At 63.0% G+C, this 57,671-nt stretch carries 45 protein-coding genes, 2 tRNA genes and 1 pseudogene (2 of these 48 running past the window's edge); 19 read left to right on the top strand and 29 right to left on the bottom strand.

Going from position 1 to position 57,671, the window contains the following annotated elements:
• Positions 1-393: the 5' portion of an acyltransferase family protein gene (locus tag F759_RS0111335; RefSeq protein WP_027799949.1), read on the bottom strand. The gene continues 762 nt to the left of window position 1, outside the view; only the first 393 of its 1,155 coding nucleotides appear in the window; its start codon is at positions 391-393; its stop codon lies beyond the left edge, outside the window.
• A gap of 267 nt (positions 394-660) precedes the next feature.
• Between F759_RS0111335 and F759_RS0111330 the strand changes: the two genes are divergently transcribed.
• Positions 661-2,769 carry a M3 family metallopeptidase gene (locus F759_RS0111330; protein ID WP_027799948.1) on the top strand — a complete coding sequence of 703 codons (2,109 nt, stop codon included), beginning with the start codon at positions 661-663 and terminating at the stop codon, positions 2,767-2,769.
• 161 nt (positions 2,770-2,930) lie between these two features.
• On the opposite strand, the gene F759_RS0111325 is transcribed toward F759_RS0111330, so the two are convergent.
• A complete protein-coding gene (locus F759_RS0111325) occupies positions 2,931-4,223 on the bottom strand; it encodes an amidohydrolase family protein (RefSeq protein ID WP_027799947.1) in 1,293 nt (430 codons plus the stop codon).
• A 212-nt stretch (positions 4,224-4,435) separates the two neighbouring features.
• On the opposite strand from F759_RS0111325, the gene F759_RS0111320 reads away from it, so the two are divergent.
• Positions 4,436-5,134, top strand: coding sequence for an aspartate/glutamate racemase family protein (locus tag F759_RS0111320; RefSeq protein WP_027799946.1), 699 nt, complete (start codon positions 4,436-4,438; stop codon positions 5,132-5,134).
• Between the two features lie 123 nt (positions 5,135-5,257).
• Here the strand turns inward: F759_RS0111320 and F759_RS0111310 are convergent.
• Positions 5,258-5,334 (bottom strand) — tRNA-Met (locus F759_RS0111310).
• Between the two features lie 114 nt (positions 5,335-5,448).
• Entirely contained in the window at positions 5,449-5,736 is a 288-nt protein-coding gene (locus F759_RS0111305) for a hypothetical protein (RefSeq protein WP_027799945.1), read from the bottom strand.
• A gap of 193 nt (positions 5,737-5,929) precedes the next feature.
• Between F759_RS0111305 and xth the strand changes: the two genes are divergently transcribed.
• Positions 5,930-6,706: an exodeoxyribonuclease III gene (gene xth / locus F759_RS0111300; RefSeq protein ID WP_027799944.1), complete on the top strand. Its 777-nt coding sequence runs from the start codon at positions 5,930-5,932 to the stop codon at positions 6,704-6,706.
• Between the two features lie 69 nt (positions 6,707-6,775).
• Here the strand turns inward: xth and F759_RS0111295 are convergent, their stop codons facing one another.
• The 4 genes from F759_RS0111295 to glnA all read right to left on the bottom strand — a co-directional run bounded on the left by F759_RS0111295 (position 6,776) and on the right by glnA (position 13,511).
• Positions 6,776-8,929: a prolyl oligopeptidase family serine peptidase gene (locus tag F759_RS0111295; RefSeq protein ID WP_027799943.1), complete on the bottom strand. Its 2,154-nt coding sequence runs from the start codon at positions 8,927-8,929 to the stop codon at positions 6,776-6,778.
• A 310-nt stretch (positions 8,930-9,239) separates the two neighbouring features.
• Positions 9,240-10,760: a nitrogen regulation protein NR(I) gene (ntrC, locus tag F759_RS0111290; protein ID WP_027799942.1), complete on the bottom strand. Its 1,521-nt coding sequence runs from the start codon at positions 10,758-10,760 to the stop codon at positions 9,240-9,242.
• 48 nt (positions 10,761-10,808) lie between these two features.
• Positions 10,809-11,951: a nitrogen regulation protein NR(II) gene (gene glnL, locus F759_RS0111285; protein WP_027799941.1), complete on the bottom strand. Its 1,143-nt coding sequence runs from the start codon at positions 11,949-11,951 to the stop codon at positions 10,809-10,811.
• 144 nt (positions 11,952-12,095) lie between these two features.
• Positions 12,096-13,511, bottom strand: coding sequence for a type I glutamate--ammonia ligase (glnA, locus tag F759_RS0111280; protein WP_020065477.1), 1,416 nt, complete (start codon positions 13,509-13,511; stop codon positions 12,096-12,098).
• A gap of 437 nt (positions 13,512-13,948) precedes the next feature.
• Between glnA and F759_RS0111275 the strand changes: the two genes are divergently transcribed.
• Positions 13,949-14,413, top strand: a complete 465-nt coding sequence (locus F759_RS0111275; RefSeq protein WP_027799940.1) for a rhodanese-like domain-containing protein — start codon at positions 13,949-13,951, stop codon at positions 14,411-14,413.
• An 81-nt stretch (positions 14,414-14,494) separates the two neighbouring features.
• Here the strand turns inward: F759_RS0111275 and F759_RS0111270 are convergent, their stop codons facing one another.
• From F759_RS0111270 to F759_RS0111250, 4 genes are all read right to left on the bottom strand, one after another.
• On the bottom strand, positions 14,495-15,325 hold the full coding sequence (locus tag F759_RS0111270; protein ID WP_027799939.1) for a competence/damage-inducible protein A: 831 nt from the start codon (positions 15,323-15,325) through the stop codon (positions 14,495-14,497).
• A gap of 30 nt (positions 15,326-15,355) precedes the next feature.
• Complete coding sequence (locus F759_RS0111265) at positions 15,356-16,189, bottom strand: EI24 domain-containing protein (RefSeq protein WP_027799938.1); 834 nt, start codon at positions 16,187-16,189, stop codon at positions 15,356-15,358.
• A gap of 150 nt (positions 16,190-16,339) precedes the next feature.
• Positions 16,340-17,335 (bottom strand): sterol desaturase family protein, encoded by a 996-nt coding sequence (locus F759_RS0111255; protein WP_027799937.1) that lies wholly within the window; start codon positions 17,333-17,335, stop codon positions 16,340-16,342.
• Between the two features lie 63 nt (positions 17,336-17,398).
• A complete protein-coding gene (locus F759_RS0111250) occupies positions 17,399-18,418 on the bottom strand; it encodes a YVTN family beta-propeller repeat protein (RefSeq protein ID WP_027799936.1) in 1,020 nt (339 codons plus the stop codon).
• A gap of 504 nt (positions 18,419-18,922) precedes the next feature.
• Here F759_RS0111250 and F759_RS44040 point away from each other — a divergent pair.
• The 3 genes and pseudogenes from F759_RS44040 (at position 18,923) to F759_RS37590 (ending at position 22,140) form a co-directional block, all read left to right on the top strand.
• Positions 18,923-19,939 carry an ESPR-type extended signal peptide-containing protein gene (locus F759_RS44040; RefSeq protein ID WP_244438812.1) on the top strand — a complete coding sequence of 339 codons (1,017 nt, stop codon included), beginning with the start codon at positions 18,923-18,925 and terminating at the stop codon, positions 19,937-19,939.
• Positions 19,912-20,037, top strand: a pseudogene (locus tag F759_RS44035) (hypothetical protein); the annotation flags it as partial. The gene F759_RS44040 and the pseudogene F759_RS44035, both read left to right, overlap by 28 nt.
• 9 nt (positions 20,038-20,046) lie before the next feature.
• On the top strand, positions 20,047-22,140 hold the full coding sequence (locus F759_RS37590; RefSeq protein WP_244438811.1) for a YadA family autotransporter adhesin: 2,094 nt from the start codon (positions 20,047-20,049) through the stop codon (positions 22,138-22,140).
• A gap of 305 nt (positions 22,141-22,445) precedes the next feature.
• On the opposite strand, the gene hrpA is transcribed toward F759_RS37590, so the two are convergent.
• Entirely contained in the window at positions 22,446-27,023 is a 4,578-nt protein-coding gene (hrpA, locus tag F759_RS0111240; protein ID WP_027799935.1) for an ATP-dependent RNA helicase HrpA, read from the bottom strand.
• A 23-nt stretch (positions 27,024-27,046) separates the two neighbouring features.
• On the opposite strand from hrpA, the gene argA reads away from it, so the two are divergent.
• The 3 genes from argA to proP all read left to right on the top strand — a co-directional run bounded on the left by argA (position 27,047) and on the right by proP (position 31,097).
• On the top strand, positions 27,047-28,435 hold the full coding sequence (gene argA, locus F759_RS0111235) for an amino-acid N-acetyltransferase (protein WP_027799934.1): 1,389 nt from the start codon (positions 27,047-27,049) through the stop codon (positions 28,433-28,435).
• Positions 28,436-28,550: 115 nt separating this feature from the next.
• Positions 28,551-28,826, top strand: coding sequence for an oxidative damage protection protein (locus F759_RS0111230; RefSeq protein ID WP_027799933.1), 276 nt, complete (start codon positions 28,551-28,553; stop codon positions 28,824-28,826).
• Positions 28,827-29,627: 801 nt separating this feature from the next.
• Positions 29,628-31,097 carry a glycine betaine/L-proline transporter ProP gene (proP, locus tag F759_RS0111220; protein ID WP_027799931.1) on the top strand — a complete coding sequence of 490 codons (1,470 nt, stop codon included), beginning with the start codon at positions 29,628-29,630 and terminating at the stop codon, positions 31,095-31,097.
• Positions 31,098-31,273: 176 nt separating this feature from the next.
• Here proP and F759_RS0111215 read toward each other — a convergent pair whose 3' ends face one another.
• From F759_RS0111215 to F759_RS0111195, 5 genes are all read right to left on the bottom strand, one after another.
• Positions 31,274-31,762 carry a metallophosphoesterase family protein gene (locus F759_RS0111215; RefSeq protein ID WP_027799930.1) on the bottom strand — a complete coding sequence of 163 codons (489 nt, stop codon included), beginning with the start codon at positions 31,760-31,762 and terminating at the stop codon, positions 31,274-31,276.
• Positions 31,763-31,873: 111 nt separating this feature from the next.
• Positions 31,874-32,680 (bottom strand): hypothetical protein, encoded by an 807-nt coding sequence (locus F759_RS0111210; RefSeq protein WP_027799929.1) that lies wholly within the window; start codon positions 32,678-32,680, stop codon positions 31,874-31,876.
• 2 nt (positions 32,681-32,682) lie between these two features.
• Complete coding sequence (locus F759_RS0111205) at positions 32,683-33,258, bottom strand: TMEM175 family protein (protein WP_027799928.1); 576 nt, start codon at positions 33,256-33,258, stop codon at positions 32,683-32,685.
• Positions 33,259-33,431: 173 nt separating this feature from the next.
• Positions 33,432-34,832 (bottom strand): FAD-containing oxidoreductase, encoded by a 1,401-nt coding sequence (locus F759_RS0111200; protein ID WP_027799927.1) that lies wholly within the window; start codon positions 34,830-34,832, stop codon positions 33,432-33,434.
• Positions 34,833-34,957: 125 nt separating this feature from the next.
• Positions 34,958-37,258: a putative bifunctional diguanylate cyclase/phosphodiesterase gene (locus tag F759_RS0111195; protein WP_027799926.1), complete on the bottom strand. Its 2,301-nt coding sequence runs from the start codon at positions 37,256-37,258 to the stop codon at positions 34,958-34,960.
• Positions 37,259-37,510: 252 nt separating this feature from the next.
• Between F759_RS0111195 and F759_RS0111190 the strand changes: the two genes are divergently transcribed.
• The gene (locus tag F759_RS0111190) at positions 37,511-38,092 is read left to right on the top strand and encodes a lysozyme inhibitor LprI family protein (RefSeq protein WP_027799925.1); all 582 of its coding nucleotides are present in this window, start codon (positions 37,511-37,513) and stop codon (positions 38,090-38,092) included.
• Here F759_RS0111190 and F759_RS0111185 read toward each other — a convergent pair.
• The 4 genes from F759_RS0111185 to F759_RS0111170 form a co-directional block, all read right to left on the bottom strand.
• Positions 38,089-38,571 carry a nucleoside deaminase gene (locus tag F759_RS0111185; protein ID WP_027799924.1) on the bottom strand — a complete coding sequence of 161 codons (483 nt, stop codon included), beginning with the start codon at positions 38,569-38,571 and terminating at the stop codon, positions 38,089-38,091. The genes F759_RS0111190 and F759_RS0111185 overlap by 4 nt on opposite strands.
• A 161-nt stretch (positions 38,572-38,732) precedes the next feature.
• Positions 38,733-39,875 (bottom strand): BMP family ABC transporter substrate-binding protein, encoded by a 1,143-nt coding sequence (locus tag F759_RS0111180; RefSeq protein WP_027799923.1) that lies wholly within the window; start codon positions 39,873-39,875, stop codon positions 38,733-38,735.
• 159 nt (positions 39,876-40,034) lie between these two features.
• Positions 40,035-40,388, bottom strand: a complete 354-nt coding sequence (locus F759_RS0111175) for a hypothetical protein (RefSeq protein ID WP_027799922.1) — start codon at positions 40,386-40,388, stop codon at positions 40,035-40,037.
• A gap of 60 nt (positions 40,389-40,448) precedes the next feature.
• Complete coding sequence (locus F759_RS0111170) at positions 40,449-41,882, bottom strand: aminotransferase-like domain-containing protein (protein ID WP_027799921.1); 1,434 nt, start codon at positions 41,880-41,882, stop codon at positions 40,449-40,451.
• 164 nt (positions 41,883-42,046) lie between these two features.
• On the opposite strand from F759_RS0111170, the gene F759_RS0111165 reads away from it, so the two are divergent.
• Complete coding sequence (locus F759_RS0111165; protein ID WP_027799920.1) at positions 42,047-44,386, top strand: FdhF/YdeP family oxidoreductase; 2,340 nt, start codon at positions 42,047-42,049, stop codon at positions 44,384-44,386.
• A gap of 34 nt (positions 44,387-44,420) precedes the next feature.
• Here F759_RS0111165 and F759_RS0111160 read toward each other — a convergent pair whose 3' ends face one another.
• The 6 genes from F759_RS0111160 to F759_RS0111130 form a co-directional block, all read right to left on the bottom strand.
• Complete coding sequence (locus F759_RS0111160; protein ID WP_027799919.1) at positions 44,421-44,924, bottom strand: YgjP-like metallopeptidase domain-containing protein; 504 nt, start codon at positions 44,922-44,924, stop codon at positions 44,421-44,423.
• 79 nt (positions 44,925-45,003) lie between these two features.
• Positions 45,004-46,302 (bottom strand): L-fuconate dehydratase, encoded by a 1,299-nt coding sequence (locus tag F759_RS0111155; RefSeq protein ID WP_027799918.1) that lies wholly within the window; start codon positions 46,300-46,302, stop codon positions 45,004-45,006.
• A gap of 118 nt (positions 46,303-46,420) precedes the next feature.
• A complete protein-coding gene (locus F759_RS0111150; protein ID WP_027799917.1) occupies positions 46,421-47,362 on the bottom strand; it encodes an ABC transporter substrate-binding protein in 942 nt (313 codons plus the stop codon).
• 102 nt (positions 47,363-47,464) lie between these two features.
• A complete protein-coding gene (locus F759_RS0111145) occupies positions 47,465-48,490 on the bottom strand; it encodes an ABC transporter permease (protein WP_027799916.1) in 1,026 nt (341 codons plus the stop codon).
• Between the two features lie 16 nt (positions 48,491-48,506).
• On the bottom strand, positions 48,507-50,018 hold the full coding sequence (locus tag F759_RS0111140; protein ID WP_027799915.1) for a sugar ABC transporter ATP-binding protein: 1,512 nt from the start codon (positions 50,016-50,018) through the stop codon (positions 48,507-48,509).
• Positions 50,019-50,273: 255 nt separating this feature from the next.
• Positions 50,274-50,358 (bottom strand) — tRNA-Leu (locus tag F759_RS0111130).
• A 240-nt stretch (positions 50,359-50,598) separates the two neighbouring features.
• Here F759_RS0111130 and F759_RS0111125 point away from each other — a divergent pair.
• The 6 genes from F759_RS0111125 to F759_RS0111100 all read left to right on the top strand — a co-directional run bounded on the left by F759_RS0111125 (position 50,599) and on the right by F759_RS0111100 (position 56,559).
• Positions 50,599-51,666, top strand: a complete 1,068-nt coding sequence (locus F759_RS0111125; RefSeq protein ID WP_027799914.1) for a LacI family DNA-binding transcriptional regulator — start codon at positions 50,599-50,601, stop codon at positions 51,664-51,666.
• Positions 51,667-51,740: 74 nt separating this feature from the next.
• Positions 51,741-52,820 (top strand): ABC transporter substrate-binding protein, encoded by a 1,080-nt coding sequence (locus F759_RS0111120; protein WP_027799913.1) that lies wholly within the window; start codon positions 51,741-51,743, stop codon positions 52,818-52,820.
• Complete coding sequence (locus F759_RS0111115; protein WP_027799912.1) at positions 52,817-53,641, top strand: ABC transporter permease; 825 nt, start codon at positions 52,817-52,819, stop codon at positions 53,639-53,641. The genes F759_RS0111120 and F759_RS0111115 overlap by 4 nt, the downstream gene beginning before the upstream one ends.
• A gap of 58 nt (positions 53,642-53,699) precedes the next feature.
• Positions 53,700-54,605, top strand: coding sequence for an ABC transporter permease (locus F759_RS0111110; protein WP_027799911.1), 906 nt, complete (start codon positions 53,700-53,702; stop codon positions 54,603-54,605).
• Complete coding sequence (locus tag F759_RS0111105; RefSeq protein WP_027799910.1) at positions 54,602-55,687, top strand: ABC transporter ATP-binding protein; 1,086 nt, start codon at positions 54,602-54,604, stop codon at positions 55,685-55,687. The genes F759_RS0111110 and F759_RS0111105 overlap by 4 nt, the downstream gene beginning before the upstream one ends.
• Before the next feature lie 44 nt (positions 55,688-55,731).
• Positions 55,732-56,559, top strand: a complete 828-nt coding sequence (locus F759_RS0111100) for a phosphodiesterase (RefSeq protein WP_027799909.1) — start codon at positions 55,732-55,734, stop codon at positions 56,557-56,559.
• Between the two features lie 21 nt (positions 56,560-56,580).
• Here F759_RS0111100 and F759_RS0111095 read toward each other — a convergent pair whose 3' ends face one another.
• The gene (locus tag F759_RS0111095; RefSeq protein ID WP_027799908.1) at positions 56,581-57,078 is read right to left on the bottom strand and encodes a DUF2569 domain-containing protein; all 498 of its coding nucleotides are present in this window, start codon (positions 57,076-57,078) and stop codon (positions 56,581-56,583) included.
• A 184-nt stretch (positions 57,079-57,262) separates the two neighbouring features.
• Between F759_RS0111095 and F759_RS0111090 the strand changes: the two genes are divergently transcribed.
• On the top strand, positions 57,263-57,671 hold the beginning of the coding sequence (locus F759_RS0111090; protein WP_027799907.1) for an MFS transporter. It continues 794 nt past the right edge of the window; the window shows 409 of its 1,203 coding nt (coding positions 1-409); the start codon lies at positions 57,263-57,265; its stop codon lies off the right edge, out of view.

Raw genomic sequence — 57,671 nt, 5'->3', positions numbered from 1 at the left:
CGAAAAGTTGTCGAGATTCGCCCACGTCGTGCCCGAACTGAAATACTCGCGCAGCGGCAGCGTCGTAAAAAACGGCCCGACGATAAACACCGTGACCAACGAGCCAAGCGCGACCGCCGGCCACAGGCGTGCAATCCGCAGCGCGGCAAAGCGCGGCACCGACCGTTGACGGTCGAAGCTGGCGGTCACCAGCATGCCGCTCAGCAGGAAAAACGCGTAGACGCCGAGCGCGCCGAAACCATCGAAACCCAGCGCGTTCTGGACCCAGTCGGTCGTGCCGTCCGGCGCCTGCAGCAGATACGAATGGCCATACACGACGGCCACGGCGGCCAGCAGGCGCACGAGGTCGAAGTTGTTGCCGTTACGCGAGAGTACGTGCGAAAGCGGGTTCATCGATACCTCTTGTTGATAAGCGTCGCAACACGACAGCGACACGAAGAACGCGTCAGCATGCGGCGCGACACCATTTCGCACCGTTCGCTTTCGCACAGAAACCGTGGGGCCGCGACATCTGGTAATTTGTGTGCCGACGATTGGAATCGGCGCGCCCTGCCCCAATAATGCTGGTGTGGGGTGTTTATAGGACTGCGTCGCGCACGCCGCCGAAGCACCGATTAAAGTACCGATTACCCGTTCACCCGCGTCAGACAGGAAGCCTCAATGTCCACTACCGTCTCGAATCACGACAATCCGCTCCTCGATTTTTCCGACCTGCCGCGCTTTGGCGAAATCCGCCCCGAACACGTGACGCCCGCACTCGACGTGCTGCTCGCCGATGCCACCGCCGCCGTCGAACGCGCCGCTCAGCCGATCACGCCCGCTTCGTGGGCGGATGTCGTCGAACCGGTCGAGCGCGCGACCGAACCGCTGTCGCGCGCCTGGAGCGTGATCGGCCACCTGAATGCCGTCGCCGATACGCCCGAACTGCGCGCCGCGTATGGCGAGAATCTGCCGCGCGTCACCGAATTCTGGTCGAGCGTCGGGCAGAATCTGGCGCTCTACGAAAAGTACAAGGCGCTAAACGCCAGCGACGAATTCGCCTCGCTCACAGGCGAACGCAAGAAGATTCTCGACAACGCGCTGCGCGACTTCCGTTTGTCCGGCGCCGAATTGCCCGAAGACCAGAAGCCGCGCTTCGCTGAATTGCAGGAACGTCAGGCGGCGTTGTCGAAAGCGTTTTCCGACCACGTGCTCGATGCGACCAACGCCTATGCGTATGTCGTCGGAACCGGCAATGAGGCGGAACTGGCCGGCTTGCCCGAAGACGTGATCGAGGCCGCGAAGGAAGCAGCCGAGCGCGAAGGCAAGACCGGCTACAAGTTCACGCTGCACTTCCCGTCGTATTTTCCGGTCATGCAGTACTCGGAAAACCGTCCGATGCGCGAAGCGATGTACCGCGCGTATGTGACGCGCGCATCCGAACTCGGCCCGCAACACGGTAACGGCAAGCCCGACTGGGACAACACGTCGGTACTCGCCGACCAGTTGAAGCTGCGTGCCGAAGAGGCGCACATGCTCGGCTATAAAAATTTCGCCGAAGTATCGCTCGCGCCGAAAATGGCGGAATCGCCAGAACAGGTCATGGCGTTCCTCGAAGACCTCGCCACGCGCGCGCGCCCGCACGCCGAACAGGACTGGAAGGAGTTGCGCGAGTTCGCCGCGAGCGAGCTTGGCTTGAGCGATCTGCAACCTTGGGACATGACGTTTGCCGCCGAGCGTCTGCGTCAGAAGCGCTATTCGTTCTCGGAGAACGAAGTCAAACAGTACTTCCCGGAAGATGCCGTGTTCAAGGGTCTGTTCAAAGTCACGGAGACGCTCTTCGGCGTGCGCATCCGCCGCGATGAGGCAGCCGTCTGGCATCCGGACGTGCGCTTTTTCCGCGTCGAGAATCAGGACGGCGGCCTTGTCGCGCAGTTCTATCTCGACCTGTATGCACGCGAAGGCAAACGCGGCGGCGCGTGGATGGACGACGCGCGCGGCCGTCACAAGCATACGCATGGCGGCGTGCAAACACCGGTTGCCTATCTGACCTGCAACTTCTCGGCGCCGGTTGGCGGCAAGCCCGCCTGCTTCACGCACGACGAAGTCATCACCCTCTTTCACGAGTTCGGTCATGGCCTGCACCACATGCTGACCCGCGTGGATGAACTCGGCGTGTCCGGCATCAACGGCGTGGAATGGGACGCGGTCGAACTGCCGTCGCAATTCATGGAGAACTTCTGCTGGGAGTGGGACGTGCTCTCGGACATGACTTCGCACGTCGAAACCGCGCAACCGCTGCCGCGCGAACTGTTCGACAAGATGCTCGCCGCGAAGAATTTCCAGAGTGGTCTCGGCACACTGCGCCAGATCGTGTTCTCGATGTTCGACATGCAATTGCATACCAGCTTCGACGCAGCCGGCGCAAAGAACGCGACCGAACTCGCGAGCGAGATCAACGAGCGCTTCCATGTCGTGCCGCAGGCGCCGTTCTCGCGTTGGCCGAACACGTTCAGCCATATTTTCGCGGGCGGTTATGCGGCGGGCTACTACAGCTACAAATGGGCCGAGGTGCTGTCCGCCGACGCGTACGCCGCGTTCGAGGAAGCGGCGCAAGCCGCGAGCGGCAGCGTGCTCGATCAGACGACTGGTATGCGCTATCGCAAGGAGATTCTGGAGGTGGGCGGCAGCCGTCCGGCGATGGAATCGTTCAAGGCGTTCCGCGGACGCGAGCCGAATATCGACGCTTTGTTGCGTCATAACGGTATGGCGCCCGCCGCGGCGCATTGAAACGTTGCATGATGCGCGGAGTGAACACTCGGCGCGTCATTTCTCACCTCATTCAGCAATTCATTTAGCACCTCAATCAGCACATTAGTCAGTGCCGATGTAAAGAAGCCGGTGTTCCGCAGAGCGGACACCGGCTTTTGTTTGTCCGGCACGCGCCGCGCTCAGCCGCGATGCAGCTTGAAATCCACCGCCGGGGGACGCCCTTCCAGCGACAGCGCCGCGCGCGCAGCCGGAGCGCGGCTCACCACTTTGCCGCGGCTTATCACCGCCAGTCGCGCCGCACGCAAGCGGATCGCTTCGACGGGATCGCGTGCGTCGAGCAACACCAGGTTCGCCGCGCAGCCGGGCGCGACGCCGTAGTCTTCGAGGCCGAGAATACGCGCACCGTTCACCGTGACCGCGTCGAAACACGCGTGCATGCCTTCGACGCCCGTCATCTGCGCGACGTGCAAACCCATGTGCGCGACTTCCAGCATGTCGCCCGAGCCGAGGCTGTACCACGGATCCATCACGCAATCGTGGCCGAAGGCGACGTTGATGCCTGCCGCCATCATCTCCGGCACGCGCGTCATGCCGCGCCGCTTCGGATACGTGTCGCTGCGTCCCTGCAACGTGATGTTGATCAGCGGATTCGCGATGGCCGCGACGCCCGACTCGCGCATGAGCGGCAAGAGCTTGCTTACGTAGTAGTTGTCCATCGAATGCATCGAGGTCAGATGCGAACCGGTGACGCGTCCATGCAAGCCGAGGCGCTGCGTTTCCGCCGCGAGCGTTTCGATGTGGCGCGACATGGGATCGTCCGATTCATCGCAATGCATGTCGACGCGCACGCCCTGCTCCGCCGCGTACTCGCACAGCATCCGCACCGACTGCGCGCCGTCGGCCATCGTGCGTTCGAAATGCGGAATGCCGCCGACCACGTCGACGCCCATTGCGATCGACCGCTTCAGGTTCTCGAAAGCGCCGGGGCTGCGCAGCACGCCGTCTTGCGGAAACGCCACCAGTTGCAGATCGAGATACGGCGCGACGAGGCGCTTCACCTCGACTAGCGCCTCGACGGCGAGAAGGCGCGGATCGCATACATCGACGTGACTGCGGATCGCAAGCAGCCCGCGCGCGACCGCCCAGTCGCAGTACTGCATTGCGCGTTCGATCAACGCTTCCTGCGTGAGATGCGGCTTGAGTTCGCCCCACAGCGCAATGCCTTCGAGCAGCGTGCCCGACGCGTTCACGCGCGGCAAACCGTACGAGAGCGTCGCGTCCATATGGAAATGCGGATCGACGAAGGGCGGCGTGACGAGCGAGCCGGCTGCGTCGATTTCCTCGCGCGCGGTGGCGGCCAGATTCGGCTCCAGGGCAACGATGCGCCCCGCTTCAATGCCGATGTCGACCGCGTGCGCGTGCTGCGGCGCGACGCTTTGCGGCAGCATCGCGCGGCGGATGATCAGATCCATATCTCGCTCCCTTTTCCGTGTGTCCGTCCGCTTGCGTTGATAATGATTCTATCGGCGTCAGAAAGTAACCGCGGGTTTTATCGGACGCTTTATCTGGCGTTTATCACGCTTGCCGTACCGGTGCGCACTGCGAAATCCGTATCGGCTGCATGCGGCGTGGCGCACCTATACTCGGCTCATTCCTTGGGATTCGTTGATTCAGGAGCGTGCAAATGAAAACGATAGGTGTGATCGGCGGAATGAGCTGGGAATCGTCGGCCGAGTATTACAGGCTGCTCAACCGTCACGCTAAAGCGCGCCTCGGCGGTCATCACAACGCGCGCAGCCTGATGCTGACCGTGGACTTCGCGCCGATCGAAGCGAATCAGCGCGCGGGTGACTGGCAAGCGCTCGGCGAACAGATGGCCGATGCGGCGCGTCAACTCGAACGCGGCGGCGCGGATCTCGTGATGCTCGCGACCAACACAATGCATCGAGTGTACGAATCGATCGAGCGGGCAATCGACGTGCCGTTCCTGCATATCGCCGATCCGACCGGCGCGGCGCTGCGCGCGGCGGGCATCGAGCGGGTCGGCTTGTTCGGCACGCGCTATACGATGGAGCAGACGTTCTACACCGGCCGCCTGCGCGAGCGCTATGGACTCGAGACGCTGGTTCCCGAAGAGGCCGAACGCGCGGACGTACACCGCATCATTTACGACGAGCTGTGTCATGGCAACGTGAACAGCGAATCGCGCGCGGTGTATCAACGCGTGATCGGATCGCTGGCCGCGCGCGGCGCACAGGCGGTGATTCTCGGCTGCACCGAGATCACGTTGTTGATCAAGCCGGAAGATTCTGTCCTGCCCGTTTTCGATACCACGGCATTGCACGCGCAAGCGGCGGTTGAGTGGGCGATTGGGTCACAATGAATGCGGATGCACGACGGGATTCATCGCATTGGCAATGGCATTGACAATCGCAGCGCGAGAATTCGTGCTGCCACAAAGTTAAAAAGCCCGCGTGGCTTGCGCCAGCGGGCTTTCAACAATGCTTGGTTGCGGGGACAGGATTTGAACCTGTGACCTTCGGGTTATGAGCCCGACGAGCTGCCAGACTGCTCCACCCCGCGTCAGAGAAAAAGGATTGTATAGAGATGTTCGCACGACGTCAAACGATCAACCTAACAATCGCATGATTATCTTCATCGAAGCGCAAACGTTCGTGCCGAAACACGCACCGCGGCTCAAAGATCCTGAACCGTTGCACCCTCGATCTTGCCGTCGATAATGTCCGCGCCGTACTGGCTCGCGCTGCGTTTGGCCACGCCGAAATCGGAGAACGTGGCGGGCAGCACGAGACGAAATACGCGACTCGCCTTCGAACCGCTGATCGCGCCGGGACGGCAGACGCGCACCGCGACGTCGTACCCTTCCGCATGCCGCTTATGACCGTCGAACTTGTCGAATGCCCGCGAGAAAACCAGCGGATGCACTTCGAAGTCCTTATAAAGATCTGGATAAAGTTGAGCCATGATGCCCTCCGCTGCACGCCGGTGCCTGAACAAGTCGAACTGTAAGTGTGATCCCCACTATACGCCGCACGCGTCGCCCACCGGTCTTTTATTTTCGATTCACTCGGCGCGATTCGAGCCGCGCGAAAATCCTCGCCTGCGTGTGTGCGCTGGTAAGCTACGGCTCCTGCGCCATTCAGCTTGAGAATTTCCCGTGAAAATCGCCACCTGGAACGTCAACTCCCTCAAAGTCCGCCAGCAGCATGTGATCGACTGGCTTGAGACCAGCCGCACCGACGTGCTGTGTCTTCAGGAGCTGAAGCTGCCCGACGAGAAGTTCCCACGCGCCGAACTCGAAGAGAAAGGCTACCGCAGCTGGTTCGCGGGTCAGAAGACGTACAACGGCGTCGGCATCCTCGTGCGCGAAGGGCTGCACGTGGACGAAAGCAGCATCGTGCGAAACATTCCTGGTTTCGAAGATTTGCAGCAGCGCGTGGTCGCGGCAACCGTCGAAGGCGTGCGGATTATTTCTGCGTACTTCCCCAACGGCCAGGCGCCGGGCACCGACAAATTCGCCTACAAGCTGCGCTGGCTAGCAGCGCTGCACGACTGGATCGGAAGCGAAATGGCGCACTATCCGACGCTCGCGCTCCTCGGCGACTACAACATCGCACCGGACGATCGCGACGTGCACGATCCGAAGGCGTGGGAAGGCCAGAATCTGGTGTCGCCGGAAGAACGCGCCGAGTTCGTGCGGTTGATCGAACTCGGTCTCGTCGACGCATTCCGTCAATTCGAGCAGCCTGAAAAAATCTACTCGTGGTGGGACTACCGGATGATGGCCTTTCGCCGCAACGCGGGCCTGCGCATCGACCATATTCTGCTGTCGAAGGCGCTGGCCGATACGTGCACGTCATGCGAAGTCGACAAGGTCCCGCGCAAGTGGGATCAGCCGTCGGACCACGCGCCCGTCGTCGCGCAGATCGGCTGACCAACACAGGCAAGAGCTGGCGAGGCCCGCAACATCAAACGGCCTTGCCGGAGCGGCATTCGCGAAACCTCAAGCCGAAGCGCTCAGCGTTCGCCACAGAAACTCGAACACCATCGCATCGTGCTCGGCCTGCTCCAGCTCATCGGAGCCGCCGTGCCCGCCTTCCGTATTCTCGCGATACCACACGTTCTCGACACCGAGCGCCTGCATGCGCGCGGCCATTTTTCGAGCATGCCCGGGATGCACGCGATCGTCGGCGGTGGACGTCGTGAAGAGCACAGGCGGATACGTCACGTCCGCCGACACGCGATGGTAAGGCGAGTACGTAGCGAGCACGCGTGCGTCGTGCGGATCGTCGGGATCGCCGTATTCGTCGATCCATGATGCCCCCGCATGCAGCAGGTGATAGCGGCTCATATCGAGCAGCGGTACTTCGCAGATCACCGCACCGAACAACTCCGGACGCTGGACCATGCATGCCGCCACCAGCAGGCCGCCGTTGCTGCCGCCCTGAATGCCGAGTTGCGCGGCACTCGTCACGCCGCTCGCAATCAGCGCCTCGGCCACCGCGATGAAGTCGTCGAACGCGCGTTGCCGCTGCTTGCCTTGCGCCGCCGTATGCCAGCGCGTGCCGAACTCGCCGCCGCCGCGAATATGCGCGACCACGTACACGGCGCCGCGCTCCAGCCAGCCGATGCCCTGCCCCGTCAGATAGCTCGGCAGCAACGGAATCGCGAAGCCGCCGTAGCCGGTCAGCAGACAGGGCCGGGCAGGTTGTGAGGCGGACTCGTCTTTTGCGGAGGCGATGCACTGCTTCTCTTGAGCGGCGCGCGGTCCGATCACCGTGTACGGCACGCGCGTGCCGTCCGCGGAAACTGCATGGCCGCGCGTCACCGTGAAGCGTGTCGCGTCGAACTGCGTCGGCCAGCGGTCGAGCAACTCCCACTCGCTGAGATCGTCGCGGGCAAGATCGGCGAGCCAGTACGCGGGCGGCTGAAGATAATCATCGGTATCGACGAACACCTCGTCGTTTAGCGTCGCCTCCACCGGCGAAACGTCGGCTTGCGTGTCCTCACGCGATGGGAAGACGCGTTGCTGCCACCGCCATGTCTGATCGGCGGCCTGCGACGTCGTGAACAACAAGGTCTTGTTCTGCACCTCTTCCAGATACGAGACGATGAGCTGCTTGCGCGTATGCGTCCATTCGCATGCTGAGGTGTGCGCAGTCGGCATGAACAGCGGCGTCACGTCACGCGCGCCATGCAGAAACGCGGCTTCGCGAATCGCCAGCAATGCACCGCCCTGATACACGACGCCATTGGAGTGCCAGTCGAGGCGCGGCTCCAGCAGCAGCCAGCCCTGCCAGCCGCTCACTGCCACATGCGACGGCACGTCGTAACGGCGCCAGTGATCGACGGGAACCTGAGCGCCATCTGCGCCGCTCGCCTCGTCGAGGTAGTACGTATGCGAATCGAAGAAATCGACGCTGCTCACCACCGTGTGCCGCTTTTCCACCGGATCGTAATGTCCTTCCACGCCGATGTCGCTGAACGCGCCCTTGAACACGACGGGTGCATCGGCGAGCGCCGTGCCGCGCGTCCAGCGCCGCACTTCGCGCGGATAGCCGGAGCGCGTCAGACTCTTGCGCCCATTGTCCCAACCGACGTAAAGCGTATTGCGGTCGATCCACGACGCGGTGTGCTTGCCGGCTTTCGCGATCGCAAAACCATCGTCCAGGAAACGCCGCGTATCGATGTCGAACTCGCGGAGCACCAGCGCGTCCGAGCCGCCCGGCGACATCGTAATCAACGCACGATCGCCATCGGGATAGAGAATGTCGAACTCCGCGCATACCCACGGCGTTCCTTCTGCTTCGCCGAGTGCATCGAAGTCGATCAGGTTCTGCCATTCGGGCTTGCCGCCGCGCCATGCCGCCCAGCTCGTGCGCCGCCAGATGCCCTTGGGATTGAGTTCGTCCTGCCACAGGTCGTACGCCCAGTCTTTCCAACGGTCGGGAATCACCGGACGTTCACGCGGCAAATAGGCATCGGCGAGACGTTGCCTGAGCGTTTCGAATTGCGTGCCGCTGCACCATGCCGCGCGCGTGCGGGCATTCTGACTCTCGACCCACGCGAGCGCTTCAGGGTCGTCGGGCGCTTCGAGCCAGAGGAACGGATCGGGGGAAAGCGGCCAGGAAGAAAGAACGGAAGAAGCAGAAGGCATCGTCGGCTGTCGAATGAAAACAGCGTTGATTATGCCTTGCGGCCGCGCGAGCCAGGTTCAACGGCTCGTGCGAAATGCGACGAAGGGCGATCTGGCGACTGCGGCAACTGCGGCACTGCGGCAACTACGGAACTGCGATAACTCGGACAATCGGGGCAACCGCGACAACCGTGGCAACTCGAACAACGAGGTAACCGCAACAACCGCGGCAACCGCCGCAACCGAGGCAACTGACCCACAGCAAACGGGCGATAGACCAGACCGGCGGCCGGCACGCCGCCCTGCCCTTCCGCGCCTCGATCCGCGACCGTCACGGCTCGAGGTCGAGCTCCTGAATCTTGCGCGTAATCGTATTGCGCCCGATGCCGAGACGCTCCGCCGCTTCGACCTTGCGTCCACGCGTGAAGTCGAGCGCCTCGCGAATCACCGCAGCTTCGAAACGACGCGCGAGTTCGTCCATCACATCGGCGGAATTCTCGCGCAACAGACGCGCGACCTCGGTGCGCAAGCCGCCTTCCCATGCACTGACGGGCGTGACAACCGGCATGCCCCCCGCCGCTGCGGCATGCGTCGCCGTGGGATTCGCGCCGTTGAACGACGCAGAGCCCGCAAGGGTCCCGTCTGCCGTGCCGAGCACGGTGCCGCCACCGCCAGCGAGATCCGTTGCGCCAGCCTGCGCGGGACCGAGATCGGGAGGCAAATCCTTGATCTCGATGGTCTGCGCCGGCGCCATCACCGTGAGCCAGTTGGCAAGATTCTCCAACTGCCGCACGTTGCCCGGAAACGGCAGCGACGCGAGATAAGCGAGCGCTTCTTCCGACACGCGCTTCGGTTCCACGCCGAGATCGCGCGCACTCTTTTGCAGGAAGTGCCGCGTGAGCAGCGGAATATCTTCGCTGCGCTCGCGCAATGCGGGCAAACGCAAGCGGATCACATTGAGGCGGTGATACAGGTCCTCGCGAAACAAGCCCTGACGTACGCGCGATTCGAGGTTCTGATGCGTCGCCGCGATCACGCGCACATTGGCGCGCAACGGATTGTGCCCGCCGACCCGATAGAACTGGCCATCCGACAGCACACGTAACAGACGCGTTTGCAAATCGAACGGCATATCGCCGATTTCGTCGAGAAACAGCGTGCCGTTCTCGGCCTGCTCGAAGCGGCCCTGACGCATCGCCTGCGCGCCGGTGAACGCGCCGCGCTCGTGACCGAATAGTTCGGATTCCAACAGATCCTTCGGAATCGCCGCCGTGTTCAGCGCAATGAACGGACCGTTCGCGCGTGGGCTATGTCGGTGCAACGCGCGCGCGACCAGTTCCTTTCCGGTGCCCGATTCGCCGGTAATGAGCACGGTTGCCGCGGAATGGGACAAACGGCCGATCGCGCGAAACATGTCCTGCATCGCCGGCGCCTGGCCGAGCATTTCCGGTGCCTCGGCAACGCGGTCGTCCCACGTCTGTTCGCCGCGCATGCTTTCATCGACTGCGCGGCGGATCAGTTCCACCGCCTTGTCGACGTCGAACGGCTTCGCGAGATATTCGAACGCGCCGCCCTGGAATGCGGCAACCGCGCTATCCAGATCGGAAAACGCCGTCATGATGATGACCGGCAAGCCCGGCACCTTGTCACGCACGGTTTGCAGCAATTCGAGGCCGGAGCCGCCGGGCATCCTGATGTCGGACACCAGCACCTGCGGGCTGTCGTGATCGAGCGCCGCCGATGCCTCGCGCACATTCGCGAAGCTGCGAGTCGCGAAGTTTTCGCGAGCGAGCGCTTTCTCAAGCACCCAGCGAATCGATTGATCGTCGTCTACTATCCAGATCGGCTTCATATAGGTCTGTCAGAAGTCTTGAGATGCCTGCGGTATGCAGATGCAGTGTTAGCAGTCGAGCGGCAGCAGAATCTGAAACTCGGTGTGGCCAGGCCGGCTCTCGACTTCGATCAAACCGTCGTGTTGTTGCACGAACGTCTGCGCGAGCGTCAAACCGAGACCGCTGCCGTCCTCGCGCCCCGATACGAGCGGATAGAAGATGCGGTCACGGATTTCCTCGGGAATACCGGGGCCGTTGTCGATGATATGCAAGTCCAGTGCCAGCTTACATAAGCGTTTCGACACCGTGATCTTGCGTGCAATGCGCGTGCGCAATTCGATGCGCGCGTCGCCTTGCGAAATGCGTTCTCGCAGTGCTTCGGCCGCGTTACGCACGATGTTCAGGAGCGCCTGAATCAATTGCTCCTTGTCGCCGCGCAGGTCCGGCACGCTGACGTCGTAATCGCGCTCGATCGTGAGGCCGCGCGGAAACTCCGCCAGAATCACCTGGCGCACGCGCTCGCACACTTCGTGAATATTCACGTCGCCGACGATATGCGGATGACGATGCGGCTCGAGCAACCGGTCCACCAGCGTTTGCAAGCGGTCCGATTCCTTGATGATGACCTGGGTGTACTCGCGCAATTCGTCGCGCTGACGCTCGCCCAGTTCGAATTCGAGCAACTGCGCCGCGCCGCGAATGCCGCCGAGCGGATTCTTAATTTCGTGCGCGAGGTTGCGAATCAATTGTTTGTTGACTGCGGTGAGATCGTTGATGCGCTCCTCGCGGTCGCTGCGCAAATGCCGTTCGTTTTCGAACAGTTCGAGCAGCACGTAGTCTTGCGCGCTTTCCAGAAAGCCGACGATCGCATGCACGTGCAGCGGTTCGTGGGCTGGCCGCTCGAGCACGGCGTCGAGATGCGTCGCGTGAAAACGGTGGGCGGCGATCGAAGTGATGGTCGCGACCAGTTCGTCGGCATTCGAGAAGATGTCCGGCCATGCCATCTGCGTCAGTTGCTTGCGCGACAGTTCGAGCATCGACTCGGCCGACGGATTCGCAAACGCGACGCGCAGCGTGCGCTTGTCGAGTATCAATACGACGGTCGGCAATGCCTCGAAGCCTGGCAACAGACCGGAAGCGACGAGCTGCGCGTCATCCGACAGCGTCTGCTCGTGCCCTTTCCTCGCCTTGATCAGATTTTTTAGAACCATCTTGCAGTCTGGCCGATAGGAGATGGTGGCAAATCAATGCGCCCGGTCCAACGAAAAAGGGACGGCGCCGCCGTCCCTTCGTGACCGATCGCGAGCGTCGGACAAAAACGCTTCGCCGTTTGAAGGGCGAAGCGCCATTGCCGCTTACAGCGAGTAGTACATTTCGAATTCGATCGGGTGCACCGACTGACGATAGCGTTGCAGTTCGTTCGTCTTCAGTTCGATGTACGCGTCGAGCATCGAATCCGTGAACACGCCGCCGCGCGTCAGGAATTCACGGTCGCCGTCCAGCGCGTCGAGAGCCTGATCGAGGCCGGCGCACACGGTCGGGATCTTTGCATCCTCTTCCGGCGGCAGGTCGTACAGGTTCTTGTCGGCGGCTTCGCCCGGATGAATCTTGTTCTGCACGCCGTCCAGACCCGCCATCATCAGCGCGGAGAAGCACAGGTACGGATTCGCCATCGGATCCGGGAAACGCGTTTCGATACGGCGGCCCTTCGGGTTCGACACGTGCGGAATGCGGATCGATGCCGAACGGTTGCGAGCCGAGTAAGCCAGCTTGACCGGTGCTTCGAAGTGCGGCACGAGACGCTTGTACGAGTTCGTCGACGGGTTCGTGATCGCGTTCAGCGCGCGAGCATGCTTGATGATGCCGCCGATGTAGAACAGTGCGAACTCCGACAGACCTGCGTAGCCATTGCCCGCGAACAGGTTTTGACCGTCCTTCCAGATCGACTGGTGAACGTGCATGCCCGAACCGTTATCGCCGACGATCGGCTTCGGCATGAATGTAGCCGTCTTGCCGTACGTGTGCGCGACGTTCTGGATGATGTACTTCATCTGCTGCAGCCAGTCGGCGCGTTGCACGAGCGTCGAGAACTTGGTGCCGATTTCGTTCTGGCCCTGGCCCGCGACTTCGTGGTGATGCACTTCGACCGGAATGCCAATCTGTTCGAGGAGCAGGCACATTTCCGAACGGATGTCCTGGAACGTGTCGACCGGAGCGACCGGGAAGTAACCGCCCTTCGTTCCCGGACGGTGGCCGGTGTTGCCGCCTTCGAATTCCTTCGACGACGACCACGGTGCTTCTTCCGAACCGATCTTGACGAAGCAGCCCGACTGATCCGTATTCCACTGGACCGAGTCGAAAATGAAGAATTCCGGCTCCGGACCGAAGAAGGCGGTGTCGCCGAGGCCCGAGCTCTTCAGATAGGCTTCGGCACGCTTGGCGAGCGAGCGCGGGTCGCGCTCGTAGCCCTTGCCGTCCGCCGGTTCCACGACGTCGCAGGTCAGGACCAGAGTGGATTCTTCGTAGAACGGGTCGATGAAGGCCGTGTTCGCGTCCGGCACCAGCAACATGTCCGATGCTTCGATGCCCTTCCAACCGGCAATCGACGAACCGTCAAACGCATGGCCGCTTTCGAACTTGTCTTCATCGAATGCCGACACCGGCACCGAAACGTGTTGCTCTTTGCCGCGCGTGTCGGTGAAACGGAAGTCGACAAACTTGACGTCTTCGTCTTTGACGAGTTGAACGACGTCGGCCACGGATTTACTCATAACCTATCTCCTGATTAACGAATTCGGCGGATTTCAGCCGCCGCCCAATCTAGCTGACCCGTCCCGGCGCGTCCACCCCTCGATGATGAAGAGTGAACATGACAATCGCCGCGGCAGATCGATCGGCACGATTAAAGCAGCATCTGTGCCATGTATGCGCCAAGAAGGCGCGAGGCCAGGCAGCGCGCGCATTGCCGGGGAATGTGCGCACCGCGTGGCATGCAGCCCCTAAATAGTCGGCTTGCCGCGAGCACCAACATGGGGCATTTGTCTGGGCGAGGCAGCTGAGAAGGTTTATTTTGGTGCATTCGCAAGTTGATGCACCCGAAATGAGCATGGACACCCAGCGCACGCAACGGCGGCCCAAACAACTTTCGGACGCCGCGCGAGCGCAAGGCGCCGCGCTAGAATGCTCTTTTGGTCAAGGAGACTGGCTCATGAGCACGCTAGAACAGTTGTACTCGCAGGCGGAAAAACGCCGCACCGAAAATCAGTTGCCCTACGCGGGTGCGGTTTCGCCGGCCGAGGCGTTCGAGTTGCTCCAGCTGGACCCGCGCGCGCGTCTCGTCGATGTGCGCACGCGTGCCGAACTCGACTGGGTCGGCCGGCCGGTGATCGGCGACGGGCAGTATACGCATGTCGAATGGACGCGCTATCCGGGCGCAGTGCCGAATCAGGAATTCCTGCATCAATTGAGCGATGTGGCGTCGCCCGATACGCCCGTACTCTTCCTGTGCCGCAGCGCCGCGCGTTCCAAGCTCGCCGCGATCGCCGCCGCGCAGGCCGGCTTCACGAAAGCTTACGATCTGCTGGAAGGCTTCGAAGGCGACAAGGACGGCCAGGGACACCGCAAGACTGTATCGGGCTGGTGCTTCCGCGGCTTGCCGTGGATCGGCGCATAAACGCGGTCGCAATCCGCGCTGAGCCAATGCGCGCCTGACATGCGGTCGAAATCCGCCGCTAGCGCCTGGACGAAGCGAGGCTCAGGCGTGGGGCTTCGCCGCTGCGGCCTCATGCTCGACGATGTCGCCGCCCAGCAGGTGCACGCCCTCTCGCAGCTTGACGAACGCCGCCGCCACCGCCTCCGGCTCGCCCTTCACGCCGAGATCGATGTGATGGCGCGCATAAACGCCACCGCGCTCGGCGTCGCCCACGCTCGGCAGACTGAATACGCGCACGCCCGGAAAATCCTGTTCGATTTTCTCCATCAGCGGCGTTAGACGCGACTCGGGCAACTCGAACACGAGCAACGACTTTTCCGCGTGCGGCATGGCGTGATGCAGATGCGCGTAGTGCGTGTCCAGCACCCATTCGATCATCGGCCAGGCCATGACAGGAAAACCCGGCACGAAGTAATGCTCACGAATCGAGAAGCCCGGAATCTTGTTGTAGCCGTTGGGAATGATCTCGGCGCCTTGCGGATACGTGCCCATATTCAGACGATGCAGGTTCTCGGGCGAGTTCAGGTCGAGCGGCGTCGCGGCCGTCGCCGGATACATGTCGCGGATGCGCTCCTGAATCAGCTTCTGCGCCTGCGGATGCAGTTCGAGCGGCACGCCGAGCGCAGCCGCCGCGCATTGACGGGTATGGTCATCCGGCGTCGCGCCGATGCCGCCCGTGGAGAACACCACGTCGCCGGAGTCGAAGGTACGCCGCAGCGTCGCGGTGATCCGCTGCGGATCGTCGCCGACGTACTCCGCCCAGCCAAGCGACAAGCCCCGCGCGCCCAGCAATTCGATTACTTTCGGCAAATGCTTGTCGACGCGCCTGCCCGACAGAATTTCATCGCCGATGATGATGACGCCAAATGCCATTGCCGCCTCTTTGGTTATCTCGTTCGTTGATCAATAGGGAACCGGTGCCGTCTGCCGCACGCCGGCCGCCTCGTCCGCGCGCATGCGTTGCAGCGCCCGCAAACAGTAGTAGCCGAACCACAGCGCCGAAAACACGAGGATGAACGCGTAAATCCAGATCGTCACCGCCGTGATGACCGGGAACAGAACCACCAGCCACACCGACGACGCCCACAGCAGCGTCGGCAACGAACCCAGCAAGCCGCTCGCGACGCCGATCAGCAGCAGCGGCAAGCGGAAGCGCCGCACCAGCGCGCGCCGCTCATCACGGGTGGCGTGCAGCGCGAGCGCGTCGTAGGTCATCACGCGATAGGTCAGCCAGCCCCACAGCAGCGGCGGGATCAACGCGAAAAACGGCGGCACGAGCCAGAGCGGCAGCGTGACGATCAGCAGCACGAGACATACCAGCGTTGTCCACAGCGCCTGGCCTAGGCTTCCGTACCACGTCCCGCCGCGGCGCATTTCGAGGTTCGCGAACTGGCGGGTCGACAGGAAGCGGATCACGGCCGGCATTGACAGTGTGGCGATCAGCAGCAATACGGTAACGACGATCAGCGGGATCGTCATCGCGATCACGAGAAACGGCGCGATGGCCGCGTGCAGTCCTGAAAAGCCGAGCGAGTCGAACAGATGGTAAAGCGTGACGGTAAACGACCAGCTTTCGAGCCAGGTGCGGGTCGCGCCGATCAGCGTCTGCCACGAAAACCACAGGATCACGCCCCATCCGACCGTTGCCGCGAAGAACGGCATGAAAGTCAGCCAGAGCATGCGCGGGTGGAGCGCGCTTGCGAGCGCGCGCCCGAACGAGCGCAAAAGGTCATTCATGCGAGCCAATGCCGGTGAATGCAACGATGAAATTGAAGAAGCGGCGTACGGGCCATTGAACGCGGACCGTGCGCGCAAACGTGGACAGCATAAACCACGTGACGCGCCGCCGCGAGACCGGCGGCGCGAGAAGAAGGGGATCGGCCAGGCTCAGACCGTGGTCGCCCCGCCCTGACTGCCGCGCCGCGCAGACAGGCGCCGGGCGATGCGCACGAAGGCGAGCCAATGCTGCGCCCAGAAGCCTTGGCCGTAACCGCGGCCCTGCAATTGATCGCTGATGCCGGTCGGCTCCATGTCGCGGCTCCATGACACGCTGCGAAACAGCATGTCCCACCACGGAAACAGCACGCCGAAGTTGCAGCCGTATTTCAGACCTTCATGTCCGTAGCCGATGGCATGGTGGCGCCGATGAAATGTCGGGCTGACCAGCAGACGCTCTCCGAGCCAGCCGAAGTACAGGCGGATGTTGGCGTGCTGCACGCTTTGCGCGAGGTTCGTGATCGCGACCAGCACGACGAATTGCGACGGCGGCACGCCGATCACGAGCGCGATCACCGCAAAAAACGATGCCTGCAACAGATCGTCGAGCAGATGGTTGCGGTCGTCGGCCCACAGCGACATCTGCTGCTGGCTGTGATGCACCGCGTGCAACTCCCACCAGACGCCGATGCGGTGCTGCCACCGGTGATACCAGTAACCGGCGAAATCGAGCACCAGAAGGTACATGACAAAAGTGACGAGCGGCTGCGTGGTCACGCCGGGCCACAGATTGTCGAACTCGATATTCGAAATGTTATGCAGACGCAGCCACGCCTGGACATGGTCGAAAAACGGCTGCAGCGCGAAGAAGAAGAACAGGTTGAGAATGCCGAGCTTGGCTATCCACGTGTAGATTACGTCGACGCGCACCGCCTTACGGTTGTCCCACTGCTCGACGGGACGCAGTGCCTCGAGCGGCCGGAGAATTGCGTACATCGCCAGCACCTCGAGGACGCCCACGATCACCCAGTACAGGCTGTCGTAGGTGTCTTCGTCGTAGTCCATCAGGCCGAAGTGGAACAGCAGCGGCTGCACCACGTCGACGTACAGCAACGTCTGCAACGCGGAGACGAAGTTGTCGAGAGAAGAGAAAATCAGATGGAACATGGCGCTGGTCGGGTTACTTCGATCGTTGCGGCTTGCTCAGAGGCGGCACATATACCTGCATTATCACGCGCCATTCGGCGCCGTAACCGGCGCACGATTAAAGAAATAGATGCCGTGCGGCGAACGGCCCACTGCGATGGTCTGGATCAGCTTGCGCGTATTCAGGTCGATGATGCCGACGTGCTTCGCGAAGCGGAACGTCACCCACAGATAGCGTTTGTCCGCGGAAAGTTCCATGTCGTCAGGACCAGGCAACAGGCCGGTGATGTCGCCCACATTGGTGAGCGAATCTTCGTCGATGATGCTGATCGTGCTTGCGACCCGGTTCGACACCGCGACGTGCTTGCCGTCGGCTAGCGAGCGGAAGTTGTGCGCGCCGTTGCCCGTATGGATCGTCTTGACGACCTTTTGCGTGTGCCAGTCGACCACGGCCACGTAGTCGGCGCCGGTCATGCCGACGAGCAAATACTTCTCGCCCGGCGTCATCCAGAGCCCTGCGGGCACCTTGCCGACTTTCATCTTCCACTTCACGGTTTGCGTAGCCAGATCGATCGCGGCGAGTTCGCCGGAGACCTGCAGCGTGACAAAGACCGTTTTGCTGTCGTTCGTGAACGCCATGTGGCTAGGCATGACCGCGAGCGGCAGACGCGAGGCGAGCGTCATCTGGTTCTTCTGGCTGTCGTAGTGATAGATGTCCAGGCGGTCGAGGCGCAGACCGGTCGTGACGAGCCACTTGCGATCAGGCGAGAAACCGATCTGATATGGATCCTCGATATTTTCCACCCAGCGCTGCACCTGCCCCGACTTTGGGTCGACGAACATCAGATTGTTCGACACCGAGTTCGCAACGATCAGCGACGAGTTGTCGGGGGTCACCATCAGATGGTGCGGTTCCTTGCCGGTCGGCACTGTGCCGATGACCTGGCGGGTCGTCTCGTCGATAAGGCTCAGCGTGGCCTCGGCGGAATTCAGCACGATCACGTTGTTGGCATGGGCGGCCGGAGAAAAAAAGCCTGCTGCGGCTACGAGAGCCACGCCTGCGGCGAACGTGGCTGTCACGCCGGGAAGAAAAAATTTACGCATGAAAACTCACTTCGGAGAACGACCGTCATTGTAGAACGTTTGCCCGGGCGTGCGGTTGACGCAGGTCGCGTTGCGGCCTGCGGAAAATGAAGGGCCGGATGGGTTGCTTGCGAGGTTCTGATTTTTGCGATGGCTATGTGGGAACTCAAAAATTGGTCTGATTAAAATTAATTTGCAATTAGGAAACGCTCAATAAGCGCGAAGTGCATTAAGAGTAATTCGGATTATTCCTTGCTAAATTCAATATTGAAAGCTGAATTCACCATACAAATAAGACAGAAAAATTAATTCTGCATATTTAGGATTCGGCTTATTCCCGCCTTTGAGCGCCGCTCGGAAAATCCTGGCGTGCTCATCGTCCAGCCATTTAATCCTGTGACTTTCGAGCGCGGCGCGGATAAGCCCGGACATAGATATGCACGCAAAAAATGATGGCCATTAATAACGTCGGAGAATAAACCGACCATTACAGCCATCATTTCTGACGCAACTCAATAATGGGCGATGACGCCTTGTCCGATTATCCGCGCTCACGCCGGCCACAAAACAACAGCGCGGAATTCAAAACAAATGAACAAAATCTATCAATCAACCTGGTGTGAAGCGACGGCAACGTGGGTAGCAACGCCGGAGACCTCCAGGTCGAAGACGAAGCGCAGTTCGGCGCGCAAAAAGCTTGTGGCACAGGCGGTTGTCGCTACCGCGGCGGTATTGGCCGGGGCGAACGCTACGGCGGGTGTCAACTCGACTCAGCTGGGTCCCGGTGCGAATGCAGCCGGAGACAATTCTGTTGCGCTCGGCCTAAATGCTAACGCCATTGGCGATAGCTCAATTGCGGCGGGAACATTTGCCAAGGCAAGCCAGCCTGGTTCCATTGCGGCGGGGTTCTCTGCCAGTGCGACGGGCACCGACTCCATCGCGGCGGGTACGATTGCAAGCGCAACGGGAGCCGGTTCAATCGCGGCTGGGCTCCGCGCGGGTGCCTCGGGCGACTATTCGATCGCAGCTGGATTCACCGCGAGTGCCAGCGGTACCAACTCGGTTGCAGTTGGAGCCGGCGCAAACGCGGCGGGAACCAATTCGGTTTCAACGGGGTATACCTCACAGGCTACCGGCAACAGCTCGATTGCCACGGGAGCTGGGGCCAAGGCACTGGCCACCAACTCGATCGCTACCGGGCTTCTTTCAAATGCGGCTGGGAACAACTCTATTGCGGCAGGTACGGCTGCCAATGCAGCAGGAAACGGTTCAGTCGCAGTCGGAGTCAGCGCGGGAGCCTTGGGCGGTAACTCGATGGCAGCCGGCGCAAACGCCAACGCGGCGGGCGATAGCTCCATCGCTTTCGGCGATGCCGCAAACAGCAGCGCATTGAACTCGGTCGCGCTCGGGTATACGGCCACGGCGTCCAGAAACAACGCCTTCGCTGGCGGCGCATCGGCGAATGCGGCCGGCGATAACTCGACGGCGCTCGGTTACGCGGCAAGCACCACCGCATTGAACTCGGTTGNTCGGTTGCGCTAGGCTATGCCGCTGCGGCGTCGAACAGCAACGCCTTCGCTGGCGGCGCATCGGCGAATGCGGCCGGCGATAACTCGACGGCGCTTGGCTACGCGGCAAACGCTACCGCATTGAACTCGGTTGCCCTTGGCTACGCCGCCACTGCATCGAACAACAACGCCTTCGCTGGCGGGGCATCGGCGAATGCCGCAGGCGACAACTCGACCGCCCTTGGCTATGCAGCAAGCACGACGGCCTCGGACTCCGTAGCGCTCGGCTATGCCGCTGCGGCGTCCGCTGACAATAGCGTCGCACTCGGCGCGCGCTCGACAACAAGGGCGGATCTCAGCACGCCCGCCTACATACCAACGGATTCCGACCCGGCGGCAATCGCCGGCACGACCGCACATGGCGAAGTATCAGTAGGCTCACGCGACAACGAGCGTCGCCTGACGAATGTCGCCGCAGGTGCGGACAAGACCGACGCCGTCAACGTCAGCCAGTTGAAGGCGGTCGACAGCAAGGTCGACGCCATTGCGCAAAGCGGTACGCAGCACTACTTCAAGGCCGAAGGCCCCGCAGACGGGACGGACGATGCCGTGGCGAGCGGCACGCACGCCGTCGCATCCGGTGTGCTCGCCACCGCCTCCGGCGACAACGCCACAGCGCTCGGCGCGAATTCCACCGGCGCGGGCACAGGCGCCGCCGCGCTCGGCACCTACGCCTCCGCAACGTCGGCGGGCAGCGTGGCGATTGGTTATGCCGCCGTTGCCAGCAAGGTGGACTCGATTGCGATCGGCCACGACGCGAATGCGTCGGCTAACGGTTCGGTAGCCTTGGGCCAGGCTTCACTGGCGGACCGAGTCAACACCGTCTCCGTCGGCTCAGCCGGCAACGAACGCCAGATCACGAACGTCGCAGCCGGCACAGCCGACACCGACGCGGTCAACGTGAGTCAATTGCAAACCGCCAGTGCGAACGCCTCCCGCTACTTCAAGGCAAACGGCAACGGCCTGAACGACGGCAGCGATGACGCATCAGCGACCGGCGCCAACGCCGTCGCCATCGGCAGTTCGGCACTAGCCAGTGGCCAAGCCAGCTTCGCCGCCGGCACCAGCTCGAAGGCGCAAGGCAACTTCAGCACCGCTGTCGGCGGCTTCGCCACTGCGTCCAGCGACGGCTCCGCTGCCTTGGGCTATCGGGCAAATGCCATAGCCACCAACTCGGTCGCCCTCGGCCAAGGCTCCGTCGCCGATCGCGCCGGGACCGTCTCCGTCGGCTCAGCCGGCAACGAACGCCAGATCACGAACGTCGCAGCCGGCACTGCCGACACCGACGCGGTCAACGTCTCGCAGTTGAAAGCCGTGAGCGACCAGGGCGCGACTATCGCCGCAAAACTCGACGGTGCGGTCATGTACGACCAGAACGGCGACGGCAGCGTCAACAAGAACAGCGTCACGCTCGGCGGCGATGCAGCGAGCGGCGGCACCACGATCCACAACGTCGCAGCAGGCGTCGACGCTTCCGATGCCGTCAACGTCGGTCAATTGAATGCAGCCATCAACGGCGCCGTCAACAACGCTGTCGTCAATGCGGCGAATCCGTTCTTCAGCGGTGAAGGCAATCGCGACACGGAAGGTGCGGTGTCGTCGGGCGCGCACTCGGTCGCAGGCGGAGCGAACGCCCGGGCCACCGGTGCTAACGCGACCGCACTCGGCGCGAATTCCATCGCTAGTGGCAACAACGCTGCCGCCTTTGGCGCGGCGGCTACCGCCAGCGCCGAGAATTCCGTCGCCTTGGGCCAAGGCTCGGTCGCGGATCGGGCGAACACGGTATCGGTCGGCGCGGCGGGTCAGGAGCGCCAGATCGCCAATGTTGCAGCCGGCGTGCAAGGCACCGATGCAGTCAACGTCAATCAGTTGCAGCAGAGCGCGAGCGGCGCGGTCGGCGAGGCGAAAAGCTACACCGACGACCAGATCCGCTCAGCCCGGCGCGATTCGTACGGCGGCACTGCATCGGCGCTGGCTATGGCCGGCCTGCCGCAAGCGGTCCTGCCAGGTCACGGCATGGTCGCGATGGCCGGCGGCACCTATGGAGGCCAATCGGCGCTGGCCATCGGCGTGTCGCAGTTGTCGGAAACCGGCAAGTGGGTCTACAAGCTGCAAGGCAGCACCGACTCGCGCGGTCAGTTCGGCGCATCCGTCGGCGCGGGTATGCACTGGTAAGCGCGTGTAAGCGCGTGCTGCCGGAACGGGCGCGTCGCCGCCCTCCGGTCCGGCGGCACGCTGTCCAATACGCCGTGAAATAAACGGAGTCACAGGTAGGCGCAGGTTCGACTCGGGCCTGCGCACGTTTGTGCGTGATACCGGTCCTCACAAGGGAAGGTTGTCGCGCGCTCTTTTCAGCGTCGCGAAGAGAGTCGAAAGCGCGGAAACCGATCCTGCGGCAACGGCTCAAGCGGCGTGCACGGACGAGGCAAACGCGCGAACCGCAGCCCCCGCCGTTTGCCCGCATCGTCCGCACCGCTCGTTCATCGCTGCATCGAATCCCACACCTTATAAAGCCGCTTGACCGACACAGGCATCGGCGTGCGCAATTCCTGCGCGAACAGCGAAATGCGCAACTCTTCCAGCAGCCAGCGGAACTCTGAGAGACGCGCGTCTGGCACCCCGCCACGCTGCGCGACCGCGCGCTGATAGTTTTGCAGCAACGGCTGGAATTCGGCGAACTGCCGTGCATCGCGCGCGGGGTCGGCCTTCAGTTTGTCGATCCGCAACGCGATGCCCTTCAGATAGCGCGGAAAATGCGTGAGTTGCGAGTACGGTGTCTCGACCACGAATCGCTTGCCAATCAGCGCGTCGAGCTGATTCTGCATGTCGGCGTAGGCGGCCGTGAACGACTTTGCCTGCACCAGTTTCTTCTGCACCGCTGCGTATTCGCCGAGTATCTGCCCGACGAGTCGCGTAATTTCCTGAGCCAGCAACGTCAGCCGGCTACGCCCTTCATCGCGGCGCGTATGGAAACTCATGTCGTCGTCCGGTAGCGGGTCTTGCAGGCAGGCACGGTCGAGCGCGGTATCGATCAGTTGATCGCGCAACTCTTCCTGCGTGCCGCGCGTCATGAACTGCATCGCCATTTCGCGCAAGCCCGGCAGATTTTTCTCCAGATACTTGATCGGCTCCTTCAACTGCAACGCGAACAATCGACGCAAGCCCGCTCGATGAATCCGCGCCGCCTCGTCCGGCGAATCGAACACCTCGACGTCGCAATGTGTACCGCGATCCACGAGAGCCGGGTAGCCGAACAACGTCTGGCCGCCGCGGCGAATTTCCAGCAATTCAGGCAACTTGCCGAAGTTCCAGGTGGTCAGCTTCTCGTACAGCGCAGTGCCGGCCGCGCCGCCTTGGGACGCCGTCTGCGGCGCTGGCGCGGACGGACCCTTGCCGCGCGACGCCGGGCCACTCGACGCAGGCGCCGTTCCCGCCGCATCCGTCCGCGAACCGACCGCCCCGGCCAACGCCGCGCCTGCCGCGCTCGACGCGATCTTCTGGAAATGCTGCTGCGCCTGGCCGCCAAGTTCCGCGCGCAGCTGCGACAGGTTGCGCCCCATCGCCAGTTGCCGCCCGTGTTCGTCCACGACCTTGAAGTTCATGAACAGATGCGGCGGCAAGGTCTCCAGCTTGAAGTCCGATTGCTTCAGCATGAGTTGCTTCTGCTCGCGAATATCGGCGATCAGCGCTTCGAGCGGACCGCCCGCAGCAAAACGCGGCGCGGCATGCCGGTCGACAAAGGCGGCCGCGTATTCGGGCAGCGGCACGCAGTGGCGCCTCAGTTTCTGCGGCAAGGACTTCAGCAGCAGTTGCGTCTTTTCTTTCAGCATGCCGGGCACGAGCCATTCGCAGCGTCGCGCGTCGACCTGGTTCAGCGCATAGAGCGGCACGGCGAGCGTGACGCCGTCGCGCGGCGAACCCGGCTCGAAGTGATAGGTGAGCGCCATTTCGACGCCCGACATCGTCATCCGTTTCGGGAACAGATCCGTCGTCACGCCCGCGGCTTCGTGCCGCATCAGGTCGTCGCGCGACAGATACAGCAGCCGCAGCTTGTCTTCCGGCTGGGCGCTCTCCTTCACTTCGTCGCGATACCAGCGCTCGAATGACGCGCCGGTATAAATGCCCTTTGGCAGCGCCTCGTCGTAGAACGCAAAAATCAGCTCATCGTCGACGAGCACATCCTGACGGCGCGACTTGTGTTCTAGTTGCTCGATGTCGGCAAGCAGCTTGCGGTTGTGCGCGAAAAATCCAAGCTTCGTGTCGAATTCGCCTTCGACAAGCGCGCCGCGAATGAACAGTTCGCGCGCCCGCGCCGGGTCCTGTTTGCCGAAACTAACGCGCCGCCGATGGTAGATCGGCAGCCCGTACAGCACCGCGCGCTCGAACGCCGACACTTGCGCCGCGCGCTTTTCCCAATGCGGCTCGGAAAGCGATTTCTTCAGCAGATGCGCGCCGATCTTCTCGATCCACTCGGGCTCGATCTTCGCGATGCAGCGCGCGTACAGACGGCTCGTCTCGACCAGTTCCGCGGCCATCACCCACTTGCCCGCTTTCTTCACGAGCGCGGAGCCGGGCCACAGATAGAACTTGATGCCGCGTGCGCCGAGATAGTACGGCTCATCGTCGGCTTTCAGACCGATGTTGCCGAGCAGGCCCGTCAGCAGTGCGAGATGGATCTGCTCGAAGGTCGCTTCAGCCTCATTCAAACGCCAGCCGTGTTCGCGCACCACCGTCAGCAATTGCGAATGCACGTCGCGCCATTCACGCAGACGCAATTGCGACAGGAAGTTCTTCCGGCATTCCTCGTGCAGTTGCTTATTCGACTTCTTGTGCGCGATCGCTTCTTCGAACCAGTTCCAGATTTTCAGCCACTGCAGGAATTCCGAGCGCTCGTCGGCAAAGCGGCGATGCGCCTGGTCGGCCTGTTCCTGCGCCTCGATCGGCCGGTCGCGCGGATCCTGTACCGACAACGCGCTCGCGATGATCAGCACTTCCTTCAGCGATTGCTGATCGCGCGCGGCGAGAATCATCCGGCCGATGCGCGGGTCCAGCGGCAGACGCGCGAGTTCGCGGCCGAGCGGCGTGAGCTGGTTGTCGTCGTCGACGGCGCCAAGTTCGTTGAGCAGTTGATAACCGTCGGCGATCGCGCGGCCAGGCGGCGGCTCGATAAACGGAAATGTCTCGATCGCCGTCAGATGCAGCGACTTCATGCGCAGAATCACCGACGCCAGCGACGAGCGCAGAATTTCTGGATCGGTAAAACGCACGCGGCTCTGGCAATCGCTTTCGTCGTAGAGGCGAATACAGATGCCGTCGGCCACACGCCCGCAGCGCCCCGCCCGCTGATTCGCGGCGGCCTGCGAGATCGATTCGACCTGCAACTGTTCGACCTTGTTGCGATACGAATAGCGCTTGACGCGCGCGAGGCCGGTATCGACCACATAGCGAATGCCCGGCACGGTGAGCGACGTCTCCGCCACGTTCGTCGCGAGCACGATTCGCCGCGCGTTCGAGGTACGGAACACGCGCTCCTGGTCGGCGGCCGAGAGGCGCGCGAACAGCGGCAGGATTTCCGTATGCGGCGGATGATGCTTGCGCAGTGCCTCGGCGGCATCGCGAATTTCGCGCTCGCCGGGCAGAAATACCAACACGTCGCCGGGCCCTTCGCGGCAGAGTTCGTCGACGGCGTCGACGATCGCTTCCATGAGGTCGCGGTCGCGCTCTTTGCCGGAATCGCGCTGGCTTTTCGGCCGGTCGCGCGACGCCGCGGACGACGATCCGCCTGATCCGCCTAATGCACCTGATGCGCCTGATGTCCCCTGCGCTGCTTTGACAGCGGGGCTTTCTTCGGCGACGGGACGGTAGCGCACCTCGACTGGATAAAGTCGCCCGCTCACTTCGATCACCGGCGCGGGTTTGTCCTCGCTGCCGAAGTGGCGCGCGAAACGATCTGCGTCGATCGTCGCCGACGTCACGATCAGCTTCAGATCGGGACGCTTGACGAGAATTTCCTTCAGATAGCCGAGCAGAAAGTCGATGTTGAGACTTCGCTCGTGCGCCTCGTCGATGATCAGCGTGTCATACGCTTTCAGCAGCGGATCGGTCTGTGTTTCGGCGAGCAGAATGCCGTCGGTCATCAGCTTGACCGATGCACCCGGCGACAGATTGTCGGTGAAGCGCACCTTGTAGCCGACCACTTCGCCGAACGGCGTGCCGAGCTCCTCGGCGATGCGCCGACCCGTCGCCGACGCGGCGATGCGGCGCGGCTGCGTATGGCCGATCAACCCCGAGCCGCCCAAGCCCAGGCCGCGCCCGAGCGCGAGGCAGATTTTCGGCAACTGCGTGGTCTTGCCCGAACCGGTCTCGCCCGACACGATCACCACCTGATTTTCTGCGATCGCTTTCGCGATCTCGTCGCGACGGCCGGAGACGGGCAGCGCTTCGGGAAAGGTGATCGGCGGAATGGGATTCGGCTGGACGACGCGCGGCTCGCGTCTGGTGCGGGGCTCGCGTGGTTCGCGTTCGGCGCGCGATTCGCCGGGCTCGCGTGGCCCGTTCGGCGCGTTCGGCCCGCGCCGCTGTTCCGGCTCGCGCGGCGAATGTTGGTGCGATTGCTTGCCGGATTGCGGCCGCTCGGCTTGCTCGCCCGACAGGTCTTTTTCAAGCGGCGGACGTTGTTGGCGCGGCTCGGCCTCATCGCGCGGCTCAAGCGCCGTCCCCGGCTCGCGCGAACCGCGTTGCTTGCCTCGTTCGCGTGGGTTACGCGGTTGGCCCGCTTCACCTCGTTCGCGTAGTTCGCCTCGTCCGCGCGACTGGCGTTCTTCGCGCGCCTCACCGCGCCCCGGATCCTTCACCGCACGCGACGGATTTTTCTCGTTCGAAGACGCCTGCGCGCCTACACCGGCACGATGAGGCTCACGCGCCTTGCGAGGCGCGTCCGGATTGCTGCGGTTCGCGTCCTGTTCGGGGCGGCGTTTCGCGTCGCCGGCCTTCGCCTGATCGGCGGCCGGCACCGCATTCTCGTTCGCCGCGGCGGGACTTTTGGGTACATTCGACATGGGGGCGCATTATAATCCCCGGCATGAATTCCCAAACCGACCTCGTCCCCGCGCCCGCGAGCGTTCCGGCCCCTGCCGGAGCAACGGAACACCTCGCACAGCACGCGCAATTCGTCGACTGGATGCGCTCAGTCGCCCCTTATATCCACGCGTTCCGGAACAAGACGTTCGTCGTCGGTTTCGGCGGCGAAGTGGTGCATCAGGGGCTCCTGAATGCGCTCGTGTCGGACATCGCGCTGCTGCAGGCCATGGGCATCCAGATCGTGCTGGTGCACGGCTCGCGTCCACAGGTCGAGGAGCAGATGAGTCTGCACGGCGTCGAGTCGGAGTTTTCGCACGGCATGCGCATTACCGACGCGCGGGCGCTCGAGTCCGCGAAAGAAGCGGCCGGCGAAGTGCGGCTGGATATCGAGGCGGCCATCAGCCAGGGCTTGCCGAACACGCCGATGGCGCACGCGCACATCAGCGTCGTCTCGGGCAACTTCGTGACGGCGCGCCCGGTCGGCATTCTGGACGGCGTGGACTTCGCGCACACCGGCGTAGTGCGCAAGATCGACGCCGATTCGATCCGCCATTCGCTCGCGAGCCGCAAGCTCGTGCTGCTGTCGCCGCTCGGCTTCTCGCCTACCGGCGAGGCGTTCAATCTGGCAATGGAAGACGTCGCCTCCGCCGCCGCCATTGCGTTGCGCGCGGACAAGATCGTGTTCCTGACCGAAACGCCCGGCCTCATGCAAGCCGGCGAGGAAGGCCCGGAACTGGTCCGCGAACTCTCGCTCGACGACGCCTACAAGCTGCACGAAAGCGGCGAAGTCACCGGCGACGCGGGTTTCTATCTGAAGCACTCGATCCGCGCGTGCCGCGGCGGCGTCGCGCGGGCGCACATCATCCCCTATGCGCTCGACGGCAGTTTGCTGCTCGAACTGTTCCTGCACGACGGCGTGGGCACGATGATCTCGTACGAGAATCTGGAAAGTCTGCGCGAAGCCACGCCGGACGACGTCGGCGGCATTCTCGCGCTGATCGAGCCGCTGGAATCGGACGGCACGCTGGTGCGGCGCGGCCGCCATCAGATCGAGCGCGACATCGACCATTTCTCGGTGATCGAGCACGATGGCGTGCTGTTCGGCTGCGCGGCGCTGTATCCGTACACGCAGGAGCGCATCGGCGAAATGGCGTGCCTGACGGTCGCGCCCGAAGCGCAAGGCACCGGCGACGGCGAGCGCCTGCTCAAGCGCATCGAGCAACGTGCGCGGGCCCGCGGCCTCACGCGCATTTTCGTGCTCACCACGCGCACCGAACACTGGTTCCTGAAGCGCGGCTTCGTGAAGGTCACGGTCGACGACCTGCCTGAAGACCGCCGCCGGCTCTACAACTGGCAGCGCAAATCGCTCGTGCTGATGAAACAGCTATGAAACAGCTCTGAGCGGCCCCATATAAAGCGACTGCCCCACAATTGATTCAATAACCATTTTTATGGGACCGGAGTAAGTGCTGAAGCACTAACGGTCGACACAGGAGAAGCACAGCATGACTCGTATGGTTCAATGCGCGAAGCTCGGCAAGGAAGCCGAAGGCCTCGATTTCCCGCCGCTGCCGGGCGAACTCGGCAAGCGGATCTACGAAGGCATTTCCAAGGAAGCATGGCAGGCCTGGTTGAAGCAGCAAACCATGCTGATCAACGAAAACCGTCTGAACATGGCCGACCCGCGCGCGCGCCAGTATCTGATGAAGCAGACCGAAAAGTTCTTTTTCGGCGAAGGCGCGGACACGGCGCAAGGTTACGTGCCGCCGCCGGCTGAGTGAGCGTTTGACGCTTGCACCGCATTACCTGAATCCGCGCCTCGAGCGCGGATTTTTTGGCCCATAGACAACGCCGCGGCACCGGCAATTTATGTGGGAACCTGCGATCGATTCAATCCGTTGACTTGTGCCCCGCCGGACCACGCCGCCCACCTTGAAAATCTCTCCAAACGGTACATTTTCAAGCTGATTTAAGCCCCTTCCGCGGACCGGTTCGATCCGCCGTATTCCCCGCCCGGCAAGGGATTGAACGAGCCGACCCAGTTATGCACCCGCAACCGGGTTTGCACGATCCTCTGTCATCGTGCTATCATGTTCATCGTTCCAACAGCAATTCACCTTCATTCGCGTTCCCTGACCTTGCGACATCAAGTGCTTGCACTGCGCGTCCATCGCGATGGAACAGTTTTTATACAAGAAGGCTTGTCGGTCGTTTTGCCGTTTGACGTGGCTTTTCAAGGCCCATTCGAGCGGCGAATATAAAGCACCGGCCTTTTTCGTTTCAAGCCTTCCAGTGGCGTAGGCCCGGCTTCCAGCCGTCCGCGCCCTCATGCATCTGCCCCCCTTCCACGGCCACGCAGGTGTAACAGTCAACACAATCTAGACGAGTGTTTTTTCGCGACCTGGCTCGCGAGGCACGGGCGTTTGCTGCTTTTGCGGCGTTTGCTGCAGTTTCCTTTGGCGCGCGCCCACCCTTTCGCCTCCCGCGGCGCAAGACGCCATCGCGCCGTTTGCGAAACGACACTTTCCAGCAACCGTGGCGGAACGCATCATGAGTTTCGTCGCAGTCATCGGAGTTTTACCTTGACCGCTTCCAGCAACGGCTTCTGGCGACATCACAAACAAGAACAACGCCTTTCTCTCGACGACATCACCGTCGTCGACAACTCGCTCCTCAAGCGGGCCGTCGGCGCAATGGCGCTCGGCAACGCAATGGAATGGTTCGATTTCGGCGTGTACAGCTACATCGCTGTCACGCTCGGCAAAGTGTTCTTTCCGTCGTCGAGCCCGTCCGCCCAGTTGATCGCCACCTTCGGCACGTTTGCCGCGGCGTTTCTCGTGCGCCCGGTGGGCGGCATGGTGTTCGGTCCGCTGGGCGACCGCATCGGCCGTCAGCGCGTGCTGGCGATGACGATGATCATGATGGCGCTCGGCACGTTCGCCATCGGCCTGATTCCGAGCTATGCGACGATCGGCATTCTCGCGCCGGCGCTGCTGCTGGTGGCGCGCCTCGTGCAAGGCTTTTCGACCGGCGGCGAATACGGCGGTGCGGCCACCTTCATCGCCGAATTCGCTACGGACAAGCGCCGCGGTTTCATGGGCAGCTTTCTGGAATTCGGTACGCTGATCGGCTACGTGCTCGGCGCGGGCACGGTCGCCGTGCTCACGGCGACGCTGTCGAACGACGCGCTGCTCTCATGGGGCTGGCGTGTGCCGTTCCTGATCGCCGGTCCGCTCGGTCTGGTGGGTCTGTACATCCGGATGAAGCTCGAAGAAACGCCCGCGTTCAAGAAGCAGGCCGAGCAACGCGAAGCCGAAGATAAGGCACTACCGAAGCAATCGTTGCGCGACCTGCTCGTGCAGCAATGGAAGCCGCTGCTGCTGTGCGTCGGCCTCGTGCTCATCTTCAACGTGACCGACTACATGGCGCTCTCGTATCTGCCGAGCTACCTGTCGGCCACGCTGCACTTCAACGAATCGCACGGCCTTTTCATCGTGCTGCTCGTGATGGTGCTGATGATGCCGATGACGCTCGCAGCCGGCCGTCTGTCGGACGCGATCGGCCGCAAGCCGGTGATGCTGTTCGGCTGCGTGGGTCTGTTCGCGCTGTCGATTCCCGCCCTGCTGCTGATCCGCGTGGGCACGGTGCTGCCGGTGTTCGCCGGACTGATGATTCTCGGCGTGCTGCTGTCGTGCTTTACCGGCGTGATGCCCTCGGCACTGCCGGCGCTTTTCCCGACGAAGATCCGCTATGGCGCGCTTGCCATCGGCTTCAATGTTTCGGTGTCGCTGTTCGGCGGTACGACGCCGCTCGTGACGGCATGGCTCGTCGACCGTACCGGCAATCTGATGATGCCCGCGTATTACCTGATGGGCGCGTCGCTGATCGGTATCGTCTCGGTGATGGCGCTGCGTGAAACCGCGCGCAAGCCGCTGCTCGGCTCGGGCCCTTGCGTGGCGACGCGCGCTGAAGCGCACGCAGTGCTGCGCGGCGAACGTGAAGCCGAAGAGATGGACGAAGGCTACGCAGCGACCGCTACGGCGCGTGCATGATCGCGTGCGGCGCAGTAGCCGCGTAACGTGAACGGGCGATGACTTCGGGATTCGCCTCTAGCGGTAGTAGGTAGCTTGATCGCGGCCATTGCAGTGGTGAAGCCATCTAACCGCACGGCATTGCAGCAACATCGACAGTAGTCATACGACGGGCCGGCAGATTTGCCGGCCCGTTTTCATTTGAGCAGCAGATCGAACCTCGCATGGGCCTGCGAGCCTTCGACCGTCAGAATGCCCGCCGAAACCGGCAGCTTGAAACGCCGCGGCCCTGCACTGCCCGGATTAACGAACAGCACGCCGTCGCGCTCGCTGATCAACGGCTTATGCGAATGGCCGGTCACCACCACGCCGATACCGTCCTTGCGCGGATCGGCGGGCACATCGGCGATGTCGTGCACGACCAGAATCGCGACTTGCTGCACGTTGAGCGTCGCATGGGTCGGCAGCGCAGCGGCCCACTCGCCGGTGTCGTTATTGCCGCGCACGACGGTAAGCGGTGCGATCTGCGCCAGTGCATCGAGCACGGCCTGATTGCAGATGTCGCCCGCGTGGATGATGGCGTCGCAGCCCGCGAGATATTCGAGCGCTTCCGGACGCACGAGGTTGTGCGTGTCGGAGATGAGGCCGATGCGGCCTGACGGCGAACGGCGAGTAGATGAAGTCATGAGGACAGTATCCGCGAAGCTCGGGCCTGCTCGCAATCAGGCTCGTTGCAATCAGGCTCGCTGCAATCACGCTCGTCCCGCGCACGCGGTCGCTCTCAAGCGCCCGAAAAATCAATCCGCCGTCTGCCGCAACGAAGTCTCACGCGATACCGCTTGCACCGGCCGCCTTGAATCCAGCATACGCCGCGTCGCGCCGTGCACGACGATGGAAATCGCCGACGCGCACGCGAAGCTCAGCCACACGCCATAGCGCGGCAACATCCCGGCCGTCACTGCGAAGAACGCCGCAAACGAGCCGCGCCCGATCACCATGCCGCGCATCAGCAACGCAACGAAGCTGGCGCCGTGTCCGCGTTGCGCCGACACCGCGAGCACGATGCCTAGCAACGGAAACACCGAAAGCAGACCGCTCCACGTTGCACCCATCGACGCCGACAAGCGGGTGACCGCGAGCGTCAACAGCGCACCGGCAAGCATGCGCACAGCGAGGTCGGCTACGCCGAGGCGCGCGGCCGGCACATGCCCTGTCACGCGCGGCAAGCGGCTCTGCGAAACCACCACGGCGACGCAAGCCGCGCCCACCGCCCAGACGAGCGACTGAGGTAGATCCGTGAGCAACAGCGCCGCTGCCAGCCACCCGCTCATGCCTGCGATCAACGCAAGCGGCCACGACAACCGGCGGCAACTCCACGCGTACACGAAATTGAATGCTTCCGACGCGGCAATCGCCGCAATCGAGGCGACCGAAGCCTGCGCCGCAAACGACGACCCGCGCTCCAGCGCAAGCAGCAGCACGATCGGTCCCGCGACGACCGGCAACCCTGCGAGCCATCCGGCAACCGACGGTCCCCACAGGCGCCCCGCCATCGTCAGCGCGGCGAGAAACGCCGGCACGAGCGTGAGCTTCAGTGCAAGCACGCTCAGGCTTCCAGCACGTGCTCGATGCGCCGGTCCGGCACCAGCCACCACGCGGCGGCGAGCGCATAGAGCGCCGCCGAGATCCACGGCGCGACGAACGCGAGTACGATGCCCGCGAGATAAATCGCGACCGACACTTTGCCCTTGAAGTCGTTGCCCACCGCTTTGGCGAGCGTCGAATCGCGGCCGTGCTCGCGGATCAGCGTGCGCGTCAGGATGAAATACGCGATCGCCGACATGAACAGCGCGACGCCATACATCGCGGTCGGCCACGAGGCCAGATGATTTTCGCCGACCCAATGCGTGACCGCGGGCAGCAGCGACAGCCAGAAGAGCAGATGTAGATTCGCCCACAGCACGCCGCCGTTGATCTTCTGCACCGTGTGGAACAGGTGATGGTGATTGTTCCAGTAGATGCCTACGTAGATAAAGCTGAGCACATATGCGCCGAATACCGGCACGAGCGGACGCAGCGCGGCGAGGTCGAACCCTTCCGGCACTTTGATTTCAAGCACCATGATCGTGATGATGATGGCGATCACGCCATCGCTGAAGGCTTCGACGCGTCCCTTGCCCATCGGCTGTTCCTCGAGTGAATGCGGTTGAATGTCGTTGAATGCAGTCAAATGCGCGCTCGTCTCGATCCCGCAGACGGCCCGCGCCGCTGGCGATTATCCGCGATGCCGCGACGCTTTGTCGATGCGTGCCGCGCCGTTCCCGCGAGCCGCCGCTCATGCGAGCCGCGCTCGTCTTACTTCAGCGGCTTCAGACCGTCGAGCAGGGTCGGCACGAGTTCGCTGATGGTCGGATGAATGTGCATCGCGTATTGCAAGGTCGGATAGGGCGCGCGCGCGGTCATGATGTCGATGAACGTATGAATCGCCTCGTCGCCTTCGATACCGTGAATCGCTGCGCCGAGAATCTGCTTGCTGTGGGCGTCGGCCAGCACCTTCATGAAGCCGTCCGTCTCGCCACGTTCGCGCGCGCGGCCCACGCGCGACATCGGCATTGTCGCGATCAGCGCGTCGCGGCCGCTCTTGCGCACGTCGCCTTCCGAAAGACCGACGCGCGCAAGCGGCGGGTCGACGAATACCGCGTACGCCATGATCCGGGTGTCGACAGTGCGCGCGCCGCCGTCGAGCAGATTGGCCGCGACGATCTGGTAATCGTCGTAGGACGTATGCGTGAAGGCCCCGCGTCCGTTGATGTCGCCGATCGCCCACACGCCCGGCACGCTGGTGCGCAACTGGCCGTCCACGGGAATGATGCCGTGCCGGTCGGTCTCGATACCCGCCGCGGCGAGCCCGAGATCGTCCGTATTCGGTTCGCGCCCGGTCGCGAACAGCAGGTGCGACGCTTCGAGCGCCGGCACGTTCTGCTCGAAGCCGATACACACTTCGTTCTCGCGATGCGGATGCGGCTCGACGCGCGAAGGCTGCACACCGAACCGGAACTCGACGCCTTCGCGGGCCAGCACGCTCTGCACAGACTCCGCGAAATCGGCATCCTCGCGCGTGAGCACACGGTCGCCCCGCACCAGCACCGTCACTTCGCTGCCGAAGCGGCGGAACACCTGCGCGAATTCGAGCGCGATATAACTGCCGCCCACGATCACGAGCCGGCTCGGCAACTCGGTGATCTCGAGCAGAGTCGAGTTAGTGTAATAGCGGATTCGCTCGATGCCTTCCAGCGGCGGCACCACGGCGCGCGTGCCCGTATTGAGGAAAATTTCGTCCGCGCTGAGTTCGTGCAGCACGCCGCCGTCCGGCCCGCTGACAGCAAGCGTACGCGGCCCCGTAAAACGCGCATGGCCGTTGAACACCGTGACGTTTTCCGTGCCGCGCAGCCATGTCTCCACACCGTCGCGCGACTGGCCGATGATCTTGTCCTTGCGCGCCTTCACCGCCGCCAGATCCACGCCGACCGCGCCGCCCACATGCACACCGAGCCTCGCCGCATGGCGCGCCACATGCGCCGCGCGGGCGCTCGCCACATACGCCTTGGTCGGCGTGCAGCCGACGTTCACGCAGGTCCCGCCGAACGCCGCGCGTTCAATGACCGCCGTGCGGCGGCCGCTTTTGCCAAGACGCACGGCAAGCGGCGCGCCGCCCTGTCCCGTGCCGATCACAACTGCGTCGAAGTGCTGTGCCATCGCAACTCTCCTGGGGCTCGCATGCAGGTCGTTGCATCTTACGCCCAGTCTCCGGCGCGGTTATATGGGGCTGCCAATTGCAACGGAGATAGCCGCGCCGCGCCGGGTGCAACGCGGCGCACGGATCAGGTCGCCGCATACGCGTCGGCCAGCGCGCGCGCATACGCGCTCGCGCCCACTGGCCGGCTGTACAGATAGCCCTGCTGCTTGTCGCAATCGATCGAGCGAAGGAATGCCGCCTGCTCGGGCGTCTCGACGCCTTCCGCGGTGACGTTCATGCCGAGCGAATGCGCCATCGCCACCACGGCCTGCGTGATCGCAATCGAATCGCGATGATCCGGCAAGCCCGCCACGAACGACCGGTCGATCTTCAGGTTATGCAGCGGAAAACGCTTCAGATACGACAGCGACGAATAGCCCGTGCCGAAGTCGTCGACGGAAATGCGCACGCCCGTTGCGCTCAATGCGAGCAGCATGGGCAGCACGGTGTCGCTGTCGCTCATTAAAAGCCGCTCGGTGATTTCCAGTTCGAGCGCCGCCGGTTCGAGCCCAGACTGGTCGAGACAGCGCCTGATCCGCTCGACCAGTCCGTCGTTGAACTGGCGCGGCGACAGATTCACCGCGACGATCAGATCGGGCGCGAGCGTGCGCCGCCATTGCGCAGCCTGCTCGCAGGCGCGCGCGAGCACCCAGTCGCCGATCTCGACGATCAGGCCGGCGTCTTCGGCGACCGGGATGAATTCGGCCGGCGAGACGTTGCCGAGCTCACTGTTGTACCAGCGCAGCAGTGCCTCGGCGCCGATGGTCCGGCCGGCGTGGCTATCGACGATTGGCTGATACACGAGACTGAGTTCGTCCGAGGCCAGCGCGCGGCGAAGCGACTGCTCGATGACGAAGCGGCGCTGCAGTTGCTGATTGAGCTCGGCCGTGAAGAACTGGAAGTTGTTGCGGCCGCGCTGCTTCGCGTGGTACATGGCCGAGTCGGCGTTGCGCATCAGCGTGGGCGCGTCCTGCCCGTCTTCGGGAAAGCGGCTGATGCCAATCGACGCGCCCAGGTAATACTCGTTGTCCGCCACCGCGAACGGCACCGCGATTTCGTCGAGGATGTGGCGGGCCAGCCCGACCAGCTCGTCGTTGCATTCGCAGTCGCTCACCACGATCACGAACTCGTCGCCGCCCACTCGGGCGAGCGTATCGTCCGGGCCGACGCAACCGGCAAGCCGTCCGGCGACGCTCTTGAGCAGCGCGTCGCCGGCCTCGTGACCGGCCGTGTCGTTGACCTTCTTGAACCCGTCGAGATCGACGAACAGCACCGCGACGCTCGTGAGCTCACCGCTGCCGTTCGGGCTTCCGGGCGCGAACAGGCTGTTCATCCGCTCCGTCAGATAGGCGCGATTGTAGAGCCCGGTGAGGGAGTCGCGGGTCGCGAGGAATTTAAGCTGACGCTGAGCCTCGCGCACCGGGCCGATGTCTGTAAACGAGATCAGCACGGAATCCGGCTTGCTCTCGCCGGGTTTCAGAATCGGCACCACGTTCTCGGTGATCCAGATGACTTCGCCGTTGACCAGCTCCAGCGCGAGTGTGACGTCGAGCACCGGCTTGCCGGTCGCCAGTACCTGGGCGGTGGGCCGCTCGTCCCCGGAGATGGGCGAACCGTCCTCGCGAAACCCACGCGCCATCACCGTGCGGATGTTGCGCCCGATGATCTGCGGCCCCGTGCCGAGCATGCGCTGTGCGCTCGGATTGCAGGCGAGCACGACGCCCGCTCGCGACTGCACGACAATGCCCTCGATCAGATGATCGACGACGAGCCTGTGGTGCTCCTCGCTATTCGCGAGGCGCTGCGCCATCGCGTCCTGGTGCACGGCGAGCCCGACGCTGCGGCTGATGTCGCGCAGCATCGTCTCTTCCTGAGCGGTGGGCCGGCGCGGCTCGCGATGATAGACGGCGAACGCGCCCAGCACCGTGCCGGCGTCGTTTTCGAAGGGCACGGACCAGCACGCGCGCAAGCCGTGCGGCAACGCGAGCGCGCGGAAGTCCGCCCACAGCGGATCCGTCTCGATGTCTTCAACCACCACCAGGCGCCGCTCGTACATCGCGGTGCCGCACGAGCCAGCCTGCGGACCAATCGGCACACCGTCGATCGCCGCGCTGAAGCTCCTCGGCAGCGACGGCGCACCGCCCATTTTCACGTGGACGCCGTCGTCGTCCAGCAGCAGGATCGAGCACGACGTGCCCGCACCCAGCAGCGCTTCCGCGCGGTGACACACTTCATCCAGCAACTCCGGCAACGGCGTATTGCGGGTGATCAGCCGCAATACGCTGCGCTCCGACGCCAACACCTCTTCGGCCAGCAGATCCGGCCGGTAACGGCTAGCTTCGGGCGTCGCTCCCACCTCCATGCGTGACATCGCTTCGCGGTCCATATATGCGCCCCCCAACCCAACATCGGCAAGAATCGGTAAGCAGCGCATCAGGGTATACCCGTTAAACGCTCGAAGATGTGCGCCGGCAACGCTTCGCTCGACCGTGCGTTGGACTATCGTGGCCCCGGTCGAGCCGCGCAACGCAATATCTGGTAATCACTTACTGGAAGTGCCGCGTTTTTCGGAGGTCTGCATGGCGGGCGATCGGACGATCATGCGTTGCATGAAAAACCATGCATCGCGTGAATCGTCATGAAAATCGTCCGCTCCGTTCTGATCGCCGCGCTGCTGATCGCGCATTCGTCCGCTCATGCCGCGAGTTTCAATTGCAACAAGGGACGCTCGCTTACCGAGAAGATGATCTGCAACGAGCCGGCGCTGTCGCGTCTCGACGACGTGCTCGGGCAGTTATACTGGAAAGCGCGGCGAAGAGCGATCGACCGGCGCCGCCTCATCGCCGACAGCGACAGCAAGTGGGCATGGCGCGAGGCCAATTGCCGCGACGCTGCGTGTCTCCGGATGTGGTACGCAGCGCGTATCGACGAGCTCGAGCAACTGATCGCGAGCCTGCAAACGGGCGCGCCGCCCGCCCTGGCACAACCGCCGGAACCTGCTGATGCACTCAAGCCCGCGCAGCCGGAGCGCCCACGCAAGCCGCCAATGCCCGCGCCTCCTGCCGTCGATACAGCGATGCTCCAATGCACGGCCGCGCATCCGGGTATCGCGATCGGCGAGCAGTGCGCGAGCGTGATCAAGCAGAACGACAGCCACTGGAAATACCGGCCGCATGGCGGCGACTGGTTCTGCGGCGTCGCGATGTTGGGACGGATCTAACGGCTATTCCAGAACCTGCGCTGCACGTCCATCACCTCGGCCTCGACTTCGGCCACCGGGCCGATCACCTCGACGCGCTTCTGGCAGTGATCGAAGACGTAGCGGCAATCGACGCTCATCGTCGGATTCTCGGCGTGATCGCCGGTCGCCTCCAGCAGGCGCTTCTCTGTCATGCCGAACACCACCCGGCCGATGTTCGCCCAGTACATCGTACCGGCGCACATACAACACGGTTCGACCGACGTATACAGCGTGCAACTCCACAGGTACGCCGGTGTAAAGTTCAGCGCGGCCACGCGAGCGAGCACCGACTCTGCATGATTCACCGTGTCGACGTTGCCCTGCTCCATCAACACGGTTTCTTGGTCGGCGCCGACCAGCACCGCGCCGAACGGATGATGTCCCAGCAACGTCGCCCGCTCGGCGATCCGGCTCGAATGCCGCAGATGACGCACGATCTGCTCGTGCGTCGGCGTCAGGCCCTGCGGCGGGAAGCGAGCCGCATCGGCGCTTGCGGCTGTGCTTGCGGCTGCGCTCGCAGTCGGGCTTGCGCTTGCCGCCGCGCTCGGAATGGTCAGGCTCACGGCGATCTCCTTTTTTGTTGTTTCCGCTTGAATGGGACGTTCGATGCAAGCTCGCGTTACTTCGGCAGCGACCCGTCGACGCCCTGCACGAACCAGTTCAGACGCAGCAGTTCCGCGTCGCTCAGCGACTTGCCTGCTGCGACTTTCACCGCACCGGACTGATCCAGGATCGGCCCGGCGAACGGATCGAACTTGCCCGAAACGATCTCGTCGCGCTTGCGGCTCAACGCCTTTTGCGCGGTCGGCGACACGGCTTCGGTGTTGATATCCGCGAGGTCGATCGCCTTCTCTTTCAGCCCCCACCACACCGGTGCGTTGTTCCATGTGCCCGCCATCACCTGCTGCACCAGATACGTGTAATACACGCCCCAGTTGCTCACGCACGCGCCCAGTTGCGCATTCGGCCCGAACTTCTTCATGTTCGAGTCCCAGCCGAACGCGTGCACCTTCTTCTGCTCGGCAGTCTGCATCGTCGCCGTCGAATCCGTGTTCTGGATGAGGACGTCCGCGCCCTGCCCGATCAGCGTTTCGGCGGCCTGCTTTTCGCGGCCCGGATCGAACCAGCTATTGATCCAGACTACTTTGACGCGCACCTTCGGGTTCACGGAGCGCGCGCCCATCGTGAACGCGTTGATGTTGCGCACCACTTCCGGCACCGGCACGGAGCCGACAAAGCCGAGCGTGTTTGACTTCGTCGTATAGCCGGCGACGAGCCCGGCGAGATACGCGCTCTGATACGTGCGCACGTCGTACGTCGCGAAGTTGGCTGCTTTCTTGTAGCCGGTTGCGTGCTCGAACACCGTGTCGGGGAAGTCCTTCGCGACCTTCAATTCGAAGTCCTGGAAACCGAAGCTGGAACCCACCACGATCCTGTTGCCCTTCGACGCCAGATCGCGGAACACGCGCTCCGAATCCGCCGACTCCGGCACGTTCTCGATGCGCGTCACCTTGATCTTGTCGCCGAACTTCGCTTCGACCTCTTTCACGCCCTGCTCGTGCGCATAGGTCCAGCCGGCGTCGCCGGGGTTGCCCAGGTAGACGAAGGCAATGCCGACGGGTTGCGCCGTGGCCGCCGACGCTGCGGTTACAGCAAAGCCGAGGCTGAAGCCGACCGTTGCGGCACATGCCGCAACGAGCGCGCCTCGGACAGTCTTGATGTGCAAGGATCGATGCAGCGCTCGCGCCAGCGTTGTTTTCATGAATTCTCCGAAACCGATTGAAGGGATTCGCCTCGCGCCCGTTGTCCCGGGCAAGGCTCCAGCATAGGGGGCCATATTCCGGCGTCAATTTCAGAGCAAAAATTATTGCTGTTATCGCGTGTATAACGGAACTGATATTGCAGGATCCGCCGCGATGAACTAGTGAAGCCTCGGCGGCAGCGTGTCATCGGGATCGGGCGCCCCATCGTTGCCAGCCAGCCCGCCCTCGCCGAACAACTCCGCACATAAATCCCGACCGGTCTCGCTCAGACGCGCGGTGCCGGCGCCTTCCTCGTTGAACGTCGTCTCCACGAGGCCGCCGTCGACGAGCGCTGTCAACTGCCGCCGCAGTGCGCTCATCGGCACGTTCGCCTGCTTGGACAGCCTGGCGAGCGACCACGCGCCGCTACGCCTCTGCTCGCCGGCCGTGCCCTCGCCGGCGCTTTCGCGATGCGCGCGCCAAAGCTGCCCGAGCACGGCGAGCAGCACCGGATCGATTTCCTCGTCATCCATTCGTGTCTCCTTCCTGATCTTTTATGTGCCGACCTCTGTTGCACCAACTCCTGCTGGGCTTCACGCCATTTGCATGACAAGTTCGCCGAGCGTCTTCAACGCCGCCTCGCTTTGCGCGGTCCACGGATAGCTGTAATTGAGCCGGATGAAATGGCGAAAATCGTTGCGAGTCGAAAACATCATGCCGGGCCCGACCGTGATGCTGCGCGCGAGCGCCGCCTGATAAAGTCGCATGGAATCGACACGTTCCGGCAACTCCACCCACAGAACATAGCCGCCTTGCGGCGTCGAAATACGCGTACCGGCCGGAAAAAAACGCCGCACCATCGCGGTCATGATGCTCGCCTGCTGCCGGTACACCTTGCGAACGTGCCGCAGATGCCGGTCGTAGCCGTCCTGCCGCAGATAATCGGCGACCGCCACTTGCGGCACCGAAGGCGTCGTCAGCGTGTTGAGGAACTTCAGCTTCTCGAACTGCGCACGATAACGCCCAGGCAACGCCCAGCCTATCCGATACGACGCGCTCAGGCTTTTCGAAAACGACGCGCAATGCAACACGAGCCCTTGCGTGTCGAAGCTTTTCAATGCCGACGGCCGCGTCTCGCCGAAATACAACTCCTGATACACGTCGTTCTCGATAACAGGAATCTGATGCGCGGCGAGCAGTTCGACGAGTCGTTGCTTGCGCGCGTCGGGCATCTGGAAACCAAGCGGATTCTGGAAGTTCGGCATCACCATGCACGCTGCGATCTTCTGTCGCGCGATCACCTGCGCCAGCGCATCGATGTCCATGCCGTCGACGGGATGCGTCGCCACCTCGATCGCGCGCATGCCAAGACGCTCGATCGCATGCAGCATCGCGTAATAGGTCGGGGACTCGACGGCCACCGTGTCGCCCGGCTTCGCGACCGCCTGCAAGCTCAGGTTGATCGCCTCGGTGGCGCCGAGCGTGATGACGATTTCGCCGGGATCGACGGGCATGCCATTCTCCGCGTAGCGCCGCGCGATCTGCCGGATCAGTTCCGGGTTGCCCGGCGGCAGATCGTCGATCAGGTTCCAGCTTGCCTGCCGGCGGGCAATCGCGTTCGCGTACTGATTGATGCGCCGCCACGGGAACAGCGATGGATCGGGATACGGCGAGCCGAACGGCACGGCGTCGTGCGCGCGGATGCTGCGCAACGTCGACAGCACGAGGCGGCTCACGTCGACTTCGGCGGCGATGGGCGCCTCCAACGGCGCGGGCTTGCCGCTCGGCCGTCGCGTGTCCGGCCTGAACGCGTGCATCGCCGCTTCACGCACGAAATATCCCGATTGCGGCCGCGTTTCGACAATACCGCGGCTTTCCAGCAACGCGTACGCATGCAGCACGGTCTTGATGCTGACGCCATGCTGCTGGCTCGCCTGCCGCACGGACAAAATCCGCTCGCCCGCCGCGAACACGCCGCGGCGCACGGCTTCGGTGATTTCATCGGCGAGCTTTTCGTACAGTTTCAAGGACGTGGCTCAAGGAAATCAATCGTCTGGAGCACCAGTCTATGACAAAACTCAAGTAACTGTATCCCTTCCGTTTTTGATTTTCTGTATGCTGCACTGCGATTGGAACACAGTAGGCTTGTCAAATCGGCTTGAAAGCCATGACCAGACCACGCGCCAACATCATGAAGAACAGCGACACTCGCAGCGAATCGGGCAGCGACGCCCGCATTGAACCGTACAAGCACCCGGCAGCCGGCTGGGGCGCGCTCAAATACGTCGCCATCAACCTGCTCAAGGAAAAGGTGACGGGCGGCAATTACCGCACGCTGCTCAAACAGAATCAGCCTGACGGCTTCGACTGCCCCGGCTGCGCGTGGCCCGACCGCGAGCACGCATCCACGTTCGAGTTCTGCGAAAACGGCGTGAAGGCCGTAGCCGCTGAGGCGACCAGCAAGCGCGTGACGCCCGCGTTCTTCGCGGAGCACACGGTCACCGAACTGATGACGCAGTCCGACTTCGAGCTGGAGCAGCACGGCCGTTTAACCGATCCGCTCGTCTACGACGCGATGCGCGACCGTTATGTGCCGATCGGCTGGGACGAAGCGTTCGATCTGATCGCAAGCCATCTGAAACGTCTGGACGATCCGAATGAGGCCGCGTTCTACACGTCGGGCCGCGCGAGCAACGAAGCCGCGTTCCTCTATCAGTTGTTCGTGCGCATGTACGGCACCAACAATTTCCCCGACTGCTCGAACATGTGCCACGAAGCGACGAGCCGCGGCTTGCCGCATACGGTCGGCATCGGCAAGGGCACGGTCACGCTCGACGACTTCGAACACGCCGACACGCTACTGATCTTCGGTCAGAATCCGGCAACCAACCATCCGCGAATGCTCGGCGAACTGCGCGAGTGCGCAAAGCGCGGCGCGACCATCGTGTCGATCAATCCGCTCAAGGAGCGCGGGCTGGAGCGTTTCGCGAGTCCGCAGCATCCTGTGGAAATGCTGACGATGGGCAGCACGAAGATCAGTTCCGTATTCATTCGCCCGAAAGTCGGCGGCGACTTCGCGCTCATCAAGGGCGTCGCCAAGCGCGTGATCGAACTCGACGACGAAGCGCAGGCAGCCAGCCTTGAACGCGTGCTCGACGTCGCATTCATCGCCGAACATACGGTCGGATTCGAGGCCTTCGCCGACGATCTGCGCGCGGAAAGCTGGGACACCATCGTCGCCGAAGCGGGTGTGCCGTTCCACGACGTGCTCAAGCTCGCCGACATCTACGTGAAGGGCCGCGCGGTGATCTCGACGTGGGGCATGGGCCTCACGCAGCACAAGAATTCGGTGCCGACCGTGCAACTGCTGTCGAACCTGATGATGATGCGCGGCAATATCGGCCGGCGCGGCGCGGGCCTGTGCCCGGTGCGCGGCCACTCGAACGTGCAGGGCGACCGCACCGTCGGCATCGAGGAAAAACCGACGCAGGCGTTTCTCGACCGGCTCGGCGAGGCCTACCGTTTCGAGCCGCCGCGCGAGCATGGGCTCGATGTCGTCAACTCGATTCAGGCGATGCTTGACGGCAAGGTGAAAGTATTCATTGGCCTTGGCGGCAACTTTTCGATTGCGACGCCGGACACGCCGCGCACGTGGGAAGCCATGCGTTCGTGCGAGCTGACCGTGCACATCACGACCAAGCTGAACCGCAGCCACCTCGTGCATGGCCGCGACGCGCTGATTCTGCCGACGCTCGGCCGTACCGAGATCGACTTGCAGAACGGTGTCGCGCAAGGCGTGAGCGTCGAGGATTCGATGAGCATGGTGCACATTTCCTATGGCATGAACAAACCGGCGTCGGAGAATCTGCTGTCGGAGATTGCGATCGTCGCGCGCATGGCGCATGCGACGCTCGGCAGCGACAAGGTGGATTGGCTCGCGCACGCCGCGGATTATTCGCTGATTCGCGACGGCATCGAGAAGGTGATCGACGGCTTTCACGACTACAACGAACGGCTCAAGCGCCCGGGCGGCTTCCATCTCGGCGTCGCGTCGCGCGAGCGGATCTGGAAAACGCCGAGCGGCAAAGCGCAGTTTCTCGTGCATGCAATCGCACTCGACACGCCGATCCATCGCGCGCGCGAACAGCACGGCGAGCGCCTGATGACGTTGATGACGACGCGCTCCCACGACCAGTACAACACCACGATTTACGGCCTCGACGACCGTTATCGCGGCGTGTATGGACAACGGCGCGTGCTGTTTGCAAACAGGGACGACATCGCGATGCAAGGGTTCGCAGCCGGACAGCGCGTGGATATCACGAGCGTGTGGGCCGATGGCATCGAGCGTCACGCGGATGGCTTTTTGCTGGTTGAGTACGACATTCCGCGCGGTTGTCTCGGCGCTTATTATCCGGAGACGAATCCGCTTGTGCCGCTGTCGTCGGTCGCGGACGGCGCCGGGACGCCGACTTCGAAGTCGATTCCTGTATTGCTCAAAGCGTCGGCAATGGAGGCGGTCGCCGCTTGAGAGGCGACGTATCGCGCGCAATGCGCGGCACGTATCAAGCCTGAGTCTTCGCCAACTCGCGATGCGTGAGGTGAAGCCGCAGATCGAACTCGATCTGATGGTAACCCGGCTGCATGAACTCGCAGAGGCGGTAGAACGCCTTGTTGTGATCGCTCTCTTTCAGATGCGCGAGTTCGTGCACCACGATCATCTTCAGAAACTCCGGCGCTGCCGTTTTGAATAGCGACGCAATGCGGATTTCCTTCTTCGCTTTCAATTTGCCGCCCTGCACGCGCGAGATGCTGGTGTGCAGCCCCAACGCGTGACGCACCACGTCGAGCTTGCTGTCGTAGCTAACTTTGTCGATCTGCTCCGCGCTGCGCAAATGCTCGCGTTTCAATTCAGCGCAGTACGTGTAGAGCGCGCGATCCGTCTGCACTTCGTGTGTGTTCGGATAACGCGCAGTGAGGTAGGCGCCGAGCTGATCGTCGGCGATCAGTTTTTTGACTTTCTCAAGCAGTGCGGGAGGATAGCCGCTCAGGTATGTCAGATGGTGCATGGTCGTGGCTTTGCGTTGGCGGCCGCCTGAAATGCGGAACGCTAAACGCCAAGTTTACACGGCCATCCCAGCCACGCGCTCAAGGGCGCCAAACGGGGCCGTGAGGAAAGTCATGCTGATCGAGCGAAGCAGCATGCATTTCGATGCTATAGCCGGGCCGTTGCGGCGGCATATAGCGGCCATTGCGGATCACGACAGGATCGGCGAAATGCTCATGCAAGTGGTCCACGTATTCAAGCACCCGATTTTCGAGCGACGCCGACACGCAAATATAGTCGAACAACGAAATGTGCTGCACGTATTCGCATAAGCCGACGCCGCCCGCGTGCGGGCACACCGGCACGCCGAACTTTGCCGCCATCAGCAGCACGACGATCACTTCGTTCAGGCCGCCCAGGCGGCAACTGTCCACCTGACAAAAGTCGATCGCATGCGCCTGCAGCAACTGCTTGAACATCACGCGATTATGGCAATGCTCGCCCGTCGCCACGCCGATTGGCGCAAGCCGCTGGCGGATCGCCGCGTGACCGAGAATGTCGTCGGGGCTCGTGGGCTCCTCGATCCACCACGGGTCGAATTGCGCGAGATGCCGCATGTTGCCGATGGCTTCATCGACGTCCCATACCTGGTTCGCGTCCATCATCAGCTTGCGGTCCGGACCGATCTCTTCACGCAGGATGCGAGCGCGGCGCATGTCCTCGTCGAGATTGCCGCCGACCTTCTGCTTGAAATGCATCCAGCCTTGCACAACGCCTTCGCGCGCGAGCCGGCGGATCTTGTCGTCGTCATAGCCGAGCCAGCCTGCCGATGTGGTGTATGCCGGATAGCCGTGCGCGAGCATTTCCTTCTCGCGCTCGCCTCTCGTGGCCGCATGACGATGCAGTAGCGCGCTGGCTTCCTGCGGCGTGATCGCGTCCGTCACATAGCGAAAGTCGAGACAGCGCACGAGTTCTTCCGCGCTCATGTCGACGAGCAGTTTCCACACCGGCTTGCCTTCTGCTTTCGCCCACAGATCCCACACCGCGTTCACGACCGCGGCCGTCGCCAGATGGATCGCGCCCTTGTCCGGACCGATCCAGCGCAACTGGCTGTCCGAGGTCAGCGCGCGCCAGAAAGCGCCCATGTTCGCGGCAATCTCTTCAAGCGTTTTACCGACGACGAGCGGCGCAAGCGCCTCGACCGCCCTCACGCAGATCTCGTTGCCGCGTCCGATCGTAAACGTGAGGCCGTGGCCCGTTAGCGCGTGCGGCGCATCGGTTTCGAGCGTGACGTAGGTGGCCGAATAGTCGGGCGCGGCGTTCATCGCATCGGAGCCATCGAGCGAACGCGAAGTCGGGAACCGGATGTCCCGCACGGACAACATGGTAATCGTGGTCATGTGAACACGCTCCTCGACGGCGGTTAGTCAGGCGTCGCTCCATGCGGCGATCTGGAGCGACGCAATTCAGCGCGACGCAATCCGAGCGATGCGATTTAAGCGACGCGCCTAACGACGATCAATCGTAGAGCACGGCGGCGATCTTCGGATCGTTCATGTTGCTCTTGTCGTACCAGTAAAAACCGGTGTCGACCTTCTTCGGCAGCTTCTCGCCCTTGAGCGCCTTCACCGCGGAATCGACGACGCATTTACCGATGCCTATCGGGTTCTGCGTAATCGCGCCCGCCATCAGCCCGGAATTGATGTCCTCTTTCTGCTCCTTGCCTGAGTCGTAGCCGATCAACACGAGCTTCTTGCCCGACTCCTTCACGCCGATGGCCGCGCCTTCCGCGGAACCTTCATTCGCGCCGAAAATGCCCTTCAGGTTCGGATTCGCCTGGATCATCGCCTTGGCGATTTCCGCCGACTTCAGATGGTCGCCGCCGCCATACTGCACCGAGACTATCTTGACGTTCGGATGCTTGCTTTTCATCTCGTTGAGGAAACCGTCGCGGCGGTCGATGCCTGTGCGGCTCGTCTGATCGTGCACGATCACGCCGACTTCGCCGGCATTGCCGATTGCGTCGGCCATCTTGTCGGCGGCGAGCGCGGCTGCGGCGAGGTTGTCGGTGGCGCAGGTGGTCAACGGGATGTCGCTGTCCACGCCGGAGTCGAAGGCGATAACCGGAATCTTCGCCGCCTGCGCCCTTCGCAGAAGCGGAATGGCCGCCTTGCTGTCGAGCGCGGCGATGCCGAGCGCCTGCGGTTTCTTCGCAAGCGCGGCAGACAGCATGTCGATCTGCTTGTCGACCATCGCCTCGGTTTCCGGCCCTTCGAAGGTGATCCTGACCTTGTGCTCCTTAGCGCTCTGTTCGGCGCCGGCTTTGACGGCTTGCCAGAACTGATGCTGGAAGCCCTTCGAAATCAACGGAATGTAGACCTCGTCCGCGTATGCAAGATTCGCCCCGCCAACGAGCGCGCTGACGCCAACCACGACGCCGAGCAGTTTTAGATTCAACATGGACTCTCTCCTCCTAAGGTGTGGACCCTTCTTCTTCAGCCTTCTTCAGCCGTCGGGAAAGCGTTGTAGCGCCTCCCGTTGTTGATATTGTGCGGCGGAGCGTCAGCTCTTTTTGCGTCGCAGGATGTCGGCGTAGACCGCGAGAATGATGATGAGGCCGGTCACCACGATCTGCCATTCCTGAGCGACGGACATGATGCGCAAACCATTGGTCAATACGCTCATGATGAACGCGCCGATGATGGTGCCGAGTATCGTGCCCGAGCCGCCCGAAAGCGATGTGCCGCCGATCACCACCGCCGCGATTGCTTCGAGCTCGTAGCCTTGGCCGAGCGCGGGCTGCGCCGAATTCAGGCGCGATGCGATCAGCAAGCCGGCGATGCCGCAGATCGCGCCGCCCAGGCCATAAATTGCGATCTTCCACCTGTCGACGTTCACGCCCGAAAGCCGCACCGCTTCCTCGTTGCTGCCGAGTGCGAACGTGTAGCGGCCAAGCGCCGTGCGATTAAGCGTGACTGAACTCACGATTGCGAGAAAGAACAGAATCAGTACCGCGTTAGGAATCGGCAGGCTCGGCACCAGATAACCGATCAGCGAATCCTGCGAGATCATGTAGAAATTTTCGGTGTCGGTGAAATAGATCGGCTTGTCGGCCGACACAACGAGCGAGAGCCCTTTGAGCAGCAGCATCATGCCAAGCGTGGCGATGAACGGCGGTATTTTCATTTTGGCGGTGAGCGTGCCCGAAATGGTCCCGCAGATCGCGCCCGTGCCGATCGCGGCGAGCACGCCGAGCCACATCGGCAAGTGCCAGTAGGTGAGAAATACGCCGCAAATGACTGCTGTGAAAGTCATCAGCGTGCCGACGGACAGATCGATGCCCCCGGTAATGATGACGAACGTCGAGGCAATCGCAAGCACTCCGTTGACCGCCGTCGCCTGCAAGATGCCGAGGATGTTGTCCATCTGCATGAAAGCGGGCGATGCGAAGCTGAAAAACACCAGCAGCAAAATCAGGCTCGCGAAGGCAAGCAGCTTCTGCAAGGCCGTGGGCGAGAAGATGCGGGCCCTGAGGCCGGTCAGGCGTCGCTGGCCGGTCAGCGCGGGAGAATCGGATTGTGTTGTCATAGCGTCCTCTCGAGGCTCACGCCGCTTGCAGGGTTTGGCGCTGCGTGGCCAGATGCATGATGCGCTCCTGGGTCGCCTGTTCCGCGCTGAGTTCACCGGTAATGCGGCCCTCGCACATCACGACGATGCGGTCGCTCATGCGCAAAATCTCCGGCAACTCCGACGAGATCATCACGATCGCCTTGCCCTCGTCCGCGAGCGCGCGCAGCAGCTTGTAGATTTCGCTTTTCGCGCCGACGTCGATGCCGCGCGTCGGTTCATCGAAGAACAGCACGTCGCAGTCGCGTTCGAGCCACTTCGCAATCACGATCTTCTGCTGGTTTCCGCCTGACAGCAGCCGCACTTCCTGCGCGGCGGACGGCGTGCGAATGGCGAGTAGATTGATGAAGTGCGTGGCCCGGCGGCGCATCCGCGCGCGGCGCAGAAAAAAGTTGAGCGACAGGAAATGGCGCAGGTTCGACATGACGATGTTCGATTCGACATCCATACCGGTCGCGAGACCGAAGCGCTTACGATCCTCCGACAGATAGCCGATGCCATGCGCCACTGCGTCGCTCGGATTTTTGATCGCGGCCTTCGCTCCTTTCACGAAGATTTCGCCGGACTCGAGCGGGTCAGCGCCGAACACCGCCCGCGCGACCTCGGTGCGGCCTGCGCCCATCAAACCGGCAAAACCCAGTATCTCGCCTTTGCGCAGCGTGAAGCTCACGTCCCGCACGAGCGGGCCGGCGTGCAGATTCCTCACTTCGAGCGCGATCTCGCCTTGCGCCGCGGCGCGCGCGGCGGGGGCAACGTCGCTCAAGGTCCGCCCGACCATCATGCCGATGATCGCCTCGACGCTGGTGTCGGCGGCGGCGACCGTGGCCACATACTCGCCGTCGCGCAGTACGGTGACGCGATCGGCGATCTGCTTGAGCTCGTCCATCTTGTGCGAGATGTAGACGATGCCGACGCCCCGCTCTTTCAGTTCACGGATGATGCGAAAGAGCTCAGCGATTTCGGCGTCGTTGAGAGCGGAGGTAGGCTCGTCCATGATGAGCACGCGCGAGTCGAAAGACAAAGCCTTGGCGATTTCGACCATCTGCTGGCTGGCAACCGTCAGGTCGCCGACCTTGGCGCGCGGATCGAGATTGACGTGCATGCGCGCAAGGATCTCACGCGCCTGCACGTTGAGTTTCTCTTCGTCGAGAAAGAGACCCAGCCGCCCTCGCGGTTCACGGCCGATGAAGATGTTCTGTGCGACGCTCAGGTGATTCATCAGCTGGAGTTCCTGATGAATGATGCCGATGCCCGCGGCTTGTGCGTCGCGCGGGCTCAGCAACTCCACCGGCAGGCCGCCGAGCAGGATTTCACCGGAATCGCGGGTGTACACGCCGGCGAGGATCTTCATCAGCGTGGATTTGCCGGCGCCGTTCTCGCCCATCAGCGCGTGGACTTCGCCCGCAATCAGTTCGAACTGCACGTCGTGGAGCGCCCGCACGCCGGGAAAGCTCTTGCTGAGCTTTTTGACGGAGATAAGCGGGGTCATGGTGCGAGGCCAATGGCGAGCGCGCGGCAAGCGCTCGCCTGAACCCGACAGACGGGTCGCGAAAGCGCCGCGCGGCGCCGGTTTATTCGATTGAAATCGCAACGAGAAGCCAGGCACATTGCTGGACCCCCAAACCGATGTGCGACGATTCTACGACGCGCGGCGGGAGCGGCTCAAGTTCAGGCATTCCCCAGTGTGTGCAGCGGTCAGGTGGGTGGGGAGTGTGCAGAGTTTGGGATTGGGGGGGAAACTTGCTGGTGCCGGGGACCGGACTCGAACCGGCAAGCCGTGAAGCGGCGGATTTTAAGTCCGCTATGTTTACCAATTTCATCACCCCGGCGAGGGTGGGCAAAACGCGTGGACGCGCATTCTACCACTGGCCGCCAGGCCCGGCCAAACGCCCGCAACGCCGCCCCAAAGCCGCCAATCGAACCGGCGACGCCAACCGGCCAGCCCCACAGCGCATCCGCGCCCTCGCCTCCGAAACAGCCGATCCTCGGCCAGAAACTCCAGTCATCGGCGAGTCACAAACCTTCCCGATAATCCGCTCCTGAAAACGTTTACAACCGAGCGGAAAATCATGACCCCGACGATCAAGGATGTCGCCGCGCACGCGGGCTTTTCCATTGCGACGGTCTCGCGCGCGATCAACGCGCCGCACACCGTCAATCCGGTCACGCTCGACAAAGTTCGCCAATCCATCGACGCGCTCAACTTCCGGCCCAACCCGCTCGGCCGTCAATTACGCGGCGAGCGCACGCGCCTGATCGGCGTGATCGTGCCGACGCTCGCGAACCCGGTGTTCGCGCAGTGCCTGCAAGGCATCGACGAACTCGCGGCCCCGCAAGGCTACCGGCTCATGCTGATGACCACCGAGTACGACGCCGACCGCGAACGCCGCGCAATCGAAACGCTGCGCGAGCATCGCGTGGAAGGCCTGATCCTGACGGTCGCCGACGCCGACACTCACCCGCTTCTGGACGAACTCGACCGCGACGGCCTGCTCTATGTGCTGATGCACAACGACACGGTACGGCGTCCGTCGGTATCCGTGGACAACCGCCTCGCCGCCTACGAAGGCGTGCGCATGTTGATCGCGCACGGCCATCGCCGCATCTTGATGCTCGCCGGCACGCTCGCCGCATCGGACCGCGCGCGGCAGCGACATCTCGGCTACACACAAGCGATGCAGCAAGCGGGCCTCACGCCGGCACCCGCACTCGAAGTGGACTTCAACGCCGACGAACTGGCGCCTTCGGTGCTCGCGCATCTGACGAGCGGCCCGAACCGTCCAAGCGCCCTCTTCTGCAGCAACGATCTGCTCGCGATGGTGGTAATGCGCGGCCTGCGCCGCGCGCGTCTGCAGATTCCGCGCGACATGTCGATTCTCGGCTTCGATGGCCTCGCAATGGGCGAACTGCTGTCGCCGCCGCTAGCAAGCGTGTGCGCGCCGAACCGCGAGATCGGCTGCGCAGCATGGCGCCGTTTGCTCGCACGCGTCACCGCAAACTACGAAGGCCTCGGCGAAGCGCCGCTTGCGCTCACGCTGCCGCATAGCTTGCGCGAAGGCGCCACCATCGCCGCGATTTCAAACCGCAACGACGCGGCCGCAACGCATGTGAGCCCGCGCCTTCATCTTCAACGCTGAACAACCCGCATGAACCACTCGCCTGAACAACCAACCCAGAACCACCCGCTCTCTTCCCTTCCAGGAGAACCGCAGTGATCCGCTCTTCCGTACGCCCCGCATCGGCGCTTTCACCGCTGATGCGCCGCCTCGCGCAGTCCACCGTCGTCGCGCTGTGCGCCGGCGTAGCTGTCACCGCTGCGCTTGCCACCATCACGTCGCAAACTGCCCATGCCGATGAAACCGCGATCTGCTACAACTGCCCGCCCGAATGGGCCGACTGGGCAAGCCAGATCAAGGCGATCCAGCAAAAGACCGGCATTCGCGTGCCGTTCGACAACAAGAACTCCGGCCAGTCGATTGCGCAATTGATGGCCGAGCAGAAGAGCCCGGTGGCGGACGTCGTGTATCTCGGCGTTTCGTCGGCTTTCCAGGCGAAGGACAAGGGCGTGGTAGAGCCGTACAAGCCCGCGCATTGGGACGACATTCCCGCGAACCTGAAAGACCCGCAAGGCTACTGGTTCACGATCCACTCGGGCACGCTCGGCTTCTTCGTCAACAAGGACGCGCTCGAAGGCAAGCCCGTGCCCCGCTCGTGGGCCGACCTGCTCAAGCCCGAGTACAAAGGCATGATCGGCTATCTCGATCCGTCGAGCGCGTTCGTCGGCTACGCGGGCGCCGTTGCGGTGAATCAGGCGCTCGGCGGCACGCTCGATAACTTCGAACCGGGCCTCGACTGGTTCCGCAAGCTCAAGGCCAACGCGCCGATCGTGCCGAAGCAGACCGCCTACGCGCGCGTCATGTCCGGTGAGATTCCGATTCTGCTCGACTACGATTTCGACGCCTATCGCGCAAAATACAAGGATCACGCGAACGTCGAGTTTGTGATTCCGAAGGAAGGCACGATCTCCGTGCCGTACGTAATGAGCCTCGTGAAGGGCGCGCCGCACGAAGCGAACGGCAAGAAGGTGCTCGACTTCGTGCTCTCCGACGAAGGTCAGAAACTCTGGGCGGATGCGTATCTGCGCCCGGTGCGCGCGAACGCGATGAGCGCGCAGACCGCCGCGAAGTTCCTGCCGGCAAGCGACTACTCACGCGCAAAGCCGGTGGACTTCGGCAAGATGGCCGAGAAGCAGTCGAGCTTCGGCGAGCGTTATCTACAGGTGATGCATTGAACGACATCACGTTCCCGCTGCGCTGGCGCATTGCGTTGATCGCGCCGGCGCTGGCGGTTTTCATCGCGTTCTGGCTGCTGCCGATGGGCGCGCTCGCGCAACTGAGCGGCGACGGCCACGCATTCGCCACCTATCGCGCGATGCTGACGAATCCGCGCTACATGTCGAGCCTCGGCGCGACGATCGTGTTGTCGGCGGCTGTCACGGCCGCGACGCTGGTGCTCTCGGTGATCGCCGGTCTGCTGCTCGCGCGCCGCGAGTTCGCATTCAAGCGCACGCTGCTCGCGCTGCTGACGTTTCCGCTCGCATTTCCCGGTGTGGTGGTCGGCTTCATGGTCATCATGCTCGCGGGACGCCAGGGGCTGATCGGCGCGCTGTCGCTCAAACTCACCGGCGACCGTTGGGTATTCGCCTACTCGATGAGCGGCCTCTTTCTCGGCTACCTGTACTTCTCGATTCCGCGCGTGATCGTCACGGTGATGGCATCGGCGACCAAACTCGATGCATCGCTCGAAGAAGCCGCGCGTTCGCTCGGCGCATCGCCGTGGCGCATTACGCGCGACGTCGTGTTGCCCGCCCTGTCGCCCGGTTTGATTGCGGCGGGCGCGGTGTGCTTCGCGACCGCGATGGGTGCATTCGGCACCGCGTTCACGCTCGCGACCGACATCGACGTATTGCCGATGACCATCTACACGGAGTTCACGCTCAACGCGAACATGGTGACGGCGGCAGGACTGTCGATCGTGCTCGGCATCGTCACATGGGCGGTGCTTGCATTGGCGCGAAGCATAAGCGGCTCAGCCGTGGCGGCAAGCGCATGAGCGTCGCCATTCGTTATTCAACACAGCGCGGACCCACACCCGGAAGCAAGGCCTCTTGATGAATTCGATTACTTCCTCCTTGCCGGGTCAGGCAAAGCCCCGCACGCGGCTCCGCCTGCCCGATACAAGAGCATGGCTCGCAGCCGGCCAGTGGCTCGTCACGCTGCTGCTATGCGCTTTCCTGCTCGTGCCGGTTGTCATGTCGATCCTCGCGGGCGTGACCGTCAACTACTTCAAGGGCATCTCCAGCGGATTCACGCTGCGCTGGCTCGCCGAAGTGTGGGCGCAGTATCACGGCTCGGTGTTTCTATCGCTCGAAGTGGCGGCGGCCACGTTGCTCATCACGCTGCTGACCGGCGTGCCCGCAGGCTACGTGCTCGCGCGCAGCAAGACGCGGCTTTCCCGCGTCATCGAGGAATTTCTCGTGCTGCCGATCGCACTGCCTGGCCTCGCGTCCGCACTCGCGCTGCTGGTGGTCTATGGCGGCTTCACGACGTTCCGCATGAGCGTCGCGTTTATCGTCGTGGGCCATGTGGTGTTTACGCTGCCGTTCATGGTGCGCGCGGTCGCCGCGGTGAGCGCGAGCAGCGATCTGCGCACGCTCGAAGAAGGCGCGGCGAGTCTCGGCGCGAGCTTCATGCAGCGCTTTACGACCATCGTTCTGCCTAACGCGAGGCCGGGCATCGTGGCGGGCGCGCTCGCCGTGCTGACGCTTTCCATCGGCGAATTCAATCTGACGTGGATGCTGCACACGCCCGATACGAAGACGCTGCCGGTCGGTCTCGCCGACACTTACGCGTCGATGCGCATCGAAATCGGCAGCGCGTACACAATTCTCTTCTTCATCATGACGATGCCGCTACTCGTCGCGATGCAATGGCTCGGCGTCGATGCGACCGGCCAGCGCAGCGCAGCGAAAAAGCGCATCGCCGCTTCTGCTTCGAAGTCCATCACGACGCCATGAAACTCGCCGCCGCTGTTCCCCAATCCGCTTCCGCTTCGGTTCCCATCACGCTCACGCAATGCGCGAAAACGTTTCGCGGCACACGCGTGCTCGAACCGGTCGATCTGCATATCGAAGCCGGAGAGACGCTCGTGCTGCTCGGCCCGTCAGGTTGCGGCAAGACCACCACACTGCGAATGATCGCGGGGCTGGAGACGCCCGACGCGGGTGGCCGCATCGCATTCGGCGACGATGACGTCACCGCGCTACCCATCGAAAAACGTCAGGTCGGCATGGTGTTCCAGAGCTACGCGCTGTTTCCGAATCTGACCGTGCGCGGCAACATCGGTTATGGACTGAAGATCAAACGTGTGCCGCTCGAAACCTCGCGGCAACGCATCGACGAATTGCTCAGCATGATGCGTCTCACCGCGCACGCCGACAAACCGGTCGACCAGCTTTCCGGCGGTCAGCGTCAACGCGTGGCGCTCGCTCGCGCGCTTGCCGTGCAGCCGCGTGTATTGCTGCTCGACGAACCGCTCACGGCCCTCGACGCGCGTTTGCGCGACGCGTTGCGCAGCGAAATGAACGCGCTGCTGCGCGAGCTCGGGATCACGACGGTCTATGTGACGCACGACCAGGCGGAAGCGATGGAACTCGGCGACCGCATCGTCGTGATGAGCGCGGGGCGTATCGAGCAGATCGGCTCGCCGCGCGAGATCTACTATCGGCCGGCGAACCGCACGGTCGCGCAGTTTGTCGGGACCATCAACCGCGTGGCCGGCGAGCGTCGCGACGGCATGTTGACGACCACGGGCGGCGCAGTGCCGCTGCCTTCGGCGCCCACGCATTCTGCGGCGCAGGCAGGCTCGGCGCACGAGATTTTCTTTCGCCCCGAAGACGCATTCCTCGCCGATCCGGCTCATGCGCAATTGCGTGGGCACATCGAAACGAGCGCGTTTCTCGGCGAGCGCACGCGCCTGACGATCAGCGGCGCGGCACCGGATGCGCTCGTGGTCGACGTCGCGGGCCGCGTCGAACTGGCGCGCGGCACGCCGGTTGGCATCTCGATCGGGCAGGATGCGCTGATTGCGCTATCGTAACGAGGCCGCGCTGTTCTTGAGCGCGCTAAAACAAGGACTACCCCATGCTGCTGGCCCAAATTAGCGACCTGCATATCAAGCGTCCCGGTGCGCTCGCGTATCGCCGCGTCGATACCGCCGCGCATCTCGCGCGTTGCGTCGCTGCGCTGAACGCGCTCGTTCCCCGTCCCGACGCCGTGATCATGACCGGCGATCTCGTCGACCAGGGCGACCCGCAACAGTACGAGCACCTGAAGACGCTGCTTGCGCCGCTCGAACTGCCGTACTTGCTGCTGGTCGGCAATCACGACGACCGTGCCGCGTTGCGCGCCGCGTTTCCCGATCGCGCGGAATTGCATGGCGGCGGCGAGTTCATACAGTACGCCGTCGATGTCGGCGCACTACGCATAATCGCGCTCGATTCGCTGGTGCCGGGGCAAAGCGGCGGTACGCTATGCGACGCGCGGCTCGCGTGGCTCGCGGCGCAGCTCGACGCGGCGAGCGGCAAGCCGACAGTCGTCGCGTTGCATCATCCGCCGTTTGCTTGCGGCATCGGACATATGGACGACTTGCGGCTCGATCCCATCGCGGCAGACAAACTCGCTGCGTTGATCGTGCGCTATCCGAACGTGGAGCGCGTGATGTGCGGACACGTGCATCGTCCGATGTTCGTGCGTTTTGGCGGCACCATTGCATCGGCGGTGCCCGCGCCCGCGCATCAGGTCGCACTCGATCTTCGCGAAGACGCGCCCTCCGCGTTCGTGATGGAACCGCCCGCGTATGCGCTGCATCGCTACGATCCGGCAACCGGCCTCGTCACGCATCACGCGTATGTCGATGCCGCCGAGGGTCCATATCCGTTCTATGAGCCGGAAGGCGCGCTGATCGACTGAGCACGCGCTCGCGGCGTACGATCAGCGGTTGACGAATGTCCGACGCACGCGCCGAGATACTCTGAAGTACGGTATTCCGAGCGCGGCCGCGATAATGGCCTGCAGGAGACCGTCGAACGGAATTGCGATGTCGATACCGATTGCGTGCGTCAGGTAATCGCTCGCGAGATAGGCGCCTGCGCGCATCACGAGAATCGCGCCGAGCCACGCTTGCACCTGCACCGGCAAGCGCGCCGATCTGCGCCACGCGAGCAGCGCAAACCACCCCATGCCCGCCACGATAAACGCGCCGATCATCACATCCGCGCCGACCATCACAATCACCGTGCGATACCAGCCATGCGTTCCCGCGCGCATGAAGACTGCAAGCAGTTCCCATTCGAGCATCATTTTCAGTGGGGCGCGCATCGCGATTGCGGTAACGAGCGCCCAGGCCGCGAGGCAGAACAGCACAATGAGCAGGCATCCGCCGATGCGCGGGCATTGACGTTGAGTCGGGCATGTCGTGGGCTCGTTCATGAAATCGTGCGGAGTTGGCCGGAATAGCGCGCTGATTCTACGAACTCGATTCCACAAAACTTCGCATTTTTGTCATAGCGCCCATTGCGCCTGCGTGGCAGCGAGTCAGCACAATCCGTTTTGCTCCGGTATGATCGGCACGCTTGAGGACCGCGCATGGGCCGGTCCGCCCACTGCCTTTCTCATGTCCACTTCGAACGCGTCCACACCCGTTTCCGCCGACCGGTCGCTGCGCGGCCTGCTGCTTCTCCTCGCGACCATTGCGGGCGTGGCGGTCGCGAACATTTATTACAACCAGCCGCTGCTCGATAACTTGCGGCAGTCGTTTCCTGCGAGCGCGTCGTGGGTCGGCGCGGTGCCCGCCGTCACGCAGCTTGGTTACGCGGCCGGCATGCTGTTGCTCGCACCGCTCGGCGACCGCTTCGACCGGCGCGCGTTGATCCTCCTGCAAACCGCGGGCATGTGCGTCGCGCTGGTCGTGGCCGCCGCCGCGCCGACGCTGCCCGTGCTGATCTTCGCAAGTCTTGCGATCGGCGTGCTCGCCACCATCGCGCAACAGGCGGTGCCGTTCGCCGCCGAACTCGCGCCGCCGT

This window comes from Paraburkholderia dilworthii (genome assembly GCF_000472525.1).
In the GTDB taxonomy this organism is placed as follows: Bacteria; Pseudomonadota; Gammaproteobacteria; order Burkholderiales; family Burkholderiaceae; genus Paraburkholderia; species Paraburkholderia dilworthii.
Note: the sequence above shows the minus strand (reverse complement) of the source record. Positions and strands in the feature narration are given on the sequence as shown.

Bases quoted from the DNA above. Each gene is read 5' to 3' on its own strand.
- F759_RS0111330 (WP_027799948.1), top strand. From the start codon at position 661: ATGTCCACTACCGTCTCGAATCACGACAATCCGCTCCTCGATTTTTCC.
- F759_RS0111325 (WP_027799947.1), bottom strand. From the start codon at position 4,223: ATGGATCTGATCATCCGCCGCGCGATGCTGCCGCAAAGCGTCGCGCCG.
- F759_RS0111320 (WP_027799946.1), top strand. From the start codon at position 4,436: ATGAAAACGATAGGTGTGATCGGCGGAATGAGCTGGGAATCGTCGGCC.
- F759_RS0111305 (WP_027799945.1), bottom strand. From the start codon at position 5,736: ATGGCTCAACTTTATCCAGATCTTTATAAGGACTTCGAAGTGCATCCG.
- F759_RS0111295 (WP_027799943.1), bottom strand. From the start codon at position 8,929: ATGCCTTCTGCTTCTTCCGTTCTTTCTTCCTGGCCGCTTTCCCCCGAT.
- ntrC (WP_027799942.1), bottom strand. From the start codon at position 10,760: ATGAAGCCGATCTGGATAGTAGACGACGATCAATCGATTCGCTGGGTG.
- glnL (WP_027799941.1), bottom strand. From the start codon at position 11,951: ATGGTTCTAAAAAATCTGATCAAGGCGAGGAAAGGGCACGAGCAGACG.
- glnA (WP_020065477.1), bottom strand. From the start codon at position 13,511: ATGAGTAAATCCGTGGCCGACGTCGTTCAACTCGTCAAAGACGAAGAC.
- F759_RS0111275 (WP_027799940.1), top strand. From the start codon at position 13,949: ATGAGCACGCTAGAACAGTTGTACTCGCAGGCGGAAAAACGCCGCACC.
- F759_RS0111270 (WP_027799939.1), bottom strand. From the start codon at position 15,325: ATGGCATTTGGCGTCATCATCATCGGCGATGAAATTCTGTCGGGCAGG.
- F759_RS0111265 (WP_027799938.1), bottom strand. From the start codon at position 16,189: ATGAATGACCTTTTGCGCTCGTTCGGGCGCGCGCTCGCAAGCGCGCTC.
- F759_RS0111255 (WP_027799937.1), bottom strand. From the start codon at position 17,335: ATGTTCCATCTGATTTTCTCTTCTCTCGACAACTTCGTCTCCGCGTTG.
- F759_RS0111250 (WP_027799936.1), bottom strand. From the start codon at position 18,418: ATGCGTAAATTTTTTCTTCCCGGCGTGACAGCCACGTTCGCCGCAGGC.
- hrpA (WP_027799935.1), bottom strand. From the start codon at position 27,023: ATGTCGAATGTACCCAAAAGTCCCGCCGCGGCGAACGAGAATGCGGTG.
- argA (WP_027799934.1), top strand. From the start codon at position 27,047: ATGAATTCCCAAACCGACCTCGTCCCCGCGCCCGCGAGCGTTCCGGCC.
- F759_RS0111230 (WP_027799933.1), top strand. From the start codon at position 28,551: ATGACTCGTATGGTTCAATGCGCGAAGCTCGGCAAGGAAGCCGAAGGC.
- F759_RS0111215 (WP_027799930.1), bottom strand. From the start codon at position 31,762: ATGACTTCATCTACTCGCCGTTCGCCGTCAGGCCGCATCGGCCTCATC.
- F759_RS0111205 (WP_027799928.1), bottom strand. From the start codon at position 33,258: ATGGGCAAGGGACGCGTCGAAGCCTTCAGCGATGGCGTGATCGCCATC.
- F759_RS0111200 (WP_027799927.1), bottom strand. From the start codon at position 34,832: ATGGCACAGCACTTCGACGCAGTTGTGATCGGCACGGGACAGGGCGGC.
- F759_RS0111195 (WP_027799926.1), bottom strand. From the start codon at position 37,258: ATGGACCGCGAAGCGATGTCACGCATGGAGGTGGGAGCGACGCCCGAA.
- F759_RS0111190 (WP_027799925.1), top strand. From the start codon at position 37,511: ATGAAAATCGTCCGCTCCGTTCTGATCGCCGCGCTGCTGATCGCGCAT.
- F759_RS0111180 (WP_027799923.1), bottom strand. From the start codon at position 39,875: ATGAAAACAACGCTGGCGCGAGCGCTGCATCGATCCTTGCACATCAAG.
- F759_RS0111175 (WP_027799922.1), bottom strand. From the start codon at position 40,388: ATGGATGACGAGGAAATCGATCCGGTGCTGCTCGCCGTGCTCGGGCAG.
- F759_RS0111165 (WP_027799920.1), top strand. From the start codon at position 42,047: ATGAAGAACAGCGACACTCGCAGCGAATCGGGCAGCGACGCCCGCATT.
- F759_RS0111160 (WP_027799919.1), bottom strand. From the start codon at position 44,924: ATGCACCATCTGACATACCTGAGCGGCTATCCTCCCGCACTGCTTGAG.
- F759_RS0111155 (WP_027799918.1), bottom strand. From the start codon at position 46,302: ATGACCACGATTACCATGTTGTCCGTGCGGGACATCCGGTTCCCGACT.
- F759_RS0111150 (WP_027799917.1), bottom strand. From the start codon at position 47,362: ATGTTGAATCTAAAACTGCTCGGCGTCGTGGTTGGCGTCAGCGCGCTC.
- F759_RS0111145 (WP_027799916.1), bottom strand. From the start codon at position 48,490: ATGACAACACAATCCGATTCTCCCGCGCTGACCGGCCAGCGACGCCTG.
- F759_RS0111140 (WP_027799915.1), bottom strand. From the start codon at position 50,018: ATGACCCCGCTTATCTCCGTCAAAAAGCTCAGCAAGAGCTTTCCCGGC.
- F759_RS0111125 (WP_027799914.1), top strand. From the start codon at position 50,599: ATGACCCCGACGATCAAGGATGTCGCCGCGCACGCGGGCTTTTCCATT.
- F759_RS0111110 (WP_027799911.1), top strand. From the start codon at position 53,700: ATGAATTCGATTACTTCCTCCTTGCCGGGTCAGGCAAAGCCCCGCACG.
- F759_RS0111105 (WP_027799910.1), top strand. From the start codon at position 54,602: ATGAAACTCGCCGCCGCTGTTCCCCAATCCGCTTCCGCTTCGGTTCCC.
- F759_RS0111100 (WP_027799909.1), top strand. From the start codon at position 55,732: ATGCTGCTGGCCCAAATTAGCGACCTGCATATCAAGCGTCCCGGTGCG.
- F759_RS0111095 (WP_027799908.1), bottom strand. From the start codon at position 57,078: ATGAACGAGCCCACGACATGCCCGACTCAACGTCAATGCCCGCGCATC.